Below are 56,503 nucleotides of genomic sequence, written 5' to 3'. Positions count from 1 at the left end.
GGATCGCCGGACCCGACAGGCGCACGGCCACCCGGTTGGTCGCCGGTGCCACGTGGTACTCCTCCCGCACCAGCCGCGAAACGGCGTCGTCGAACCAGTCCGCGTGCGGTCCGGGCACCACGGGCAGCTCGAACCGGTCCGGCCAGGCATGGACGGGCGCGACGTCGACCAGCGGCCAGCGGTCGGGCGCCGGACCGATCGGCAGGACGTCACCCGCCGCGAGCGGGTCGGGCCCCAGGCCGGCCAGCTGGTCCGTGCTCCGCGAGCCGAGCACGGCCGGCACGTCGACTCCACCGCGCACCGCCACGTACGTCCGCACGCCGACCGCAACGGTCCCGAGCCTCAGCTCCGCGCCCGCCGGCACCTCGAGCACGGCCTCGTGTCCCACTGGTCTGTCGTCGAGCCACGCCGAACCGCGCGCGCCCGTGAGCGCCACCGTCAGGTCGCCGCGAGCGCGCAGGCGCAGACCGCCGAGCAGGACCTCGAGGCCGGCGGCGCCCTCGTCGTTGGCGACGAGCCGGTTGGCCAGGCGAAGCGCACCGGCGTCGGCCGCCCCCGAACGCCCCACGCCGATGTGCGCCCACCCCGGTCGCCCGAGGTCCTGGACGAGCGTGAGGAGGCCGGGTTCGACGACCTCGAACGCGCCCGTCATCGGGCCACGAACCGCACGCGCGTGCCGGGCTGCAGCAGCGCCGGCGGCTCGCGGTCGACGTCGAACAGCGCGGCGTCACATCGGCCCAGCAGCCGCCAGCCGCCCGGGGTCGCCGCGGGGTAGACGGCGCTGAACTCATCGGCGATCGCCACCGAGCCCGCCGGCACGCGCTCGCGGGGTCGGTCGAGCCGCGGCACACGCAGCGCCGGGTCCAATCCGGTGAGGTACGCGAAGCCGGGCATGAATCCGCCGAACGCGACGGTGTAGTGCGCCGCAGTGTGCCGATCGATGACGTCGCCCTCGCTGAGCCCGGTCAGCCGAGCGACGTCGGCGAGGTCCGGGCCGTCGTAGTCGACGTCCAGGACGATCTCCGGTCCGCCGTCGGCCCGCGCGCCCTCGGTCCGCGCCGCCCACCAGCGCGCCACGGGGAGGTCGCCGGCCTCGGCTCCGTCGCGCACCCGCAGCAGAAGCGTGCGCGCGGCGGGCACCTGGTCGACGATCGTCGCCGCGTCCGGGTCCGATCCGCGCGCCGCCCGGACCGCATCGTCGAGCGCGCGGACCGCGGCCAGGCTGGGCAGCTCGACCAGCACGGCGTCGTCCCCATACGGCAGCACCCGCGGCTCGCGCGCGTCGGTCATGCGTCGATCCTCCCCGACCTCGGGGACCGCGACCCCTGCCTCACACCGCCGCCACGAACGGAGCGACGTCTACTCCGGCCCCGGCGAGCGCGGCACGCACGGAGACCGCGAGCGCCGCGGCACCCGGGGTGTCGGAGTGCACGCACACCGACTCGGCGGGCACCCGCACGTCGGTGCCATCCACCGCGCGCACCATGCCCTCGACCGCGATCCGCACGACCCTCGACGCCACCTCGTCGGCGCCCGTCACGAGCGCCCCCGGCTCGGAGCGCGGCACGAGCGTGCCGTCGGGCCGATACCCGCGGTCGGCGAACGCCTCCCTGATCGCCCGCAGCCCCTTCGCCGCCGCTGCGTCGAGCACGGCAGAGCCGGGCAGCCCGACCACCGGCAGGTGCTCGATCGCGTCGATCACCGCCTGCGCCTGCCCATCGTCGTGGACGACCGCGTTGTAGAGCGCGCCGTGCGGCTTCACGTAGGCCACCCGCGTCCCCTCGCGGCGCGCGATCTCCTGCAGCGTCGCGATCTGGTGCGCCACCTGGTCCCGGAGCACGTCCGCGGGCACGTCGAGGAACCGTCTGCCGAAGTGCTCCCGGTCGAGGTAGGACACGTGGGCGCCGATCGCCACACCGCGCTCCGCGGCGGCCCGGCAGACCGCCGCCATGATCCGCGCGTCGCCCGCGTGGAACCCGCAGGCGACGTTGGCGCTGCTCACCACGTCGAGCAGCTGCGCGTCGAGGCCGTCGACGCCCGGCACCCACGCGTCGAGCTCCTCGCCGAGGTCGCAGTTGAGATCGATGCGCTGGCCCATCCCCCGATCCTGCCGCTCCGGGCCGCCCGTGGCTGCAGGGATCGAGATGGCGAGCTCGGCGTGCCGCACCACGACTGACACCTCCGTGTCTCACGCGGCCGCTCGCCCGGGGCGGTCCTCTCCCTATGCGCCCTCTCTCGCTACCGCTGTGCATCCACTTCTCGCCTCGCGTCCCGCTCTCGCTGTGCGTCCAGCTCTCGCTGTGCGTCCAGCTCTCGCCTTGCGTACCGCTCTCGCTGTGCGTCCAGCTCTCGCTGTGCGTACCGCTCTCGCTGTGCATACCGCTCTTGCGTGCGTACCGCCCGCGCCGCCATCCCCGCTCGCGCCGGACAGCCGCGTCCGTGCCCGGTGCGAGGATGGCGGCGTGGTGGGAACCGGTGAGCTGCTCGACGTGCTGCTCGCCGCCGGACGACGGACCGACAGGGCGACCCACATCCGGCACATCCCGGCCCGTCCGGGCACGCAGGCGGACTGGCCGGCCTGGGCGGACCCCGACCTGGTGCACGGGTACCGCGCACTCGGCGTCGACCGGCCGTGGTTTCACCAGGTCGAGGCCGCCGACGCCGCCTGGTCCGGCCGGCACACCGTCCTGGCCACCGCGACCGGCTCCGGCAAGTCGCTCGCGTTCTGGCTGCCCGCACTGTCGACCACCCGCGCCGCGGCGGCGGGCGCGCTCCTCGATCCAGGCCGCATCGAGAACGTCAGCCGCCGGGCCACCACGCTCTACCTCTGCCCGACGAAGGCGCTCGCCGCGGACCAGCTCGCCGCCCTGGACCGGCTCCTCGTCGCCGGCCACACGCGCGACGTGCGGGTGGCGACCTGTGACGGCGACACGTCGCTCGAGGAGCGCCGCTGGGTGCAGGAGTACGCCGACGTCGTGCTCACCAACCCCGACTTCCTGCACTTCGCCCTGCTCCCGCAGCACCGGCGCTGGGCCCGGCTCCTCGGCTCGCTCCGGTACGTCGTGGTCGACGAGTGCCACGCGTTCCGGGGCGTCTTCGGCGCGCACGTCGGGCTCGTCCTGCGGCGCCTGCGGCGACTCGCCGCGTCCTACGGCGCGACACCCACCTTCGTCATGGCCTCCGCGACGACCTCCGACCCCGCCGCGAGCGCCGCGCGACTGATCGGCGTCGACCCGTCGGACGTCACGGCGGTCACCGCCGACGCCTCCCCCGCCGGCCGCAAGACGTTCGTCCTCTGGCAGCCGCCCGAGCTGCCCGGCACGGACGCGCCATGGTCGTCCCTCCTCCCTGCCGACGACCCCTGGGCCACGCCGCTCGCCCTGCCGGCGCACGTGACCCGTGGGCTGGACGACCTGAGCCTGCCTGGTCCCGACGATGTCTGGGGGGCTCCCCTCGCCGGCACCGACCCGTCCGGCGCCGACGGTTCCGCCGCGGTTCGGGCGTCGGCGGGCACGGACGCGGACCACCCGCGGCCGGACGCGGCGCCAGCAGGGGGCGCCTCGGCGGCCGACGACCCCGTCGTGCTGGCCGATCTGCTCGCCGAGGTCTTTCCCACGACCGAGGGTTCCGGCCCTCTCGGCACCGGCGAGCGCGTCGTCGCCGAACCCGCCGACCGTCCCCGCCGGACCGCGACCGCCGAGATCGCCGACCTCCTGGCCGACCTCACCGCCGCCGGCGCCCGCAGCCTCGCGTTCACGCGGTCGCGCCGCGGTGCCGAGTCGGTCGCGGCCACCACGCGCGCGCACCTGGAGGAGATCGACCCGACCCTGGCGCGGTCCGTGTCGGCGTACCGCGGCGGGTACCTCCCCGAGGAGCGCCGCGCGCTCGAGGCCGCAATCAGGTCCGGCTCCTTGCGTGCGCTCGCGACGACGAACGCCCTCGAGCTCGGCGTCGACATCTCGGGCCTCGACGCCGTGCTCATCGCGGGATGGCCGGGCACCCGGGTGTCGCTCTGGCAGCAGGCCGGTCGGGCCGGGCGCGCCGGTACCGACGGGCTCGTGGTCCTCGTCGCCCGCGAGGACCCGCTCGACACCTTCCTGATCCACCACGCCGAGGCGATCTTCGACACCCCGGTCGAGGCGACGGTCTTCGACACCACCAACCCGTACGTGCTGGCGCCGCACCTGTGCGCGGCTGCGGCCGAGCAGCCGTTGCGTGCCGACGAGCTCGACCTGTTCGGTCCCCGCACCGGCGAGCTGCTGGGCGAGCTGGTCGAGCGGGGCACCCTGCGGCGGCGACCCTCCGGCTGGTACTGGACGCACAACGAGCCGGCCAGCCGACTCACGAACCTGCGCGGATCCGGAGGCGATCCCGTGCGCGTGGTCGAGTCCGTCACCGGTCGGCTGCTCGGCACGGTCGACGCCGGGTCGGCGGACTCGACCGTCCACGACGGTGCCGTCTACGTGCACCAGGGCGCCACCTTCGTCGTCGACGAGCTGCGCCTCGAGGACGGCGTCGCCCTGGTCACGCGCCGCGACGTCGACTACGGCACGTGGGCGCGCTGGGTCACGACGACCGAGATCCAGTCCGTCGATGCCGAGGTCCCGTGGGGTCCGGTGACCTGGGGGTTCGGCTCGGTCGACGTGACGACGAAGGTCCTCGGCTACCAACGCAAACGCATCCTCGACCTGCAGGTGCTGGGCAGCGAGGAGCTCGACCTGCCCGCTCGCACCCTGCGCACGACGGCCGTCTGGTGGACCGCCCCGGCCGAGGTGCTGCTGGCGGCCGGCGTCACCGTCGAGACCGCACCGGGCGCCCTGCACGCCGCGGAGCACGCGTCCATCGGCCTTCTCCCCCTGCTGGCGACGTGCGACCGCTGGGACCTCGGCGGCCTGTCCACCGCGCTGCACGTCGACACCGAGCAGGCCACCGTGTTCGTGCACGACGCCTACCCGGGCGGCGCCGGCTTCGCGGAGCGCGGGTTCACGCTCGGGGCCACGTGGCTGCGGGCCACCCGCGACGCGATCGCCGCCTGCCGCTGCTTTTCCGGCTGCCCCGCGTGCGTCCAGTCGCCCAAGTGCGGCAACGCCAACAACCCGCTGGAGAAGGCCGCGGCGATCCGCCTCCTGGACGCCGTCCTGGCTCACGCGCCTCGTCCGTGACCCCGGCAGCCTGCTATCGCCGCCTAGACCGTGATCGCTGACCCGGTTCGAGCCTGTCCGGGCCGCCGGGTGTCCTCGGCTCGAAGCGTCCCGAGCCGACGAAGGCCCCGCGCGCGCGGCGGCCGTGGCCTCTCCGGCCGCGGCGTGCACGACGACCCGCACGCGCAGCACTCCGGCTCCCTCGTCCACGCACTCGGTGACCCGCCCGCCGTTGCGACGGACGACCTCGCCGGCCGCGGCACATGGGTCCGCGCCGGTCCCGGCGAGAATCTCGGCGGCTCCGGCGAGCGCGCCGAGGTCGGCTGCCGTCTGCGCCCGTCCGCGCGCGAGCTGAGCCGACGCGAGCAGCCCGAGCAGCGCCGCGACGACCCCGGACACCGCCACCAGCGCGAGCAGGAGCACCGTGCCCGAGCCGCGGTCGGACGTCCCGCCACCGGTCACGGTTCGACCCGAGCGACGGCCGACGCGTGGGCTCGCAGGGGCGACCCCTGCCACGAGCCGACGGCATCCGAGACGTCCACCGTGACCCATCCACCCGCGCGGCTCACGGCGACCGTGGCCCCTTCTCCGCCGACCCGGCGGGCCGTCGCGGTCACGGTCCCGTCCGGCTCCCCCAGTGCCGCGGCCCGCGCGCCGGCGCGCGCGGCATCGGTGCACCTGGTCTGCGCCACCGCCGCCGAGGCGATCGTGAGCAGCGCGACGAGGAACAGCGCGACTGCCGGCAGCCCGACCGCCAGCTCGGCGGTGACGCTCCCGCGGTCCCTCCGCCGCGCGGCACTCACAGCGACAGCGCCTGCCGGATGATCCCCGACAGCAGCCCCTTCACCTCGTTCCCCTTGAGGATCACCACGAGCAGCCCCGCGAAGCCCACCGCGGCCAGGGTCGCGATCGCGTACTCGGCGGTCGCCATCCCGGCCTCGGCCAGCTCCCCGCGGAGGTGCCGACCGCGGGCGTGCCAGGCGGCCACGAACTGCGGCAGGACCGCCCGACCTCGCGATCGGCAGCGCGCAGTGCCGCGATCCGCCGCCACCACACCGCCCTCGTGTGCGGGCTCGTTCAAGTCCTGCAGGTCGCACACACGCGCACCGGTCGTCTCGATCGTCATGACCTCTCCTCTCGCCCTGCGCCGTGAAGGTCCGGCGTCACACCAGCGTCGGCCGCCCGACGTGCGCACAAGGGCCCCAGCCAGGAAACGGTGGACCGCACCTCCGACGGGCGGGCTGTGGACGGCTCGGGCGGCCGAGGAACGGCGTCCGCGCGAAGACGCCGCTCGCACACGGCGCTCGCGGGCACGGAACGCTTCGCCGTGGTCACGGACGTACAGCTGGCCGCGATCGAGTCTCTGCTCACCGCATTGGCGGCGAGCGCAATCGCCGATCACCCGAGCAGGTCGCCCGCCAGGCTGAGCACCATCGGCACCAGGCCGAGAAGCACGAATGCGGGCAGGAAGCAGAGGCCGAGCGGCAGGACGAGATGCACCCCGAGCGCGCCGGCGGCGGTCCGGGCTCGAGTACGCCGGTCCCGCCGAAGCTGCTCCGCTCGTGCGCGCAAGGCCGGTCCGGGCGCCGAGCCGGTGGTCCAGCTGGCCTCCAGCACGTCCACGACCTCGGCCAGCGGGGCCGCGGCGCCCGCCCACGCCGACTGCCAGGGCGCACCCAGGAGGAGCGCAGTGCCGCCCCGGGCCAAGGTCGCTCCCTGAGCTCCCCCGACGGCCGCGCCCACGGCCGACAACGCCCGAGGCACGGACGCACCCGCTGCGACCGCGACGTCCAGCAGGTCGAGGAGCAGGACGGCGTCCACCGCCGCGACTCCGGGTGAACGACGTGGAAGCGGTGCGTTCGACGCTTGGCGCTGCACCGAGAAGTTGCTCACCCACCACCACGGCCCGGTCGCCGCGCCGATGGCCAGCGTGATCACGACCGCAAGCGCGACGGGCGTCACGGGCGGGCAKCCCTGCGCAGCAGAGCGGCGGTCCACCACCGGCCGAGCAGGAGCAGCATGCCGCCGAGGACCGCCGCCGCCGTCCCCGGACCGCCGGACAGCACGACGCCCACGGGATCCGCGCCCAGCAGCCCGCCGAGCAGCAGCCCGAGCAGCGGCAGCCACGCGAGCACCCGGGCGGTCGCCCGCGGACCGGCCAGCGCGGCGCGGCGTTCGCCCTCGGCCTCCTCGTCTGCCGCCACCGCCGCGGCGATCCGGTCGAGAACGCCGGACAGCGGCGCCCCGAGGTCGTCGGACAGCCGGGCCGCCGCCACGACGGCTCGCGCTCGCTGACGGTCGCCGTCCGCGGGGCGGTTGCGTCGCCGCCTCCCCGAACGCGCAACCCGCCTCGACCGCGAGCGGGCGCCAACCGTGGCCGCGAGGAGCGTCTCCTCGGTCGGCACCGATCCTGCCGACGGGCGGCCAAGTGCCCTGCCCCACGCATCGGCCGGACTCGCCCCGGCCCGCAGCTGCGCGGAGGTCGCGAGCAGGACGGCCGAGAGGTCGGCGCTCGTCGGACCGGCAGGCCCGGGACCGGCGCGCGGTGCGGTCCGAGCCAAGCCGCCGYGCATCGGCCGCCCGCGCGGGCCACCGGCGACGCCGATCGCCAGCGCAACGAGCAGCCCGACAAGCAGGCTCACCGCGGTTCACCGATCTCGGCAGATCCGAGGCTGGTGACCCCGACCCGCACGGTCACCGCGTTTCACCGGTCTCGGCAGATCCGAGGCTGGTGACCCCGACCCGCACGCTCACCGCGCCACACCCATCGCCGCAACCCGGAGCCGGGCGCCACCGCCTGCACGCACAGCGCACCACACGGATCTCCCGAGACCTCACCGCGCGCCGCCCGCCGCGAGCCCGAGCCGCGCGGCGAGCTCGGGCCACCCCGGCCCGGACTCGGTCACGCCGGCCGGGTCGCAGCGCAGCGCGCACGCGACCTCGAGCGCCCCGGACGCGTCGCGCCGGACGACGCCGACCTCCGCCAGGTACCGCCGACCCCGGTCCGCAGCGGCCCGGCGCAGATGGAGCACGGCGTCGAACGCGCTGGACGCCTGCGCCGCGACGGCGTCGCGCGACATCCCTGCCAACGCCGCGAGCGCCTCGAGCCGCGCCGGCACGTCTGCGGCGGCGTTGGCGTGCACCGTCGCGCACCCGCCGTCGTGCCCGGTGTTCATGGCGGCCAGAACCTCGCGGACCTCAGCGCCGCGACACTCGCCGAGCACGATCCGGTCGGGCCGCATGCGCAGGGCGTGCCGGACGAGGTCTGTGAGGTCCACGCGGCCGGCGCCGTCGACGTTGGCCTGGCGGGCGACCAGCCGGACCACGTGCGGGTGCGCCGGAGAGAGCTCGCCGGCCTCCTCGACCACCACGATGCGTTCGTCCGGCGGCACCAGCGAGAGCAGCGCCGCGAGCAAGGTTGTCTTGCCAGAGCCGGTCGCGCCCGAGATCAGCACGTTGGCGCGGGTGGCCACGAGCGCCCGGACCACCGGGACGAGGGCGGTCGCCAGCGTTCCGGACGCGACGAGCTGATCCAGCGTGAACGCTCGCGCCCGCACGACGCGCAGGCTGATCAGGGCACCGGCGTCGGCGACAGGCGGCAGCACGGCATGCAACCGGGTCCCGTCCGGCAGCCTTCCGTCGACGGCCGGCGAGGCGTCGTCCAGACGTTGGCCGGCGGCTGCCGCGAGCCGCACCGCCAGGGCGCGCACCTCGTCGGCACCCCCGAGGTCCACTCCGGTCAGGGCCAGCCGGCCCGCTCTCTCGACCCACACCTCGTGCGGCCCGTTGACCAGCACGTCCGTGACCTCGGGATCGTCGAGGAACGCCTGCAGCCGGCCCGCACCGAAGAGCTCGTCGCGGACCGCCCGGGTCACCGACCCCAGGGCGGCGGACCCGAGCACCGCGCCGACGTCGCGCGCGGTGGCCTCGACGGCCGCCCCGACGGCCTCCACGTCGAGCCCGACGCGCGCCCGGACGGCGTCGAGGAACGCGGGTCCGACGGACCTCATCTCCCGAGCTCCCGCTCGAGGGCGCCGACGAGCCGGGCCGCGGCGCGCGCGAGGCGACCTCGGCTCGGCACCCCGCCGMGCTCGAGCGCCGCGGCGACACCCCGTTCCGTCGGCAGCGTCCCCAGCACCGGGAGCCGCACCGCGGCGGACAGGTCCGCGGTGCCGAGCCCACCCGGTGCGGGACCGCGCACGACCAGCCACGCCGGCACCGCGTCGAGCCGTGGCCGCGCCGCGAGGATCCCGGCGACTGCGCGCAAGTCCCGCGGCGCCACGACGAGGACGGCGTCGCACACGGCCGCGACCGACTCCCCCGCCACCGTCGCCGCTCGGTCCAGGTCGAGCACGAGCACTCCCGCCTCGAGCGTCAGCGCGTGCAGGACGTCGGCGACGACCGCCGGCTCGGGCGCCCCGGGCCGCTCGCGGTCGGCGCTGAGGACCGCGCACGGACCCCACCGCGGCAGCAGCGCCAGCACGTCGGCGCCGGGGACGTCACCGCGCGCGTCCGCGAGGTCGGGCCATCGGACGCCGTCCGCAGCCTCGAGCCCGAGCAGGACGTCGATCCCACCGGACGCGCGGTCGAGGTCGACCAGGACGGTTGCGGTCTCCCGCGCGAAGCGACGGGCGACGGCCGCGGCCAGCGTCGAGGCACCGGCACCACCGCGGCCGCCGACGACACCCACGACGAGCGCTCGCCGTGCTGACGTCGCGGCCGACGGCGGGGAGGGGAGGCCGGCGCGGGCCACCGCGAGGGGGGTCATCGGTGCACCTCTCCGTCCTGCCCGACCCGACCGCCGGCGCACGAGGAACACTGCCCCGGCCGGGCCGGTCGCGGTCCGGGCGCGGGCGAACCCGTGGACGCGGTCGCGCACGCGTGGGCTGTGGACGGCCCGGGCACCGACGGCGACGTGTCGGCACCGGCCACTAGGCTCGCGGCGAACCGCACGCCACCTCCCGGTGTCGCGCGCGCCCGACGACCGAGGCCCGGAGCAGCATGGACGAGCACCCCACGCAGGGCGACGCCGAACCGTCGCCGCGCGAGGCCGCGTTCTTCGACCTCGACAAGACGATCATCGCGACGTCGTCGGCGACCGCCTTCTCCCGCCCGTTCCTGGCGCGGGGCCTGCTGACGCGCCGGTCCGTGGTGCGCACGGCGTACGCGCAGGTGCTCTACCTGCTCGGCGGGGCCGACGAGGGCCAGACGGAGCGCCTGCGCGCCGAGCTGTCGCGCATGGTCGCCGGGTGGGACGTCGCGCAGGTGTCGGCCATCGTGGCCGAGACGCTGCACGAGTCGATCGACCCGACCGTGTACGCCGAGGCCGTCGCGCTGATCGAGGCCCATCACGCCGCGGGCCGGGATGTGGTCGTGGTGTCGGCGTCGGGGGGCGAGGTGGTCGAGCCGATCGCGGCGGTCCTCGGCGCGGACCACGTGATCGCGACCCGGATGAACGTGGTCGACGGCCGTTACAGCGGCGAGATCGACTTCTACGCGTACGGCGAGAACAAGGCGTCGGCCATCCGCGAGCTCGCGCAGGTCGAGGGCTACGACCTCGACGCCAGCTACGCCTATTCCGACTCGATCACGGACGCACCGATGCTCGGCACGGTCGGGCACGCGTTCGCGGTGAACCCCGACAAGGCGCTGCGCCGGCTCGCCCTCGAGCGCGGCTGGGGCACGTTGTCCTTCGTCCGACCGGTGGCGTTGTTCTCCTTCAAGAAGACCGCGCGCATCGCGTCCGCGAGCGGGATCGCGCTCGTGGTGGCCGCCCTCGTGCTCACGTGGATCCTCGTCCGTCGGCAGCGGCGTCGCGCCTGACGGCGTCCCGCATCACGGACGGACGTCCCAGCATCCGGCGGGCGCAGACGCCTGGCCTGCGCCGTCACCGTCTGGGGTTTCGCTCGTCGCGGACCTGGGGTACCAAGGGATCACAACTGCATGACCGCGAGGGTACCCACGCGCAGGAGAGCCCACCTATGGGCAGGTCGACCGGGCTGGTCCCGTCGCGACCGACACCGGTGCACGCCTGATCACCTTCCGGTCGGCTGTTGGCGACGGCGCCCCTGGGGCGCCGTCGTTCGTTCTGCCTAGGACGCCAACGACCCCGCCAGCACCGCGTCCGCGACCGCGCGGGCCTCGAGCGCCCCCTCGACCACCGCGGTGCCGTACGACCGCAGCCACCCGGCGACCCCGTCGGGAGTCCCGGAAGCAAACCCCGCCGCCGCACCGAGGTACGGGTTCAGCGCCGCCGCCCACGCCGCCTCCGCGACCACCGAACCGGTCGGGTCGAGACCGCGGGCCGTGAGGACGAGGCGCGCCACGGCGCGGGCGACCAGCCCGTTCCCGGCGCGGAACGGCCGCAGCGCGAGCAGCTCCCCCTGCACGACGGCGCCGACGACGAGGGCCGGCACGCTCGTCGCGCGCAGCGTCTGGTCGAGCAGATCGACACGCGCGGCCAGCTCGTCGCCGACGGGCGCCCACCCGAGACCGGTGAGGTCCTGCGGCTGCTCGACGGCCCGCAGGAGTCCGATGTCTGCCTCGGACAGCCACCCGCCGGCAGCCGCGACGTGCACGCGCACCAGCAGCTGGCGTAGCGGCGGCAGCGGAGCCGCACCCCGCGAACCCAGCGACGGCATGAGGCTCTCCACCAGCGCGGTCGCCCGCAGCCCCCCGACGACGACCGGCGCGTGACCGCCCTCGGTGGCCAGCGACCGGACCAAGGACAGCGGGACCCGCACGCCCTCGATCGCGCACGACGACCGGGTCACCCGCAGGCCGGCCTCGGCCCGCACCTCCTGCGAGCGCCGCCGATAGGCCTCGTGCCAGCGCAGCTCCTCGCACGCGACGCGGGCCCGCTCGACCGCGTCGGCGACGCCCGGAAGGTCCAGCAGCGGCGCGAGGGGGTCATGCACGCGCCCACCCTACGAGAGAGGCCACAATGGCGAGATGGTGTCACCGAGCGTCTCCTCGTCCATCACGGCACGGCTGGAGGTGCAGGCCCGACCGACCGCCGTCAGCGAGCTCACCACCGCGATCGAGAAGGCCGGCGGCATCGTCACCGCCCTCGACGTCACGGCGTCGGGACACGAGCAGATGACCGTCGACGTCACGTGCGCGACGCGCGGCGAGCAGCACGCGGCCGACATCGTGGAGGCCCTCAAAGGCCTCGAGGGCGTGGTCGTCGACCGCGTCAGCGACCGCACGTTCCTCATGCACATCGGCGGCAAGCTGTCGATCGAGTCCAAGGTCCCGCTGCGCAACCGCGACGACCTGTCGATGGTCTACACGCCGGGCGTGGCGCGCGTGTGCGAGGCCATCGCGGCCCACCCGGAGGACGCGCGCCGGCTCACCATCAAGCGCAACACCATCGCCGTCGTCACGGACGGCACCGCGGTGCTGGGGCTCGGCAACATCGGTCCGTTGGCCAGCCTGCCGGTCATGGAGGGCAAGGCGGTCCTGTTCAAGCGGTTCGCGGGCATCGACGCCTTCCCCATCGCGCTCGACACCCAGGACGTCGACCAGATCGTGGAGACCATCTGCGCGATCGCGCCCGTGTTCGCGGGCATCAACCTCGAGGACTTCTCGGCGCCGCGGTGCTTCGAGATCGAACGCCGGCTGCGGGAGCGCCTGGACATCCCGGTGTTCCACGACGACCAGCACGGCACCGCGATCGTCGTCGTCGCGGCGCTGACCAACGCGCTCAAGGTGGTCAAGAAGGACCTGGGCACGGTGCGGATCGTGCTCTCCGGCGCCGGCGCCGCGGGCACGGCCGTGCTCAAGCTGCTGCTCGCCGCGGGCGCGAAGGACGTCGTCGTCGCGGACATCGAGGGCGTCATCCGCGCGGACCGACCGGGGCTGGACGAGTCCCTGTTCTGGACGGCGAGCATGACCAACCCGCGCGGCATCACGGGGTCGATCCCGGACGCGCTCAAGGACGCCGACGTCTTCATCGGCGTCTCCGCCCCGGACGTCATCACCGGTCACGACGTGTCGACGATGGCCAAGGACTCGATCGTGTTCGCCCTGGCCAACCCCCGGCCCGAGGTCGACCCGGACGAGGCGGCGCAGTACGCAGCCGTCGTCGGCACCGGCCGCTCCGACTTCGCCAACCAGATCAACAACGTGCTGGCCTTCCCGGGCGTCTTCCGCGGACTGCTCGACGCCCAGTCGCACCGGATCACCAGCCGGATGCTGCTGGCGGCGGCGTACGCGCTGGCCTCGGTGGTCACGGACGACGAGCTCAACCCGACGTACATCGTGCCCAGCGTGTTCAACCCCGAGGTCACGACGGTCGTCGCGGCGGCCGTCACGAAGGCGGCGCAGACCCCGATCGAGGTCTAGACGCGACGAGACAGCTCGGCCGCCGCACGCTGCGTTGCGCGGGCGAGCGGTTCGGGCACCTCGCCGTCCGCGAACGTGACCGCGAGCCCCGCGATCGGAAACCCGGTGTGGTCGCGGACGGCCACCGCGACCGACGCGAAGCCCGCGGTCACGTCCCCGCGCTCCTGCGCCCAGCCGACCCGTCGGACCTCGGTGAGGACCGTCCGGAGCTCCGAGAGGCGACGAGGCCCGACGCCCGTCCGGTCGACGAACGCCTCCCGGCTCGGGAACAGCGCCCTGACCTGGGATGACGGCAGGTCGGCGAGGATCGCGCGCCCGCTGGCCGTGAGGTGCGCCGGCAGCCGCACGCCGACGTCCGTCACCAGCACGGGCCGACCTGCGGCGCGCTCCTCGACGACGTAGAGCACGTCCCGCCCGTGCAGGACGGCGAGGTGCGCACTCTCCCCGACCTGGTCGACGAGCCGCGCGAGGACCGGCCGCGCGGCGCGGGCCAGCGGCGCCTGGCGGGAGTACGCGGACCCGAGCTCGAAGGCGGCGAGCCCCAGACCGTACCGACGCTCCTCGGGGAGGTGGACGACGAACCCGTGCTGGGCCAGGACCGCGAGCAGGTGATAGGTCGTCGACCGCGGGAGGTCGAGGGCCGCCGCCAGGGCGGCGGCGGGCAGCGGGCCGGTGCGCGAGAGGTGGCGCAGCAGCCGGAGGGTGGCGTCGGCGGCCGGCACATCGCTCACGTCAGCTCCACGTATCTGGGATACCAGACGGTATCGCCCGCGACAGCCTAGGAGCGCGCGCCCTCGAGCGGTGTCATGAACCATGAGCACCACTGCTGCCACCGACACCGTCGTCGTCGGCACGGGCCCCGTCTCGATCGCCGACATCGTCGCGGTCGCCAGATACGGCGCGGGCGTGACGATTGCCGACGACGCCCTCGCGGCCATCGCCCGCGGCCGCGCGGTCGTCGACGACCTGGCCAGGGACACCCAGCCGCACTACGGCATCTCCACCGGCTTCGGCGCCCTGGCCACGCTCTCGATCCCTGCCGAGAAGCGCCGCGACCTCCAGCGCAGCCTCGTCCGCTCGCACGCCGCGAGCACCGGCCCCGAGGTCGAGCGCGAGGTCGTCCGCGCGCTCATGCTCCTGCGCCTCTCGACCCTGGCCACCGGCCACACCGGGGTCCGACCCGAGACCGCGCAGGCATACGCCGTGATGCTCGACGCCGGCGTCACGCCCGTGGTCCGTGAGTACGGCTCGCTCGGCTGCTCCGGCGACCTCGCCCCGCTGGCGCACTGCGCACTGGCGCTCATGGGCGAGGGCGAGGTCCGCGACGCCACCGGCACGCTCATGCCGGCCGCGGCGACGGGACTGAAAGCCGTCACGCTCACCGAGAAGGAGGGCCTCGCCCTCATCAACGGCACGGACGGCATGCTCGGCATGCTCGCGCTCGCGCTGCACGACCTCGACACCCTCCTGACCACGGCGGACGTCGCGGCGGCGATGAGCGTCGAGTCGCTGCTCGGCACGGACGCCGTCTTCGCTGCAGACCTCCAGGGCCTGCGCCCGCACCCCGGCCAGGCGACCTCGGCCGCGAACATCCGCGCGGTCCTGCACGGCTCCGGGATCATGGCAAGCCACAAGACCCCGGACTGCACCCGCGTGCAGGACGCCTACTCGCTGCGCTGCGCGCCGCAGGTGCACGGCGCGGCCCGGGACACGGCGCAGCACGCGCGGGACGTCGCCGAGCGCGAACTCGCCGCCGCCGTCGACAACCCCGTGATCACCGACGACGGCCGCGTGGAGTCGAACGGCAACTTCCACGGCGCCCCCGTCGGCTACGTGCTCGACTTCCTGGCCATCGCGGTCGCGGACGTCGCGAGCATGTCCGAGCGCCGCACCGACCGGTTCCTCGACGTCGCCCGCAACCACGGCCTGCCCGCGTTCCTCGCGCACGACCCCGGCGTCGACTCCGGCCTGATGATCGCGCAGTACACGGCCGCCGGGCTGGTCACGGAGCTCAAGCGTCTGGCGATGCCGGCGAGCGTCGACTCGATCCCGTCGTCGGCGATGCAGGAGGACCACGTCTCGATGGGCTGGCACGCGGCCCGCAAGCTGCGCCGATCCCTCGACGCGCTGACCCGCGTGCTCGGCATCGAGGTGCTCACCGCCGCCCGCGCGCAGGACCTGCGCGCGCCCCTGCCCCCCTCGCCCGTGACGAGAGCCGTCCGAGACCTGCTGCGGGAGGCCGGCATCCCCGGCCCCGGCCCCGACACGTACCTCTCCCCCGACCTCGAGACGGCAGCAGACGCCGTCCGCGACGAGAAGATCGCCGCCGCACTGACAGGAGCTCGCTCATGACCGCCGGCCCCCGCCCCGTCCGCGCCCCGCGCGGCACCACGCTCACCGCCCGCAGCTGGCAGACCGAGGCCCCGCTGCGGATGCTCATGAACAACCTCGACCCGGAGGTGGCCGAGCGCCCCGACGACCTGGTCGTGTACGGCGGGACGGGCAAGGCGGCCCGGTCGTGGGACGCGTACGACGGCATCGTGCGGACCCTGACGACGCTCGGCGACGACGAGACGCTGCTGGTCCAGTCGGGCAAGCCGGTCGGCGTGCTGCAGACCCACGAGTGGGCGCCGCGCGTGCTCATCGCCAACTCGAACCTCGTGGGCGACTGGGCCACCTGGCCCGAGTTCCGCCGGCTCGAGCAGCTCGGCCTGACCATGTACGGGCAGATGACTGCCGGCTCGTGGATCTACATCGGCACGCAGGGGATCCTGCAGGGCACGTACGAGACGCTCGCCGCGGTGGCGGCCAAGCGGTTCGGCGGGACGCTCGCCGGCACGCTGACCGTGACCGGTGGCTGCGGCGGGATGGGCGGCGCGCAGCCGCTCGCGGTGACCCTCAACGGCGGCGCGTGCCTGATCGTCGACGTCGACGGCGAGCGGCTGCACCGGCGGGTCCGCGAGCGCTACCTCGACCGGGTCGCGACGAGTCTCGACGAGGCGATAGCGCTGGTCACCGCAGCGCGCAGGGAGAAGCGAGCACTGTCGGTCGGCGTCGTCGGCAACTGCGCAGCCGTCCTGCCCGAGCTGCTGCAGCGCGGCGTCGAGGTCGACGTCGTCACCGACCAGACATCCGCACACGACCCGTTGTCCTACCTCCCGGTCGGCGTCGACGTCGCGGACTGGGCGTCCTACGCGGCAGCAAAGCCCGAGGAGTTCACGGAACGGGCGCGCGCGTCGATGGCCCGGCACGTCGGCGCGATGGTCGGGTTCATGGATGCCGGCGCCGAGGTGTTCGACTACGGCAACTCGATCCGCGACGAGGCCCGCCAGGGCGGCTACGACCGAGCGTTCGACTTCCCCGGCTTCGTGCCGGCCTACATCCGTCCGCTGTTCGCCGAGGGCAAGGGACCGTTCCGGTGGGCCGCGCTGTCCGGCGACCCCCGCGACATCGCCGTCACCGACCAGGCCGTGCTCGACCTGTTCCCCGACAACGACCACCTGCACCGCTGGATCCGCGCCGCCCAGGACCGGGTCGCGTTCCAGGGCCTCCCGGCGCGCATCTGCTGGCTCGGGCACGGCGAGCGAGACGTCGCCGGGCTGCGGTTCAACGAGCTCGTCGCGGACGGTTCCGTCGCAGCCCCGCTCGTCATCGGCCGCGACCACCTCGACGCCGGTTCCGTCGCGTCGCCGTACCGCGAGACCGAGGGCATGGCCGACGGCTCGGACGCCATCGCCGACTGGCCCCTGCTCAACGCCCTGGTCGCCGCCTCGTCGGGCGCCACGTGGGTATCGATCCACCACGGCGGCGGCGTCGGCATGGGCCGCTCGATCCACGCCGGGCAAGTCTCCGTCGCCGACGGGACCGAGCTCGCCGCCCGCAAGCTCGCGCGGGTGCTGTCCAACGACCCGGCCATGGGCGTCCTGCGGCACGTCGACGCCGGCTACCCGCGGGCCGACGAGGTCGCGGCCGCCCACGGGCTGCGCGTGCCGATGCGGGAGGGTGGGGCGTGACGTTCGCGAGCACGTGGGCCGACCTCGAGCCCGTCGGCCGCGCGTCCGACGGCGGCTACCGCCGGTTCGCCTGGACGCACGAGGACCACGTACTGCGCGAATGGTTCGCCGGCGAGGCGGAGGCCCGCGGACTCTCCGTCACGACCGACCGCGCCGGGAATCAGTGGGCCTGGTGGGGCGACCCGGACACGACTCCGGGGATCGTCACCGGCAGCCACCTCGACTCAGTGCCCGGCGGCGGCGCGTTCGACGGCCCGCTCGGCGTCGTCAGTGGCTTCGCGGCCCTGGACGCGCTCCGTTCACGCGGCTTCGAGCCGAGCAGGCCGCTCGGCCTCGCCAACTTCGTCGACGAGGAGGGCGCCCGCTTCGGCGTCGCCTGTGCCGGGTCGCGGCTGATCACCGGGGTGCTCGACCCGGATCGAGCGAGGGGCCTGAAGGACGGAGACGGGGTCACGATGGCCGAGGCGCTCACGCGAGCCGGTCGCGACCCGTCGACCGTCGGCCGCGACGACGAGACCCTCCGCCGCATCGCCTCCTTCGTCGAGCTGCACGTCGAGCAGGGCCGCGGCCTCGTGCACACGGGTGACCCCGTCGGCGTCGGCCGGATGATCTGGCCGCACGGCCGCTGGCGGGTCGACCTGCGCGGCGAAGCCAACCACGCCGGCACCACGCCTTTGGCCGACCGTCGCGACCCGATGCTCGACCTCGCGGCGTTCATCGCGCACGTGCGGTCGGCGGCGCAGGACGCCGGCGCGCTCGCGACCGTCGGCAAGCTGCAGGTGGAACCGAACGGCGTCAACGCGATCCCGTCGCAGGTCACGGCCTGGCTGGACGTCCGCGCGGAGGACGAGTCGGCGGTCCGCGAGGTGCTCTCGTCGCTGAACGACTACGCACCCGCCGAGGAGTCCTGGACCCCGGTCACGCTGCTCGACGCCGACCTCGCCGACGTCATCGCGGACGCCCTGGACGACCCGCCACGCCTCGGCACGGGCGCCGGCCACGACGCCGGCATCCTCGCCGCCGCGGGCGTCCCGACGGCGATGCTCTTCGTCCGCAATCCGTCGGGCATCTCGCACGCGCCCGCGGAGGACGCCGACGAGGCCGACTGTCTGGCCGGCATCGACGCGCTCACGGCCACCCTCGAACGGCTGCTCTCGTGACCACCTATTGGGCGGCGCACGCACACCTTCCCGGCGGGCTCGCCGAGGACGTCCGCATCTCGGTCGCCGACGGTCGCATCACCAAGGTGTCCGCGGGGGTCCGTGCCGACGAGGCCGACCATCGCCTCCCCGGCGTCGTCCTGCCCGGCTTCGCCAACACCCACTCCCACGCGTTCCACCGCGCGCTCCGCGGCCGGACGCACGACGACGGCGGCACGTTCTGGACCTGGCGCGACCGGATGTACGCCCTGGCCGCGACGCTGACGCCGGACACCTACCTCGCGCTCGCCCGCGCGGCCTACGCCGAGATGGTCCTCGCGGGCGTCACCGCGGTCGGCGAGTTCCACTACCTGCACCACGCCCCCGGCGGCACCCCGTACGACGACCCGAACGTCATGGCCGAGGCCCTGCGCACCGCGGCCCGCGATGCCGGCCTGCGCATCACTCTCCTGGACACGGCGTACCTCACGGGCGGCATCGACGCCCCGCTCGAGGGCACCCAGCGCCGGTTCGGTGACCACGACGCCGACGCCTGGGCCACCCGCGTCGCCGCCATCCGCCCCGACGACACCCTCACGGTCGGCGCCGCGATCCACTCGGTCCGCGCGGTCCCGCTCGACGCGATCCCCGCGATCGCCGCCCACGCCACGGGCCGACCGCTGCACGTCCACCTCTCCGAGCAGCGCCTGGAGAACGAGCAGTCGCTGGCCACGTTCGGCGCGACGCCGGCGCGGGTGCTGGAGGACGCAGGGGCGCTCGGCCCTGACACGACCGCGGTCCACGCGGTGCACGTCACCCCGGAGGACGTCGCGATCCTCGGGTCCACCCGCACCGGCGTCTGCCTGTGCCCGTCGACCGAGCAGGACCTCGGCGACGGGATCGCCCCCGGCGACCTGCTGCGGAGCGCGGGTGCTCGGCTGTCCGTCGGCAGCGACCAGCACGTGCGCACCGACCTGCTCGCGGAGGCCCGGTCCGTCGAGATGCACGAGCGCCTCGCCGGCGAGTCCCGCGGCGTCTTCACGCCCGCTCAGCTCCTCGACCTCCTCACGTCCGGCGGCCACGCGAGCCTCGGCGACCCCACGGGCGGCCGGCTGCAAGAGGGCGCCCCCGCGGACCTCGTCGCCGTCCGCACCGACACCCCGCGGACGGCGGGTGCCGACCCGGCGCAGCTCGTCCTCGTCGCGGGCAGCGCAGACATCGACACCGTCGTGGTCGGCGGCGTCGTGCGTGTCGCGGACGGCCAGCACGTACTCGGCGACGTCGGCGCGATGCTGGGCTCGGCGATCGCCGCCGCGTGGGAGGGGACCCGATGACGTCGCACCTGGTCACGGGCATCGGCGAGCTCACCACGCACGACGGGCGGTTCGACGGCGCGCTGCTCGACGCCGCGCTCGTCGCCGAGGACGGCGTGATCGCCTKGGTCGGGCCCGCGCGCGAGGCTCCGGAGGCCGACGACAGGACCGACGTCGGCGGCGCCGCGGTGATCCCCGGCTTCGTCGACAGCCACACCCACCTGGTCTTCGCAGGTGACCGCTCCGCCGAGTTCGAGGCCCGCATGGCCGGCACCCCGTACACGGGCGGCGGCATCGCGACGACGGTCACGGCGACGCGCGCGGCGTCCGACGACGACCTCCGCGCACGCCTGAGCACGCTGGTCGCCGAGGCCCGCGCCCAGGGCACGACGACCCTCGAGATCAAGAGCGGCTACGGCCTCGACGTCGCCAGCGAGCAGCGCCTGCTCCGCCTGGCCCGCGAGGTCACGCCCGAGACGACGTTCCTCGGCGCGCACGTCGTCCCGTCCGGCATCGACCGCGCCGACTACCTCGCCCTGGTGACCGGCCCGATGCTCGCGGCCTGCGCGCCGCACGCCCGCTGGGCCGACGTCTTCTGCGAGCCGGCGAGCCCGCACGCGTTCGACGGAGACGAGGCCCGCGCGGTGCTGAAGGCCGCGGCCGGGGCCGGCCTCGGCCTGCGTGTTCACGGCAACCAGCTCGGCCACGGCCCGGGCGTGCAGCTCGCCGTCGAGCTCGGCGCCGCCAGCGTCGACCACTGCACGTTCCTGTCCGACGCCGACGTCGCGGCACTGGCCGGCAGCGACACGGTCGCCACCCTGTTGCCCGGTGTCGAGTTCTCCACCCGCTCGCCGTACCCGGACGCCCGCCGCCTGCTCGACGCGGGCGTCGAGGTCGCCCTGGCCACCGACTGCAACCCGGGCACGTGCTTCTCGACGTCGATCCCCCTGATGATCGCGCTGGCGGTCCGCGAGATGGGCCTCACGGTCGCCGAAGCCGTCCGCGCAGCCACGCTCGGCGGCGCGCACGCCCTGCGTCGCGACGACATCGGCCACCTGCGCCTGGGCGCCCGCGCCCACCTGGCCGTCCTCGACGCCCCGACCCACCGCCACCTGGCCTACCGCCCGGGCGTCCCGATCGCGCGGGCGCTGACGCTCTAGGTGAAGACTTTGTTGCGCCCACCGCAACGAAGTCTTCTCCTCGCGCGCTCTCGACCGCGGCGCCGCCCGCGGGTCGTCAGACCAGGCGGCGCGCCCGCAGCACCTCGTCGACGTGGTGGTGCGCCTGACCGCTGGTCGGCACGGCCCGAGCGCGCCGCTCGTCGACCTCGATCGACCAGCCGTCACCCAGGGCGTCGACGACGTCCTGGTGGTCGACGTAGTCGTCGGGGTCGTAGCCGCGGGACAGCGCCTCCTCGCGGTCGACGTCGGCGTGGTGCACCACCACGAGGAGGCCGCCCGGCGCGACGGCATCCACCAGCGCGCGCTCGGCGTCGTGCGTCGGGCTGCGCAGCAGCGCGGGGTACTGCGCGGACACGAGGTCGTACGAAGCCGCGGTCAGCCCCGCCTCCACAAGCCCCGCGTGCACCCACGTGACCTCGGCCCCGGCGTCGCTCGCGTGCAGCGCGGCACGGTCGAGGGCCACCTGCGACACGTCGAGCGCGGTGACCGTCCAGCCCCGGCTCGCCAGCCAGACGGCGTCCGCGCCCTCGCCGCACCCGACGTCGAGCGCGCGGCCCGGGGTCAGGCCGGCCACCTCCGCGACGAGGGTGCCGTTCGGCTCCCCGCTCCAGACCTGCTCCGACGCGGAGTAGCGCTCGTCCCAGTCGACACTCATGAGGCCCACGTCGCGCGCGTGTACTGCGGCTGCCAGGCCGCGTCGTCGGGAACGCCGAGCTCGTGCGCCGCGCGCAGCGGCCAGAACGGGTCGCGCAGACCCTCGCGGCCCAGCAGGATCGCGTCCGCCGATCCGTCGGCCAGCACCGCCTCGGCCTGTGCGGGGTCGGTGAGCAGCCCGACGGCGGCGACGGGGACACCGGACGTCGCGCGGACCTCCCGGGCGGCGGGCACCTGGTAGCCGGGGCCGACGGGGATCGTCGCGGGCGCGTTGCCGCCGGTCGAGACGTCGACCAGGTCGACGCCGTGCCCGCCCAGCTCCTTGGCCACCTGGGCGACCTCCTCGACCGTGAGCCCGCCGTCGACCCAGTCGGTCGCGGACAGCCGCACGAACAGCGGCTTCTCGTCGGGCCAGGCGGCGCGGACGGCGTCGGCTGTCTCGATCAGCAGCCGCGCGCGGTTCTCCAGCGGGCCGCCGTACTGGTCGTCGCGGTCGTTGGACAGGGGCGACAGGAACTGGTGCAACAGGTAGCCGTGGGCGGCGTGCAGCTCGACAACGTCGAACCCGGCGTGGTCGGCCCGGCGCGCGGCGGCGGCGAACGCGGCGGGGATGCCGGCGATCTCGTCGAGCGTCAACGCGCGCGGGTGGGCGTAGCCGGGGAACGCCGTCGCGGACGGGCCGACGGTGGCCCACCCGCCCTGGTCGAGCGGCACCGAGCCGCGCCCGCCCGAGAACGGGGAGTACGTCGAGGCCTTGCGGCCCGCGTGCGCCAGCTGGACCCCGATCTTGGTCCCGCGCTCGTGCACGAAGTCGGTGATGCGGCGCCACTCGGCCACGTGCAGGTCGTGCCAGAGCCCGGTGTCCTCCGGGGAGATGCGCCCCTCGGGGACGACGGCGGTCGCCTCGGCGAGGAGCAGGCCGAACCCGCCGGACGCCCGCGAGCCCAGGTGCACCAGGTGCCAGTCGTTGGGGCTGCCGTCGACGGCGGAGTACTGGCACATCGGGGCCAGCCAGGCGCGGTTGGCGAAGGTGGTACCCCGAAGGGTGAGCGGCGAGAAGAGAAGAGTCACGTCGGCTCGCAACCGCTGCGACGGCCTCCCGATTCCCGGGCCCTTAGGCCCCCGTCCCGCCGCGGGGGCCCATGGACGATGGGGCGTGCTGACTATCCAAGAGACCGTCGATGCCCAGGCGGATGCCGCCCGCCACAAGGTGGAGCTGACCTCCACGCCCGGCCTCTTCCTCGTGCGCACGATGCTGGCCGGCGCGTACATCGGGATCGGCGTCCTCATCATGGCCACGGCCGGCGGCCCGCTGGCGGTGGCCGGCTCGCCGTTCACGCCGCTGGTGCAGGGCCTCGTGTTCGGCGTCGCGCTGACCATCGTGCTCGTCGCCGGCGCGGAGCTGGCGACCTCCGCGATGATGATCCTCACCCAGGGCGCCCTGCGCGGCGCCGTCGGCTGGGCCCGGGCGGGCGTGACGCTCCTCGCCTGCCTCGTCGGCAACCTGCTCGGCGCGATGCTCTTCGCGCTGCTGGTCCACGCCTCGGGCGTGCTGGCGCCCGGCACTCCCGGCGGCACGGTGCTGGCGGGCATGGTCGAGCACAAGGCCCACGAGACGTCCGGGCAGCTGCTCGTCCGGGGCATCCTCTGCAACCTGCTGGTGTGCCTGGCGATCTGGTGCGCGGCCCGGCTGCGCAGCGAGGGAGCCCGGATCGCCGTGGTCTTCGCGTGCGTGATGGTGTTCATCACCTCGGGCTTCGAGCACGTCGTCGCCAACATGACGACGTTCTCGCTCGGGCTGTACGGCGGGCTGCCGGGCGCGACGATCGCCGAGATGGCCAGGAACATCGCCTTCGTCGGCCTCGGCAACGTGATCGGTGGCGCGATCCTGGTGGGCGCCGCGTACGCGTACGGGAGCCACCCGCGGCAGGCGGCCGACGAGTCCGATGTGCCCGTCTCGGGCGCGCTGCCCAGCGACGAGGAGCGCGTGGCAATACGGTGACCGGACAGCGACGCCGACCGGCGCCGCACCCGCGCCCGAGGAGCACGCATGAGCACCTCCGACCCGAACCGCCCCGGCGGTCCCGACGAGGCACCGGCTGCCGACGAGTCCGCCGACACGATCGAGCCGACCACCCCGGCCTCCGACGACTCCCCCGCCCACCAGGTCGCCCCGGGCGTCGAGACGCTCGACCCCCCGGCCGCGACCGAGGCCGACGCGGACGGCGAGCCCTCCACCAAGGCCGACGCTCCTGTGGAGCCGGTCGAGCCCTCGCCCGCCACGGGCGCCCTGCCGCTCGCGACGACGGCCGAGCCGGCCCTCGACACCGGCCGCCACGCGGTCGTCCGCCCCGCGCCGACGCCGCCCGACGAGCCCGTGGCCGAACCGGTGGCCGTGGAGACACCCGCGCCGACCCCGGAGCCGACTGCRCCGGTCGAGCCCGAGCCAGTCGTCCCCGTCGCCGCGTACGCCGCGGCCCCCGCGACCGAGCCCCCGGTCGCCCCGCCGACCACCGCCGAGGACGACCGGCTGTTCCCCGACCCGAACGCCCCGCGCTCCACGTCGGTCGGCTCGCACATCCTCGGCGTCCTGGTCGGCCTCATCCTGGGGCCGGTCGGCGTCGGCGTGCTCCTGCTCGGGCAGTCGCGGATCCTCGCGGCCCAGGTGGACGGCTGGGACGCGTCGACCGAGGTCCTCGGGATCGTCCTTGTCTCGGTCGGCCTGCTGCTGCTCGCGTTCGTGCTGCTCCTMGCGCTGTGGACGCCCGCGGTGCCGATCACGGCCRGGACGATCCTCACGCTCGCCGGGATCGTCTACCTGTTCGCCCCGTCTGTCGCCCGCGAGCAGACGCTCAACGTCCTGACCTCCTCGGGCTGGCGCCTCACCGTCACGCAGGTGACTGTCGCCGGCACCTCCGGCACCGTGCTGGCCGTCGGCTTCCTGCTGCTGCTCGCCGGCCTGGTGGCGGCGTCGGCGCGGCGTCGCGGCGTCCGCTTCGGGGAGTTCCGCGAGCGCCACCGCGTCTGACGGGCAGGAACGGTGAGGTCGCCGCGGTCCGGCTAGAGTGCGGAACCGGGCCTGCGGGCTTCACCTGCACCGACGTCGCTGCACAGGAGGTGGTCCTTGTGACCGAACAAGGGACCGACACCACGCCCGCCGAGGGCGCCCAGACCCACGAGCCCGGCCTCGAGAACCTGCTCACCGAGGACCGCCGGTTCCCGCCGAGCCCCGAGTTCGCCGCCCAGGCCAACGCCCAGCACGACCTGTACGCGTGGGCCAACGCCGACCGGCCCAGCTTCTGGGCGGACCAGGCGCGCGAGCTGCTCAGCTGGGAGAAGCCGTTCGAGGAGGTCCTCGATTGGTCGAAGGCGCCGTTCGTGCGGTGGTTCGCCGACGGGACCCTGAACGCGGCGTACAACGCGGTCGACCGGCACGTCGAGGCGGGCAACGGCGACCGGGTCGCCCTCCACTTCGAGGGCGAGGGCGGCGACACCCGGACGCTCACGTACGCGGACCTGCAGCGCGAGGTCTCGAAGGCCGCCAACGCGTTCACCGCGCTCGGCATCGGCACCGGTGACCGCGTCGCCATCTACCTGCCGCTGATTCCCGAGGCGGTCGTCACCATGCTGGCGTGCGCCCGCATCGGCGCCCCGCACTCCGTGGTCTTCGGCGGGTTCTCGGCCGAGGCGCTGAGCACCCGGATCAACGACGCCGAGGCCAAGCTCGTCGTCACCGCGGACGGCGGCTACCGCCGTGGCGCGCCCAGCGCGCTCAAGCCCGCGGTCGACGAGGCGCTGACCAAGGGCACGCCGTCGGTCGAGCACGTGCTGGTCGTGAAGCGCACGGGCCAGGACGTGGCCTGGAACACCGACGTCGACGTGTGGTGGTCGGACGTCGTCGACACCGCGAGCGACCAGCACACCCCGGTCGCGGTCGAGGCCGAGCACCCGCTGTTCATCCTCTACACGTCGGGCACCACGGGGAAGCCGAAGGGCATCTTCCACACCACCGGCGGTTACCTCACGCAGGCGGCGTACACGCACCGCAACGTCTTCGACCTCAAGCCCGAGACCGACGTGTACTGGTGCACGGCCGACATCGGCTGGATCACCGGCCACACCTACGTCGTCTACGGGCCGCTCATCAACGGCGCCACGCAGGTGATCTACGAGGGCACGCCGGACACGCCGCACCGCGGCCGGTGGTGGGAGATCATCGAGAAGTACAAGGTGTCCATCCTGTACACCGCGCCTACCGCGATCCGTACATGCATGAAGTGGGGCGAGGAGATCCCCGGCAAGTTCGACCTCTCGAGCCTCCGCGTGCTCGGGTCGGTGGGCGAGCCCATCAACCCCGAGGCGTGGATCTGGTACCGCCGCGTCATCGGCGGGGACACGGCGCCGATCGTCGACACGTGGTGGCAGACCGAGACCGGCGCCATCATGATCAGCCCGCTGCCGGGCGTGACGGAGACCAAGCCGGGGTCGGCCCAGGTGCCGGTGCCGGGCATCGCGGCGGACGTCGTCGACGACGAGGCGCAGTCCGTGCCGAACGGTGCCGGCGGCTACCTGGTGCTCACCGAACCGTGGCCGTCGATGCTGCGCGGCATCTGGGGCGACCCGGACCGCTACGTCGACACCTACTGGTCGCGCTTCAAGGGCCTCTACTTCGCGGGCGACGGCGCCAAGAAGGACGCCGACGGCGACATCTGGCTGCTCGGCCGCGTCGACGACGTCATGAACGTCTCGGGCCACCGGCTGTCGACCACCGAGATCGAGTCCGCGCTGGTCAGCCACCCCTGGGTCGCCGAGGCCGCGGTCGTCGGTGCCGCCGACGAGACCACGGGCCAGGCGGTCGTCGCGTTCGTCATCCTGCGCGGCGACGCGGGCGGCGGCGACCAGGACGCGGACGCCGTGCAGACCGAGCTGCGCAACCACGTGGCCAAGGAGATCGGGCCCATCGCGAAACCGCGGCAGATCCTCGTGGTCGCCGAGCTGCCCAAGACGCGCTCCGGCAAGATCATGCGCCGCCTGCTGCGGGACGTGGCGGAGAACCGTCAGGTCGGGGACGCCACCACGCTGGCGGACTCGTCGGTCATGGCCCTGATCGCACAGGGCCTGTCCGCCCCGGGAGCCAAGCAGGAGGACTGAGCCGGAGCGCAGCGCAGGGTGGGGGTCGCGCAGCGGCACCCGCCCGGAGCGCAGCGCAGGGTGGGGGTCACGCAGCGGCACGCGCCCGGAGCGGAGCGCAGGCTCAGGCCGACCTCAAGCTGGAGGACTGAGCTCCCGCGCGTCGGCCGACGCCTCCGCGGCGGCGTTCGCCGGGCTGAGCGCGAGAGCGATGCAGCCGGCGAGCGCCAACGCGGTGCCGACGACGGCCGCTGGGACCCAGCCGTCGCGAACCTTGTCCCCCAGCACGGCGATGCCGACGACGCCGGGGATGACGACCTCGAGCACGGACACGATCGAGGCGGCCGTGCCGACGGAGCCTCGCTCGAGCGCCCGCAGGTAGGACAGGGCGCCGGCGATCGCGCATAGCACGATCGCGATGGCCACCGGCTGCAGCACGGTCGCGAGGAAGCCGTCGCTCTCGGTGGCCGCGCGCGCGGCRATCGCGGCGCCGGAGTACCCCAGCCCGCCCAGGATCCCCAGCAGGATGGGTGGGCCGGCCTTGTAGAACACCGCGGTGAGCACGACGAGGGCGGCCGACGCGGCAATCATGATCGCGACGAACCCGTCGGGCGGGGCGACCGCGGGCTGCTCGCCGCCGGACAACGACACGAGCACGAGCGCACCGACGACCACGAGCACGGCGACGCGGTCGATCGGTCGCATCCGGGTGCCCAGCACGAAACGCGCGAGGATCACGACGACCACCAGCGACGACGCGATGATCGCCTGCACGACGAACAGCGGCAGGCTGTTGAGCGCCGCGAGCGACAGGACCCAGGCGAGCACGTCGACGCCGAACGCGGCGATGACCAGCGGTTGCTTGACCACCGCCAGCCCCGCCGCCCTCCGGGTGGCGACGGCCTGCATGATCGTGCTGATGCCGTAGGCGATCGAGGAGATCACCGCGGCGAGGATGGCGACGATCATGTGGCCGCCCCGATGCTCCCGAGGAAGCGACCGATCACGGGGATCTCCGTGACTCCCTCGGCGCCGGCAAGCACGAGGGCCTGCGTCGCGACGAACTCGACGGAGTCCAGCACCACGTACCGCGGCACCCAGCCGGGGTCGAACTTCTCGTTGAACGTGCTGAGCGTGCCCATCTGGGTGCCCTGCGAGAGGCGCTGCAGGATGGGCTTGGCCAGGGCGTCCATCCGCGAGGCCGCCTCCGGGTCGCCTTCGAGCACCTCCCGCATCATCGCGAAGTTCAGGCCGAGGCCGCGCTCGCCGCGGGCCGCCAGGTGGGCGATGGTCGCGACGATGGTCGAGTCGATGAGGCCGTTGGGCAACCCCTCGACGTCGGTCCGACGCCGCATCACGTCGAGCGACCAGCCGCCGATGTCGGTGGCCGGGACCCACTGGACGAACGCGTCGACCCGTCCGGTGGGGTCGCGCGTCACCGAGAGCAGGAGGCCGGTGTCGTCGGGCTGGAACAGCCGCGAGAGCGTCATCGAGAACCCGCGCTCGGTGTCGCCCTGCCGGGAGTCGTCGCTCATCGCCGCGATCTGCTCCCGGAGCGCCGAGTCGATGGTGGCCGGGTCGTGGAAGCTGGTGACGTAGCCGGCCCGGTCGATGCGGTTCACGGCCTGCCGCAGCGACTTGTGCGAGCGGCCCGCCAGGCTGAACGTCGGGCAGTCGACGATGGCCTCGTCGCCCAGGTAGACCGTGCGCAGCCCGCTCGACTCGTACTCGGGCAGCCAGTCCGCGGCCGCGCCGACGACCGCGACGGACCAGCCGAAGTCGTCGGCGTAGTCGAGGAACTCCGCCCAGGCGAGCACCTTCTCCCCGGGCGGCCCGATCGGGTCGGGCGAGACCAGACAGACTCCCGCGCGCACCGAGTGCGCCACCACGGACGACCCGCTGAAGAACCAGTCCTTGTCGTCGCGCAGCGCGAAGTAGTCGAGCGTCCCGCCGCCGTGCTGCTGCACCAGCAGCCGCGCCCGTTCCCTCTCGTCGCGGTGGTCCGCCGGGCTCAGGCGGTGCGGGCGGCGCGGGGAGAGCAGGGACCACAGCAGGACGACGACGAACACGACGGTCAACAGGTACGTGATCGGGGCCAGGACGTGGCCGAGGCGGTCGATCTGAGAGTCCGTCGGGTCGGCCACGAGCGCCCAGACGACCAGGCCGACGAACAGGACGACGACGAAGACGACGCCCGCGACCACCCAGAGGATCGCCCGGCGGACCTGGCGCCGCGTCGGCAGCACCGGGAACGCCTTGCCCTGCGCCGCGAGCCACACCGCCCCCGCGGCGACCGCGACGGCCGAGAGCACGTCGGGTCCCTTCGCCAGGTGGAGGAACGTCGAGACGGCGAGCGTCGCGATGGTCGCGATCCAGGCGAGCCGGTGGCCTCTGCGCAAGCCGCGCGCCGTGAGCAGGAGGATCACCGACACCAGGACCAGGGTCGGACGGGCGGTGTGCATCACGAGGCCCGGCACGAGGTCACGCACGAAGCCCAGCCGCTGCCAGAGCGGGTGCGCCGCGGCCGAGACGAGCCCGAGCACGGCGAGCGCGAGGACCACGCGCGACGCGAGCACCCGGACGTGGTTGCGGCGCCGCTGCTCCTCGATGGCGGACCGGGCGGTGCGCGGGATGGGCACGCTGCTGGCCGTCATGCGCCCAGTGTGCCCGGTTCCGTCCACCGAGCCGTGACGCCGTCCGAGCGATGAGCGCCAGACCGACGAGTCCGGAGGTCAGCGCCGGTGTGAAGCGTTTCGGGCCGTGGAGAGCGCCTGCCGGACCTGGTTGTGTGACGACGCACCCGCCCGTCGACCGGCCGGCGGAACGGCGGGTGGGTGCATCCACGCGTCGACCGCCCGCTGCGCTGTCGCCACCCAGATGCCCACGGAACGAGGAAGTCCCATGAGGTCTCGCAGGTCCTTGCTGTCCGGCGCCGCCCTGGCCGCCGCCGTCGTCGCGCTCGGCGCGACGTCGCTGTTCTCCACGGCCGCCCAGGCCGCCACACCGCCCGGCCTGCACGTGTCGGGCACCCAGCTGGTCGAGAAGGACGGGACCCCGTTCGTTGCCCGCGGCGTCAGCCACGCGCACACCTGGTACACCTCGCAGACCGCCACCGCGATCCCCGCCATCCGGGCCGCCGGCGCCAACGCCCTCCGGGTCGTCCTGTCCGACGGCACGCGCTGGACCAAGAACGACGCCACCGACGTCGCCAACATCATCAGCCTGTGCAAGGCCAACAAGCTGATCTGCATGCTCGAGGACCACGACACCACCGGCTACGGCGAAGAGGGCGCCGCCGCAAGCCTCGACACGGCCGCCAACTACTGGATCTCGCTGGCCTCCGTGCTCAAGGGCCAGGAGGACTACATCCAGATCAACATCGGCAACGAGCCCTTCGGCAACAACGACACCGCCAACACGAAGTGGGCGGGCGACACCGCCGCGGCGATCAAGAAGCTGCGCGCCGCCGGCCTGCACCACAACATCGTGGTCGACGCCCCCGCCTGGGGTCAGGACTGGAAGAACATCATGCGGGACAGCGCCGCGACCGTCGCCGCAGCCGACCCCGACGCCAACACCCTCTTCTCCATCCACATGTACGGCGTCTACACCACCGCGTCCTCGATCACGACGTACCTCGACGCGTTCAAGACCGCCGGCCTGCCGCTGATCATCGGCGAGTTCGGCTACCGGTCCAGCTCCGCCGACGTCGACGACGCCACCGTGATGGCCGAGGCCGTGAAGCGGAACATCGGCTACTACGGCTGGTCGTGGTCGGGCAACACCGACCCCGTGCTCGACATGGTGCTGGGCTTCAACCCCGCCAACCTGTCGCCGTGGGGCCAGAAGGTGCTCAACGGGGTCAACGGCATCAGGTCCACGGCCGTGACCGCCAAGATCTACGGCGGTGTCCAGCCGACGACGCCGGCGCCGACCACCCCGGCACCGACGACCCCGGCACCGACGACCCCGGCACCCACCACCCCCGCGCCGACGACTCCCGCACCCACGACCCCGGCGCCGACGACTCCCGCGCCGACCACCCCCGCGCCGGGCAAGGCTTGCACGGCGTCGCTCGTCGTGAGCAACGTGTGGCCCGGCGGCTACCAGGCGGCCGTGACGGTCAAGGCCGGCAGCGCCATGATCAGCGGCTGGACGACCTCGTTCGCGCTGCCCGCCGGCGGTTCCGTCCAGTCCGGCTGGTCCGGCACGTACGCCCAGTCCGGCACCACCGTGACCGTGTCCAACGCCGCCTGGAACGGGCTGCTCGGCTCCGGGGGCAGCACCACGTACGGGTTCGTCGGCAGCGGTACCGCACCCGGCTCCTCGACCGCGGTGAGCTGCACCGCCGGCTGAGCCGTTCTGGGCACGGGGCCGGGTCGCCACGGCGACCCGGCCCTCAGCCTTCCCAGAGGCCTCGGAGGTTGCTCACCGCCGTCCGGCCGGCGCGGTTCGCGCCGACCGTGGAGGCGCTCGGGCCATAACCGACCAGCTGCACCCGCGGGTCGGCCACCACCTGGGTGCCGTCCATGACGATCCCGCCGCCGGCGGCGCGCAGGCCCAGCGGGGCCAGGTGGTCCAGGGAGGCGCGGAAGCCGGTGCACCACAGGAGCGTCCGGGCCTCGACGTGGCCGGGTCCGCCGACCCACCCGTCACCCGGGTGGTCGGGGTCGTCCCACACCACACCATCGGGCGTGATCCGGTCGAACATCGGGCGGGCGCGCAGCACACCGGCGGCGATCCCGATGCGGTAGGCGGCGGTCAGCGGCAGACCGGTGACGCTCACGATGCTCTGCGGCGGCAGGCCGGCCCGGGTGCGCTCGTCGACCTGCGCCACCGCGTCGCGGCCCACCTCCGGGGTGAACGCCTCGTCCCGCCACGCGGGCGGTCGGCGGGTGACCCACGTCGTCGTCGTCACCCGAGCCAGCATGAGGGTCAGCTGGACGGCCGAGGTGCCGCCCCCGATCACGACGACGTGCCCGTCGGCCAGGTCCTCCGGCAGCCGGAAGTCGTGCGAGTGCAGCTGTCGCCCGCGGAAGCCTCCGCGCCCGGGGTACGCAGGCCAGAACGGCTTCTGCCAGGTGCCGGACGCGTTGATCAGGCCGCCCGCGCGCCAGACGACGACCTCCTCGGGCCGCCCGACGCTGCGGGACCGCACCAGGAGCTTGTCGGCCTCCGACGTCACGGACTCCACGCGGACGGGCCGCTGGACGTGGAGGTCGAAGGCCTCCTCGTACTGCGCGAAGTAGTACGGGACGGCGAACGCGGCGGGCTCGTCCAGGTCCGGCACGAGCAGCGGCATGCCGGGCAGGTCGTGGACGCCGTGGGCGTCGGCCATGGTCAGCCCGGGCCACCGGTGCTGCCAGGCGCCGCCGGCCTGCGGTGCGTCGTCGAGCACGACGAAGGTCGCGCCCGCGCGCTCCCAGCCGGCCTCGCCCACCGCGACCAGACCCGCGCGACGCAGGTGGTAGGCGGCGGACAGGCCCGCCTGCCCCGCACCGATGACGACGACCGTGACGTCGACCGGTTGCCGGTCGGCAGCTCGGCGCGCGCGTCGGGAGCGTCGGGTGTCGCCGCCTGCCTCGGGACGCGGAGGGTCCTCGCTCACGACAGGACCGCGGCGGCGGGGTTCCCGCGGGTGTCCGGGGTCCCGCCGATCGCTGTCGGGGAGCTCGGGGTGGCGTCCATGGCCCGACCAACGTACCCGTTCAGCCGGTGACGTCCCCCGGTCGTGGTGGGATGTCCTCATGGTCGACGACGCGTCCACGCAGGTCATCGTGAGTGCGACGGCCGGTCCGCTCACCGCGGCCGCCGCCGACGAGGTGCGGGCCCTGGCCGAGCGGGCCGCCGCCACCGACGGGGTCGCACCGCTGTCCGAGCAGCCGCTGCTGTGGCTGACCGAGCCGGAGGCCCCGGTGATCCACCTGCGGGCACAGGGGCCGGACGGCCTGGTCGGGTACGCCCAGCTCGACGTCGGCTCGCAGTCCTCGGTCCGGGCCGAGCTCGTCGTCGATCCCGGGCACCGCCGGGCGGGCGTCGGCCGCGCGCTCCTCGCCCGGGCGCAGGCCGAGACGTCCTCGGTCCGGGACCGCGAGCTGCGGGTCTGGGCGCACGGCGACCTGCCGCCCGCCCATGCGTTCGCCGCCGACGCCGCCATGGTGGTCGTCCGCGTGCTGCTGCAGATGCGCCTGGACCTCACGGCACGGTTCGGCCCGGAGCCGACCCTGCCACCCGAGGTCACGGTGCGGGCGTTCGTCCCCGGCCGCGACGAGGACGCGTGGCGGCGCGTGAACTCCCGCGCGTTCGCGCACCACCCGGAGCAGGGCCGGATGACGTCCGCCGACCTGCAGGCCCGCGAGGCCGAGCCGTGGTTCGACCCGGAAGGCTTCCTGCTCGCCGAGCGCGACGGGATCCTGCTGGGCTCGGTGTGGACCAAGGTGCACGCGGCCGGCGAGCACGGCGACGAGCCCGTCGGAGAGATCTACGTCGTCGGCGTCGACCCCGACGCGCAGGGGCTCGGGCTGGGCCGCGCCCTGACCGCGCTCGGCCTGGACCACCTGGCGGCCCGGGGCCTCGCGACGGCGATCCTGTACACCGGCGCCGAGAACACGGTCGCGGTGCACACCTACGAGCGCGCGGGCTTCGTCCGGTCGGCCGTCGACGTGATGTTCGGTTCAGATACCAAGAGTTCACCTGTGGGTGTCACGATGGGCGCATGACGGACGCCACTGCCCTCGAGCCGTCCTTGGCGGCTCACATCGCCGAGCACGTGCAACCCGCCCCGCTCCTCGAGGTCGAGGAGAACGAGATCGACGCGGAGCCGCTGCCCGACGACCGGTTCCTGGACCGGGAGCTGTCGTGGCTCGCGTTCAACCAGCGGGTGCTCGAGCTGGCCGAGGACCGGGACATCCCCCTGCTCGAGCGGGTGCGGTTCCTCGCGATCTTCGCCTCCAACCTCGACGAGTTCTTCATGGTCCGGGTGGCCGGCCTCAAGCGCCGCATCGCCACCGGCATCGCCGTGACCGCCGCGTCGGGCCTGTCCCCGCGGCAGGTCCTCGAGGCGATCAGCGACGAGGCGCACCGGCTCATGGCCCGCCACGCGGCGGTGTTCGCCGAGCAGGTGCAGCCCGAGCTGGCGCACGAGGGGATCACGCTGGTCCGCTGGGACGAGCTGGGCGAGAGCGAGCAGGACCGCCTGCGCAAGTTCTTCCGTCGCCAGATCTTCCCGGTGCTGACCCCGCTGGCGGTGGACCCGGCGCACCCGTTCCCCTACATCTCCGGGCTCTCGCTGAACCTCGCGGTCGTGGTCACCAACCCGGCCACGGGCAAGGAGCACTTCGCGCGCGTGAAGGTGCCGCCGCTGCTACCGCGGTTCATCGCGGTCGACGCGTCCGGCCGGCCCAGCGCGCCAGACATCCAGGCCGCCTCGCCCGAGAAGGGCCCGATGTCGTTCGTGCCCGTCGAGGACGTCATCTCCGAGCACCTCGAGCACCTGTTCCCGGGCATGATCGTCCAGGAGCACCACACGTTCCGCGTGACGCGCAACGAGGACGTGGAGGTCGAGGAGGACGACGCCGAGAACCTCCTCAAGGCCATGGAGAAGGAGCTGCTCCGGCGCCGCTTCGGCCCGCCGGTGCGCCTCGAGATCGCCGACAGCATCAGCCCGCGCATCCGGAGCCTGCTCATCCGCGAGCTCGACGTCGCCGACGACGAGGTCTACCAGCTTCCCGCACCGCTGGACGCCACCGGCCTCAACCTCATCGCCGACCTCGACCGCGCTTCGCTGCAGTTCCCGCGGTTCGTCGCCTCCACCGCCCGGCAGCTGGCCGAGGTGGAGAGCGCGACGCCGGCGGACATGTTCGCCAAGATCCGCGAGCGCGACATCCTGCTGCACCACCCGTACGACTCGTTCTCGACCTCGGTTCAGACGTTCCTGCAGCAGGCCGCGGCCGACCCGCAGGTGCTCGCCATCAAGCAGACCCTGTACCGCACCTCGGGCGACTCCCCCATCGTCGACGCCCTGATCGACGCCGCGGAGGCCGGCAAGCAGGTGCTGGCCCTCGTCGAGATCAAGGCGCGTTTCGACGAGCAGAACAACATCTCGTGGGCCCGCAAGCTCGAGCAGGCGGGGGTGCACGTCGTCTACGGGATCGTCGGGCTGAAGACGCACTGCAAGCTGTCGCTCGTGGTCCGCCAGGAGTCCGACGGGCTGCGTCGGTACTGCCACATCGGCACGGGCAACTACAACCCGAAGACCGCCCGGCTGTACACCGACCTCGGGCTGCTCACCAGCGACCTGGAGGTCGGGCAGGACCTCACGCGCCTGTTCAACCAGCTGTCCGGGTACGCGCCGAAGTCGCGGTTCCACCGCCTGCTCGTCGCGCCCCGCTCCGTGCGCGCGGGCCTCATCGAGCGCATCGACCGCGAGGCCGCGGCCGCCCGTGAGGGCAAGCCGGCGTGGATCAAGATCAAGGTCAACTCGATGGTCGACGAGGCGACGATCGACGCGCTGTACCGGGCGTCGCAGGCGGGCGTGTCCGTCGACCTCGTGGTCCGCGGCATCTGCGCGCTGCGTCCGGGCGTCCCCGGCCTGTCGGAGACCATCCGCGTGCGCTCGATCCTGGGCCGCTTCCTCGAGCACTCGCGCATCTTCGCGTTCGCCGCGTCCACGCTTCCGGACGAGGCGACCTTCGAGGGACCCGAGGTGTACATCGGCTCGGCCGACCTCATGCACCGCAATCTCGACCGCCGGGTCGAGGCCCTGGTGCGGATCGCCGACGCCGAGCAGGTCAGCGAGCTCGTCGAGCTGATGGACGAGTCGATGGACGACAGCACGGCGTCGTGGCACCTCGAGCAGGACGGCACCTGGGTCCGGCACCACCTCGGGCCCGATGGACCGCTGCCCGACCTGCAGGCCGTGCTGATCAACCGGCAGCGGCGCCGGCCGGGCAACTCCCGGTGAGCCCCACCCAGGCACCGGTCGTCGTCGAGGCGGCCGGGGCCCTCGTATGGCGCGTCCGTCTGGGGCGCCTGCAGGTCGCGCTCGTCCACCGCCCCCGGTACGACGACTGGTCGTGGCCGAAGGGCAAGGTGGACCCGGGCGAGACGATCCTCGCGGCGGCCACGCGGGAGGTGGCCGAGGAGACGGGCCACGACGTGGTGCTCGGCGTCCCGCTGCCCGGCCTGGAGTACCCGCTGTCGGACGGCCGCCGCAAGCGGGTGCACTACTGGGCCGCCCAGGTGGCGGGCCGGCCCGACGCGGCCGCGCTGCGGGCCCGGCCGCCGGTGCCCCCCGCCTCGACCAAGGAGATCGACCAGCTGCGCTGGTTCGACGTCTCCGCCGCGTCCAAACGGCTGACCCGCGACGACGACCGGGAACCGCTGGCCACGCTGGTCGAGGCCTACGACAAGGGGCGACTGGACACCCGCGCGCTCGTGGTCGCCCGGCACGGCACCGCCCGCCGGCGGGCGGACTGGAAGGGCACGGAGCTCGACCGGCCGCTCACCCCGGTGGGCCAGCGGCAGTCGCACCAGCTGGTGTCGATCCTGTCCACGTTCGGCGTCGGGCGCGTAGTGACCAGCGCGTGGGCGCGGTGCGTCAGCACGGTCGCGCCGTACGCCGCGGCCGCCCAGGTCACCCCGGAGGTCTCGACCATCCTGACCGAGGCCCAGCACTCCACGTCGCCCGCGCGGGTGGCCGCCGAGGTGCTCGCGCTGCTGGAGTCGCGGGGCGACGCGGTGCTGTGCACCCACCGCCCGGTGCTGCCGACCGTCGTGGACGTGCTGGCCCAGCACGCCACGCGTCAGGTCGCCGACGTGCTCCCGGCCGCCGACCCGTTCCTGCACCCGGCCCAGGTGCTGGTCGCGCACGTGGCGCAGACCCCGAAGGGGCCGCGCGTCGTGGCGACGGAGACCCACCGCCCGTACGAGGACTGAGCGAGAACGACGCTCAGGTGAGGATCGGGTTGAGCACCCAGTAGACGCAGGCCGCCACCGTCGCGGAGGCGGGAATGGTCAGTACCCAGGCGTAGGCGATGTTCTTGGCGACGCCCCAGCGCACGGCGGACAACCGCTTGGTGGCGCCGACGCCCATGATCGCGGACGTGATGGTGTGCGTGGTCGAGATCGGCGCGTGCAGCCAGTACGCGCTCGCGTACAGCACGGACGCGGCGACCGACTCGGCGACGAAGCCGCGGGCGGGGTCGAGCTCGATGATCTTGCGGCCGAGCGTGCGCATGATGCGCCACCCGCCGGAGTAGGTGCCGAGCGAGATCGCGAGCGCCGACGAGAGCTTGACCCACAGCGGGATGCCGTCGCCGCTGTAGTACCCGCCGGCGACGAGCGCGAGCACGATGACACCCATCGTCTTCTGCGCGTCCTGGAGGCCGTGCCCGAGGGCCATCGCGGCCGCCGACGCGGTCTGCGCCACCCGGAACCGCCGCATCGTGCGGGCCGGCGCGGAGTTCCGCACGAGCCACAGCACACCGACCATCAGCGCGAACGCGAGGAAGAACCCGACGAACGGTGAGAGCACCATCGGGAGGACGACCTTGTCCAGGATCGCGTCCCAGTGCACGGTGACGCCCGCCGCGACGCCGACGCCGGTGAGCGCGCCGATCAGCGCGTGGGTCGACGACGAGGGCAGGCCGAGCCGCCAGGTGATGAGGTTCCAGACGATCGCGCCGATGAGCGCCGACAGCACGATGATCAGCGCCTCCTGCGAGGAGACGCCGCCGATGCTGATGATGTCCTCGGCGATGGTCTGCGCCACCTCTGTGCCGAGCAGGGCGCCGACGAGGTTGAACACGGCCGCCATGATGAGCGCCGCGCGGGGCGTGAGGGCCCTGGTGGACACCGACGTCGCGATCGCGTTCGCGGCGTCGTGGAAGCCGTTGGTGTAGTCGAACCCGAGCGCGAACGCGACGACGACGATGACGAGCGCGAGTTCCACCGCGCTCAGGACTCCTTGAGCGCGATGGTCTCGACGGTGTTCGCCACCTTCTCGAACGCGTCGGCGGCGTCCTCGAGCTTCTCGACGATCTCCTTGACCTTCATCAGCTGGATGGCGTCCGTGACCTCGTCGAACAGCTGGGCCAGGAGCTTGCGGTGGATCTTGTCCGCCTGGTTCTCCAGGCGGTTGACCTCGACCCAGTACTCGGAGAGCGAGTCCATCGAACGCAGGCGGGGCATGGCCTCTGCCGTGAGCTCGGCGGCGCGCTGGAGCACCTGGACCTGGTCGGACACCCGGGCGGGCAGCTCGTCGACCTTGTACAGGACGATGAGGTCCGCGGCCTCCTCCATGTAGTCCATGCAGTCGTCGAGGCTCGAGGCGAGGTTGTAGATGTCGTCGCGGTCGAACGGGGTGACGAACGTCTGGTTGAGCCGCCGCATGATCGAGTGCGTCGCGTCGTCCGCCTCGTGCTCGGCGTCGGCGATCCGCTTGCCGATCTCCTTCCGGGTGGCCCGATCGGCCCCGAGCATCTCGCCCAGCAGGTTCGCGCCGGTGACGAGATGGACCGCCTGTGCGGCGAAGAGGTCGAAGAACGTGGTGTCGCGCGGGGTGAGGCGCAGGCGCACGGCAGGCTCCGGAAAAGGGGGTGGGAGGACGGGGATCAGGCTAGGTCACGGTCAAGGGAATGCCTAACGCACGGCATCGTGCGCATGGACACATGGTGACAGCCGGATGACGTCTTGGGGGCCGTTGCGATGAGCGACGCCGGACCGCGGAGCGCCTCTCGGCGCGTGGCCGCTCGAAGCGGCTTGAGATGGAGCCCGGGGCTACCGCGGCCCGACGTCGAGAGTGATCGTACGCCTGGAGGGCGCCCGGCGAGCGGCGGTCGGGGGACGACGCGCCTGCCCCAGCGGGCCCCACCTGCGGATTCACCCCTGCGCGATCGCGCTCACTCGAGCCGGTCCGCGCGCCACAACGACGCCGCGCGCTCGAGCTCCTCGGCCGTCCGGACCAGCGAGGCGGCCCCGCGCGTGAGGCGCACCGCGCCGCTCGGGTCGACGTCGTCCAGGTGGTCGGCGTCGAACGCGGCACCCGTGGCGAGCACGCGACAGAACGCGGCGGCACGCTCGAGCGCGACGTCGAGCTCACCGGTGTAGACGCCGGAGAGCACCGCGTCGGCGACCGCTCGCACGTCCGCGGGACCCGGGGTGTCCGCGACGCCGGCGACGACGTCGTGCACCGGCGCCGCCGCCACGCCGAGGCGGTAGCGGTCGGCGATGGTCACGGGGTCGCGGCGCACCCACTCGCGCAGCACGTAGAGCCGCCACAGCGCACCGGGGAGCGTGTCTGCCGGGCTCTCGGACCAGAGGGCGGCGACGACGTCGAGGCCCTCGGTCTCCACCAGGGACACCAGCCGCGCGACGACCTCGGGGTCGGTGTTCGCGCGGCCGCGGTGCACCAGCGCCGCCGCGGTCGTGTGCGCGGCCTCGTTGCGCAGTGCGGGGTCGTACCCGCCGGGGAGCTCGTCGGCCGCCGCGGGGTCGAGCATCGCGGGGCGTCGCGGTCGTCTGGCCCCGCCGTCACCACCGCCTGTGCCGTTCATCGGACGATGATCCCTCGGACACCGACGTCGGGCCACATCGCAGCGCCGTCGGAGGCGTCGACGAGTCCTTCGACGTGCGCACTCACCGCGCCAGGGCCAAGGTGGGGATGGATCTCCCGGGAGCGGCCCGGGGGCGAGGGAGGTCGGGTCATGTCCCACGCGTCAGGGTCGCCGGAGGATGCGACGGGGGGCTCGGCCGTCCCGCCGAGCCCGTACAAGAACAAAGCGATCGCGCTGGCCATCGCCGCCGCGGTCGGCGGCTTCCTCTTCGGCTTCGACAGCTCGGTCATCAACGGCGCCGTCGACGCGATCGAGGGCGAGTTCGACATCGATCCGGCCGTCACCGGGCTCGTCGTCGCCATCGCCCTGCTGGGCTGCGCCTTCGGTGCGTGGCTGGGTGGCAAGCTCGCGGACCGCTGGGGCCGCACCCGGGTGATGTTCCTCGGGGCGGTCCTGTTCTTCGTCTCCTCGATCCTCTCCGGTCTCGCGACCGGTGTCTGGGACCTGGTGCTGTGGCGCATCATGGCCGGCATCGGCATCGGCATCGCGTCGGTCATCGCGCCGGCGTACATCGCCGAGATCGCCCCGGCCGCCATGCGCGGGCGGCTCGGGTCGCTCCAACAGCTCGCCATCACCCTCGGTATCTTCGCGGCCCTGCTCTCCGACCAGCTCCTGCAGACGGCCGCGGGGGGCGCGTCCGAGGAGCTGTGGTTCGGCCTCGAGGCGTGGCGCTGGATGTTCATCGTCGCGGTGATCCCGGCGGCGGTGTACGGCATCCTCGCCCTGCGGATCCCCGAGTCCCCGCGCTACCTGATCGCCACCGGCAAGCGCGAGGAGGCCAAGAAGGTCCTGGCCACCACGCTCGCGGAGGGCGACGACGTCGAGGCGCACGTCGTGCAGATCGAGCACACCATCGCGACCGACAAGAAGCTCGAGTCGCAGGCCAGCCTCAAGGGCCCCCGGTTCGGTCTGCTGCCCGTCGTCTGGATCGGCATCCTGCTGTCGGTGTTCCAGCAGTTCGTCGGGATCAACGTGATCTTCTACTACTCGACGACGCTGTGGCAGGCCGTCGGGTTCGAGGAGAGCCAGTCGTTCATGATCTCCACGATCACGTCGATCACCAACGTGCTCGTGACGTTCATCGCCATCGCGCTCATCGACAAGGTCGGCCGCCGACCGCTCCTGCTCACCGGATCGTTCGGCATGGCGGTGACCCTCGGGGTCATGGCGCTCGCTTTCACGCAGTCGACGGGCACGGGCGACGAGCTGACCCTCGACGGCTCGTGGGGGGTCATCGCCCTGATCGCGGCCAACCTGTTCGTGGTGTTCTTCGGAGCCACCTGGGGTCCGCTCGTCTGGGTCCTCCTCGGCGAGATGTTCCCCAACCGCATCCGCGCGGCGGCCCTTGGCGTCGCGGCCGCGGCGCAGTGGATCGCGAACTTCGTCATCACCGTGTCGTTCCCCCCGCTGCTCGACACGTTCGGCGCGTCCATCCCGTACCTGCTGTACGCGATCTTCGCGACGCTGTCCTTCTTCTTCACGCTCTGGAAGGTGCCCGAGACCAAGGGCATCGAGCTCGAGGACATGGAGGGCGTCAAGGTCGACCGCACGCGTCGAGGCTCCGCGACGAAGGCCTGACACCTCCCACCCACGGCCGGGCCCCTCCACGGGCCCGGCCGTCGTGGCGTCCGGAGGAGTGCGCCTCTCGGTTGCTTGCAGCAAACATTCGTCGTATGGTTGCGCCGAGCAACAAAGGGAGTGCCATGTCGTCCGTCCGGCCCGAGACACCGCCGCAGACGCTGCTGCGATCGGTCGAGGCCTTCAGCCGCGCCCTGCGCGAGTCGTCGCTGGGGGTGGCCCGAGAGATCGGCTGCTCGAAGGGCACGCTCGCTGTCGTCCGGATCCTCCAGCGCGAGGGCACCCTCCAGGTCGGCGACATCGCGCACGCCCTGCGCGTCGACATCTCGGTGGCCAGCCGTCAGGTGAGCCAGCTGGTCGACGACGGGCTGGTCGAGCGCGCCGTCGACGACGGCGACCGGCGCGTGCGCACCGTGCGCCTCTCCCCCGCGGGCCGCTCGCTGGCCGTCGAGGCCGGCGCCATCCTCGACCGCCGCGTCGACGAGATCTTCGCCGACTGGTCCAGCGTCGACGTCGAGGCCGCCACGGCATCGCTCGACCGGCTGACCACGACGATCTCGAGGCTCGCCACCGAGGACGTGCTCACCCCCGCCTGAACCCCACCCGACCTATCGATCGAGCACCACGAGAGCGAGACATGTCCAGCACCACCACCGCGCCCGAGCCCACCAGCACCGCGGAGCCGACCACACCGAAGATGACCCACCGCGAGGTCCTCGAGTCCCTCTCGGGCATCCTGCTCGGGATGTTCGTCTCGATCCTCGCGACCAGCGTCGTCTCCTCGTCGCTGCCCAAGATCATCTCCGACCTGGGCGGCACGCAGTCGGCCTTCACCTGGGTGGTCACGGCCACCCTGCTGACCACCACCGTCTCCACCCCGATCTGGGGCAAGCTGGCCGACCTCGTCGACCGCAAGCTGCTCATCCAGCTCGCGCTGGCCATCTCCGTGCTGTCGTCGGCGCTCGCCGGGCTGTCGCACACCACCGGCATGCTCATCAGCATGCGCGCGCTGCAGGGCATCGGCGCCGGCGGTCTGACCGCGCTGGGCACCATCCTGATCTCCGACATCATCAGCCCCCGCGAGCGCGGCAAGTACATGGGCCTCATGGGCGCCGTGATGGGCATCGGCATGGTCGGCGGACCGCTGCTCGGCGGCGTCATCACCGACGGCCCGGGCTGGCGCTGGAACTTCTTCATCGGCCTGCCGTTCGCGGTCGCGGCGATCATCGTTCTGCAGCGCACCCTGCACCTGCCCGCGCGCAAGTCCCGCAAGGTGAAGATCGACTACCTCGGCGCGACGCTGATCTCGCTCGGCATCGCGACCCTGCTGCTCTGGATCACGTTCGCCGGCTCCTCGTTCGAGTGGGCCTCGTGGCAGACCGCCGCGATGGTCGGCGGCGCGATCGTCGCCCTCGCCCTGGCCGTGTGGGTGGAGTCCCGGGCCGCGGAGCCGATCATCCCGCTGCACCTGTTCAAGAACCGCACGCTGGTCCTCGCGGTCGTCGCGAGCATCGCGGTCGGCGTCGCCCTGTTCGGCACGTCCGTGTTCCTCAGCCAGTACATGCAGCTGGCGCGCGGCAAGACCCCGACGCAGTCCGGCCTGCTGACCATCCCGATGATCTTCGGCCTGCTGGTCTCGTCGACGATCTCCGGGCAGATCATCAGCCGCACCGGCAAGTACAAGAAGTTCATGATCGCCGGCGCCGTCCTGCTGACCTCGGGCCTCGGCCTCATGGGCACCATCCACTCCGACACGAGCTTCACGCTGGTCGGCCTCTACCTGGTGATCATCGGCGCGGGCGTCGGCATGCTCATGCAGAACCTCGTGCTCGCGGTGCAGAACACCCTGGACGTCAAGGAGATCGGCTCCGGCACCTCGACGGTGGCGTTCTTCCGGACCCTCGGTGGCGCGCTCGGCGTGTCCGCGCTGGGCGTCGTGCTCTCGCACCGGGTGACCACGCTGATCGCCCGCGGCCTCACCGGTCTCGGGATCGACCCGGCCGCCATGGGCTCCAGCGGCGCGATCCCCGACCTGTCGACCCTCCCCGAGAACATCCGGGCGGTCGTCGAGCAGTCCTTCGGCAACGCGATCGCGGACCTGTTCCTCGTCGCCGCGCCGGTCGCGCTGGTCTCGCTGATCGCCGTGCTGTTCCTCAAGGAGGTGCCGCTCGGCAACCGCTCCGGCATCGAGCAGATGCTCGAGCAGGAGGGTGCGATGCTCGCGCCGGCCACCTCGCCGGACGCGGCCGTCGAGCCGGCCCAGACCGCCGACGCCGAGCTCGAGGCCCTCGAGGCCGAGCAGAAGGTCTCCGCGAGAGACTGACCCGGGCACGACAGAGCCCCGCCACCGTCACCGGTCGCGGGGCTCTGTCTATGTCTCAGTGCGTACGGCGCGCGGCTGCGAGGTCCGCGTTGAGCCGAGCCAGCTGATCGGCCAGCGCCTCGATGTCGGAGTCGCTCCACCCGGTCAGCGCGCGGTGCAGGAATGCGCGGCGCGCCTGCTGCGCGGTCTCGTAGCGCTGCCGGCCCTCGTCCGTCAGCTCGAGGAGCTGACCGCGGTAGTCGTCCGGATCCGGACGGCGGGACACCAGACCGAGCGACCCCAGCCGGGCGAGCTGCCGCGACATGGTGCCGCGGCCCACGCCGATGTTGGTCGCGAGGTCGCTGGCGCGGATGCCCGGCGTCGCCGCGATGAGCGCGAGGAGCGAGTAGGCGGCGGGCTCGAGATCGGGGTGCACGTCGCGCGAGATCGACGCCGAGGAGGCTTGCGCGCGGCGCAGCAGAAGACCGAGCTCGCGCTCGAGCTGCCGGAACTGTTCGTCGACCACGGTCACATCCTGACGGGACCGGCGCGAAATTCGCTGCACCGCCACCCCGACGGGTGGGAGCGTTTCAGCAGATCACCGCGTGGGAGGGGTGTCAACACCCAACCGCCTCAGTGCGACCAGGTCGCTCGCTGCCGGGCGACGTGGGCGATCGCCGCGATGCGCGCCGGGTCGAGCCGCACGGGCATCGCCCGGAACACCGCCTGCACGTCCTGGCGGGTGATCACGAACGCGTCGTGCTGCGGCTGCACCGTGCGCACGTCGAGCTGGCCCTGCACCACGACGACACCGCGGACCGTGATGGCCGCGCACGCCGCCGCGAGCAGCGCGCCCTGCACGCGCGTGGCCTCGAGCCGCGCGTCGCGCAGGTAGGACATGGACCGCCCGTCGACCTCGAGGGTCCGGCCCTCGACGACGACCCGCTGTCCGGGGTGCCGGCGCTCGGCGATGGTGAAGATGCCCGCCGGACCGATGAGCAGGTGCTCGACCAGGCTGCCCTGCCGGCCGAGCGGCACGTCGTGCACCACCTGCCAGCCCTCGTCGCCGAGTCGCTCGAGCCGGGTGCGCACGGAGCTGCCGCGCTCGGAGCKGATGGTCGCGAGGTCGATGGCGTCCCAGTCGGTCCCGCCGAGCCACGCCTGGAGCGCAGCCTCGTCCTTCGGGGCCAGGGAACCGGAGGCCTGCGTCGGCAGCGTCATGGCCAGCTCGGCCACGTCGGCCCGCAGGTACGCCTGCGCCGCGCGGCGCAGCCCGCTCTCGAAGTGGGGGTCGTCGACGACGACCTCGCCCGACTGCAGGTCGACCGAGCCGACGCGGGCGCCGGTCTCCTGCGTGACATAGAGACGGTCGGCGCCGTAGCGCCTCCACCGTCGCACCGTCAGGACATCTTCCACGTCTGCATTATCGGCACCGGGGCGACGCGACTTCAGCCCCGTCGACCATCCGGACGTCACCCCGCCCGGGGTGTCGAGCCCGGCGCGCCGGACGACACCCCGAACGAGCGGGCGCTCAGGCGGACGGCTCGAACGTCAGGCTCACCGAGTTCATGCAGAACCGGTCACCGGTCGGCGTCTGCGGGGCGTCGTCGAACACGTGACCCAGGTGCGAACCGCACCTGGCGCAGCGCACCTCGGTGCGAACCATCCCCAGGGTGCGGTCGCTGATGAGCTCGACCCGGTCGCCGGCCAGCGGGGAGAAGAAGCTGGGCCAGCCGCAGTGCGAGTCGAACTTCGTGTCGGAGCGGAACAGCTCGTTGCCGCACGCCCGACAGCGGTAGACCCCCTCGCGCTTCTCGTCCAGCAGCTCCCCGGTCCACGCGCGCTCGGTCCCGGCGCGGCGCAGCACGGCGAACTCTCGGGGCTCCAGCTCCAGGGCCCACTGCTCGTCGGTCTTGGTCACCTCGTACGTCATCGGATCCTCCAGAAGAAGTTGGCGTCCCCTGCAACCGCGCGGCGCGTCGGGACGTTCCCGACGCGCCGGGACAATCCTCTGACCTGGGGTGTCGCTGTTGAACGCCTGTACCGCATACTCTCGCCCTCAGCGCGGAGCCCTCCTGACCCGCGCTCACCCAGCTCGTGAGGTCCCCCGTGCCAAGAGCAACCCGCCGCCGCTGGCCGCTGACCCGCTCGTTCGCGGTCATCAGCAGCACGGCCATGGTCGTGCTCGGGTGCGCCCTCGTCTGGGTCACGTGGAGCGTCATGGGGCAGCAGTCGATCAACGACGGGACGGCGACGGCCGAGACCGTCGTGACGTACGCGGCCGCGGCGGTGCCGACCGAGTCGTTCGTCGGGGTGGACGTGCTGTCTGAGTCGCAGTCCCTCGCCGTGGCGACGGCGACGGCAGGCTTCGAGGAGCGGCTCGTCGAGCTGCGGCTCTGGGCGCCCGACGGCTCCCTGATCTACAGCTCCGAGCCGAATACAACGACCGGCTTCCCCGACGGTGCCCGGCTGGACCTGGTGACCAAGACCTCGCACGGGTCCGACGCGCAGGTGATCACCGATGTGCGCGGAACGGACCTCGGCGGTGAAGGCGGGACGGAGCGTCGCGTGCTGGACGTCTATGTGCCGGTGCTGGCCGGCCAGACGGCCGATCCCGACCCCACGCGCGACGCCGACACCGTCATCGGCGCCGCCGAGGTCATGCTCGACCACACCGCCGCCAGCGCCGCCCTCTCCGACGCGGTGCGCACGGTGTCGCTGGTGGTGGCCCTCGGGCTGCTCGCGCTCTGGCTCGTGCTCTTCCGGACCGTCTTCACGGCGTCCCGACGGCTGCACGCCACGGCGCTGGAGAACGCGCGGCTCGCGCTCCTCGACTCGCTCACGGGCCTGCCCAACCGCCGCATGCTGGCCGAGCGGATGCGCCGGACGATCCTCGAGGCGAACGAGACCGGCTCGCGCGTCGGCCTCATGCTGCTCGACATCGACCGGTTCAAGGACATCAACGACTCGCTCGGCCACGACCGCGGCGACGAGCTGCTGGAGCAGGTCGCGGAACGGCTGCGAGGCGCGCTGCGGGACGACGACATCGTCGCGCGGCTCGGCGGTGACGAGTTCGCCATCCTGCTGCCCGACGTGCGCTCCGTGGCCAACGCCGAGCACCTGGCCCGGCGGGTGCGGGGACTGTTCGTGCCGCCGTTCATGCTGGGCGAGCTGCCGCTGCACGTCGACACGTCGGTCGGCGTGGCGTGCCTGCCCGACCATGCGACCGACCCGTCGTCCCTCATGCGGACCGCGGACGTCGCGATGTACGCCGCCAAGCACCACCGCACCGGCGTGTCCGTGTACTCGGCCGACGAGGACGACTCGTCGCCCGCCCGCCTGGTGCTGCTGGGCGACCTGCACCGCGCGCTGACCCCGGGTCCGGACGGCGAGCGCGAGCTCCGGATGCACTACCAGCCGAAGATCGAGCTGGCGACGGGACGGACCGTCGGGCTCGAGGCCCTGATGCGGTGGGTGCACCCGACGCGTGGGGTCCTGCCGCCCACCACCTTCATCCCGTTGGCCGAGCAGTCCGGCCTCATCCACGACGTCACGCGGTACGCCCTCACGGAGTGCGTGACGCAGCTGGCCGCCTGGCGCGCCGATGGCCGCGCGACCCCGGTGGCGGTCAACCTCTCGGCTCACGACGTGACGACGCCCGCCGTGGTCGAGCTCATCGAGGCGCTCCTCGAGGAGCATGCCGTGCCGCCCGACCTGCTCGAGGTCGAGATCACGGAGACGGCCCTGGTGGCCGACCCTTCCCGGGTGGTGCCTGTGCTCGAGCGGCTCGGCGCGCTGGGCGTCCGGGTGGCCATCGACGACTTCGGGATCGGCAACACGTCCATCTCCCAGCTGCGGGACCTGCCCGTGGACGAGCTGAAGATCGACCGGCTGTTCGTGTCCGACCTCGGTGCGGATGGTCGGGAGGGCTCCGAGGTCGTCGTGCAGGCGATGGTCGACCTGGCCCACTCGTTCGACCTGCGGGTCGTCGCCGAGGGCGTCGAGGACGAGGCCACGGCCGTGATCCTGCGCCGGCTCGGCGTCGACCAGGCGCAGGGGTTCCTGTACTCGCAGGCTGTGCCGGCCGGCGACCTCCCGCTGACGCGGTCGGTCCCGCGACCGCGCCGCGAACGCGCCAGCAGTGGCGGTGTGGCAGTCGCCGCGCCGCGGCCGACGACGCGACGTGCTCGGACCCCGCGGGCACCCGGCGCAGACTCCACGAACGGGTGAGTATCGTGCCTACACCTCAAGTCGGGCCTCCGGGGTGCCGATGAATGCTTTTTCGGCTCCCGCCGCCCCTAGGAGGGTTCTCAGATGATGGACGACCTGCTGCAGGAGATGATCGACCCCGCTCCGGTGCACCGTGACGCCCCACGTCGTCGTCGCCTCTGGACCACGGTGGCGATCGTCGGGCTCGCCGCGGTCGGCGCCACCACGCTGACGACGTCGGCCCTCTTCACCGACAACGACAGCGCGAACGCGTCGATCGAGACCGGCACCGTGGACCTCGCCATCGGCAAGGACGTGAACTTCGCCTTCACGCCGCAGAACCTCGCGCCCGGCTCCTCCACGTACGTCCCTGTGAACGTGAAGAGCAACGGATCCCTCGCACTCCGGTACGCGGTCTACTACCAGGCGTCCGTTGTCCCGAACGGAACGCCGGACCCGACACTCGACCCGGCGCCGATCAAGGGTGACCTGCGCAAGACGCTCCAGCTGAGCGTCTTCGACAACATCCCCAGCGCGCAGTGCACCGAGGACGCGTTCCCCGCCGGCGCCACCCCGCTCCCCAGTGCCAACGGGGTGTCGAACTGGCCCGACACGTTCACCAAGCTGGTGGGAGACAAAGCGACGGGCAAGGACGATGGCGACCGGCGCCTGCTGTCCGGCGGTCAGGAGTGGCTCTGCTTCAAGGTCTATTTCCCGATCGGCGCCACCAACGAGTTCCAGGACACCGCCGTGAAGCTGGACCTTGCCTTCAATGCCGAGCAGACGGTCAATAACGGAGACTGATGGTCTTCTGGTCGGACGGGCAACGAGATGCCCCCGCCGTCGACCGTCGCGCGCCGCGCGTGCTCGGTCGGCGGCGTTCTCGCGCCCCGAAGCCCACCTGGCGCCGACTCCTCGGGGTGGCGCTCTGGACGATCATCATCGTGTGCGGCGGCGCGTATGCGACCTCGCTCGCCGTGCCGCTCTGGTTCCAGGTGCACCACCAGCGCTTGCTCATCGTGACGTCGGGGTCCATGGCACCAAAGTTCGACGCTGGTGACGTCGTCGTGCTGCGCGCGATCTCCGACGAGTCGGACCTGAAGGTCGGGCAGATCATCTCGTTCTGGCCGACGGGGTCCACGGAACTGGTCACGCACCGCATCGTCGAGCTCCGCAAGCTGCCCGACCTCGAGCAGGACAAGACGACGGGCAACATGGTGCCCAAGCTCGACGCGGCTGGAAACCCGAAAACGAAGTACTACGTCGTCACCAAGGGCGACGCCAACAAGGACCCCGACGCCAACGCGACACCGGTGGGCCAGATCCGAGGCGTCCAGCTCGCCGTTCACCGCGGATGGGGCTGGGTGCTGCAGTGGGCGGGTTCACCGCAGGGTCGGGCCGTCATGCTCGTCCCGCCGCTGGTCGCACTCGCTACGCTCGAGCTGCTCGCAATCGGTGACAGCCGGCGCGGCAGCCGGAGCCGCCCCGCCGACAGCAGCGCGGACAGGAGGGTCGATGAGCTCCTCCTCGACTGACCTCCCCGACCCCGTCCCTGGACCGACCGGTCGGACGTTCCTCACCGTCGACCGCGCGGGGCTCGTACGCCTGGCCGTCGCCGCGGCCCTCGCCGTGTGCGCGCTCCTGAGCCCGCTGGTCGGCACGACCTCGGCCCAGTTCACGGACTCCGCAGAGATGTCGATCACCTTCTCCGTGGAACCGAGCCCGAGCCAGGCCCCGACCCCGTAAGGACCGGAGCCTGGCTCGACGTCGAGCGCTCAGGACCGCACGCCTCGCGCCGCGAGCAGCACGGCGTCGGGGTCGTAGACCATCGACACGGTCTCCAGGCGGCGCGCTACCTCGGGCGTGAACACCCGCTCGGCCCACTGCGGCCCGGCGGAGTCCGTGAAGTTGGGCAGGCCACCGTCGCGCGYCCACGGCGCCATGCCGTCGTGCACCCGCGCGGTGTCCCGGGTGACCACCTGCGCGATCTCCGGGATGAGCACGCCGATGGTGAACAGCGAGAACGCCGCGTCTCGGTGGGCGAAGGCGCTGGGCACCCCACGGTCGTCGCGGACCTTCCCGCCCAGCTGCCGCACCTCGACCATGGCCTGCGCGGACTGCGCGTCCGGGCCCACCAGCTCCAGCAGCCGGTCGGCGGCGTGGAGGTCGAAGTCGTCCAGCAGGCTGTGCTGCTCGTGCAGGGGCATGGGGTCGACCGGGTCCGAGTGCACGGCTCCGAGCGCCGCGTACGGCATGACCTGCACGGTGTCGATGAGGGGTGTCCCCAGGCAGCGGATCGCCCGGATCATCTCCTCGCCGACGGCCGGGTCCCCGGTCCAGGCGAACCGCACGGAGACGGAGGTCCTGCCGCGCAGCGGCTCGGGGAACATCGGCATGTCGGGCAGCCGCATGATCGCGATCGACGTGGTGCCCTCGTCGGGCAGCAGCTCGCACCACTGGCTCCACGTGCGGACGACGGCGGCGGTGTCGGTGTCGGCGAACCACAGCGCGCCGGCATACAGGGTGGCCTGCTCGACGAGATCGATCTCGACCGCGGTGACGATGCCGAGCGTGCCCTTACCGCCGCGCAGGCCCCAGAACAGGTCGGGGTGGCTGGTCGCCGTGACCCGGCGGATCGCGCCGTCCCCGGTGACCACCTCGAACGCGCGGACCGTGTCCGACGCGAGCCCGTGCGTGCGGGCTACCGGGCCGAGCCCGCCGCCCGTGAGGTAGCCGACGACGCCGACGTCCGGCGACGAGCCCGCCAGGCCCGCGAGCCCGTACGGCGCGCACGCCTCGAGGACGGCGCCCCACCTCACGCCCGCACCGATGCGCGCCCAGCGCTCGTCGGCGTGGACCGTGAGCTCGTCGAGGGCGGCGGTGCTCACCAGGATCGCGTCCTGCATGGTCTCGGTGGCGCCGTGGCCGGTGCCCTGCACCGCGACGCGCAGCCCGGCGGTGGCGGCGAGGCGGAGCGTGCGGCTGATGTCCTCGGCGCCACGCGCGGCGACGACGGCCGCCGGGCGGATCGCCTTGATGAGATTGCTGGTGCCCGTGCGGGCCGCGTACGCCTCGGTCCCGGGCAGGTGCACCGGGATGCCGGAGTCGGCGAGCGCCTGGACGGCTGCTGCGGCGGCGGGACGGTAGTCCGCACCGATCTGCGAGCTGAGGATGGTCATGGTCGTGCCCTTTCCTGTCCGCGCCGTCGTTCGGCGCACGGGCAGAAAGGGACGCGTACGGGCCGCCTGATACATCCGAGTTGTCCGAAGTTGTGGAAGCGCGGCGTCGCAGGGGAATAGGTCCGGGGGGTGCCCTGTTGAGCGGCAAGTACATGCAAACGCATGAACCTCTAGCGAGTGAGGCGTGAGATGCAGTTCGGGATCTTCACCGTCGGCGACGTCACCACCGATCCGACCACCGGCCGGACGCCGGACGACACGGAGCGGGTGCGCAACATGCTCACCATCGCCCAGCACGCGGACGCCGCGGGTCTGGACGTCTTCGCGACGGGCGAGCACCACAACCCGCCGTTCGTGCCCTCGTCACCCACCACGATGCTCGGCTACCTCGCGGGCACGACGAAGAACATCATCCTGTCGACCGCGACCACGCTGATCACGACCAACGACCCGGTGCGCCTGGCCGAGGAGTACGCGATGCTCCAGGTCATCTCGGACGGACGCATGGACCTCATGATGGGCCGCGGCAACACCGGTCCCGTGTACCCGTGGTTCGGCCAGGACATCCGCCAGGGCATCCCGCTGGCCATCGAGAACTACGCGCTGCTGCGCCGCCTCTGGGAGGAGGAGGTCGTGGACTGGGAGGGCAAGTTCCGCACGCCGCTGCAGGGCTTCACCTCGACCCCGCGCCCGCTGGACGGCGTCCCGCCGTTCGTATGGCACGGCTCGATCCGGAGCCCCGAGATCGCCGAGCAGGCCGCCTACTACGGTGACGGCTTCCTGCACAACGCGATCTTCTGGCCGCTCGAGCACGCCGCGCAGATGGTCAACTTCTACCGTCAGCGCTACGAGCACTACGGGCACGGCCAGGYCGACCAGGCGATCGTCGGGCTCGGCGGGCAGGTGTTCATGAACAAGAACTCGCAGGACGCCGTCAAGGAGTTCCGGCCCTACTTCGACAACGCGCCCGTCTACGGGCACGGTCCGTCGATGGAGGACTTCATGCGCGACACCCCGCTGACCGTGGGCAGCCCGCAGCAGGTCATCGACCGCTACGGCAAGTTCCGCGACCAGGTCGGGCACTACCAGCGCCAGATGTTCCTGATGGACCACGCCGGCCTGCCGCTCAAGACGGTGCTCGAGCAGATCGACATCCTCGCGACCGAGGTCGTCCCGGTGCTGCGTGCCGAGGCCGAGGCCGCGCGTCCCGCGCACGTGCCGGCGAACCCGCCGACCCACGCCGAGCGGGTGGCGAAGGCCGTGGCCGCGGGTACCGTGCGTGAGCAGACCGTCGGCGCGACCGACGACTACACCGGCCTCCGGGCCGAGGACTCGCTGTCCTCATGACCTCGTCTTCGTCTTCACTGTTCGGGAAAGGGACCACGATGAGCGACCGCTCGATCGTCGTCATCTCGGCCGGGCTGTCCCAGCCCTCGTCCACGCGTCTGCTGGCCGACCGCCTCGCCGACGCGACCGTCACTGAGCTCGCCGCGCGCGGCATCACGGCGCACGTCGAGACGGTGGAGCTGCGCGACGTCGCCCACGAGGTGGTCAACATGACCCTCACGGGCTTCGCCTCCGGCCCCCTCACGGAGGTCATCGAGAAGGTCACGGCCGCGGACGGCGTCATCGCCGTCACGCCCATCTTCTCGGCGTCCTACTCCGGGCTGTTCAAGTCGTTCGTCGACATCCTCGACAAGGACGCCCTCGTCGGGCGGCCCGTGCTCGTCGGGGCGACGGGCGGCACCGGGCGGCACTCGCTGGCGCTCGAGTACGCGCTGCGGCCGCTGTTCGCCTACCTGCGGGCCGACGTCGCCGGTACGGCCGTGTTCGCCGCCACCGACGACTGGGCCGACGGCGGCGGCGACGACGTCAACCCGCTGCCGAACCGGATCCGCCGCGCGGGCCGCGAGCTGGCCGAGATGGTGGCCGACCGGGAGCCCTCCGCGCCCGTCGGGCTCTACGACGCCGTGCCGTCGTTCGACCAGCTGCTGGGCGGCGCCTGAGCTCTCACGACGAAGGGGCCCGACTCGCGTCGGGCCCCTTCGTCGTGCATGGCGACGGCGGTGAGCGGAGGGGGAGAGGCTCACCGCCTGCCGGGCTGCGTTACTGCGGGCTGAGCGTGAACGCCGAGCCGGTGGCGGCCGGCTCCACGTCGAGACGCTGGTCGGCCAGCGTGCGCGACGCCTCGGGGTCGACGTAGACGCGGGTCGACCCGTCGGTCACCACGTCGTCGCCCGGGAGGGGCTCAGGGACGAGCGCGAGCTCGAAGCCGCCGGCCTCCTGCTGGGCGATCCGGAGGCCGCCCGTGTCGTCGGGCAGTCCGGCCTTCGTCGTGAGCGTGTGGACGGCGGTGCGGGCGCTGTCAGTCAGGGTGAGCACAGTGGCTCTCCTTCCGTTGCCGGGGGCGCCACCCGTTGCGGGGCGGCTCGTCGGACACCTCTACGGTCACCACGGCCGCCCGAGCCGCGCAACTCGGCGTCCGCTGGGCGAGACTCTCGGCGTCCAGAGTGTCTAGAGGTCGCCACGGGCGTCCCGACGCCCCTAGGCTCCGCGCTCGCCGCGGCGCTAGCGTCGACTTCCATGCCGATCCCTCTGTGGGTCACGCGCGTCAACCGCCGCGTGACCAACCCGATCCTCGGCGTGCTCTCCGACTGGCTCCCGCCCCTCGCGACGCTGCACCACACCGGCCGGCGCAGCGGTCGGCGGTTCCGCACGCCGGTGTTCGCGTTCCCGACACCGCGCGGGGTCGTCATCGCGCTGACGTACGGCCCGCACGTGCAGTGGCTGCCGAACGTGTCGGTGGTGGGCGCCGATGCGCGGATGGTCCGGCGCGGGAACGTCCTTGCCCTGAGCCACCCCGTCCGGCTGCACGGCGAGGCCGGCGCGCGCCTGGTGCCTGGCGTGATCCGCGTGGCGCTCGCCGGCCTGCGCGTGAACGAGTTCGTCGAGCTCGCCGCCCATCCCGTCCGCCCGGTGTCACCGGTCCGTCGGTCGTCAGAACCCCAGGAGGCGTAGCTGTGACGCGAGACGGATATCCCGCGACGACCGTTGAGGAGTACCTCGACGCGGTCCCGACGGCACAGGGCGCCGCGCTCCGCGCCGTGCGCGACCACTTCCTCGCCGTCGTCCCCGACGCGGAGCAGGTGATCTCCTACCAGGTGCCGACGATCAAGTACCGCGGCGCTGGTCTGGTGGCGCTCTCCGTCGCGAAGGCGCACTGCAGCGTGCACCTGATGAGCCCGCCCCTGGCGCGCGCCCTGGCCGGGACCCTCACCGAGGGGCGCCTGTCGGGTGCGACGCTGCAGTTCGACGCCGCCACGCCGCTCTCCGCGGAGACGGTCCGGCTCGTCGCGACCCGACGCATGGCGGAGGTCGACGCCCGGTTGGACGGCTGACCCTCAGCGGCCCGACGGCGAGAAGTGCTGGTAGTCGATCGGCGAGTCCCACGCGCCGCCCCACTGCCAGCCGACCCGCGCGAAAGCACGCACCACCTCGTCGCCGGCATGGATAACGCCCGGGGCGTCCGGGCGGTCGGCGAACTCCCGACCCGCGTCCGGCGCGACCGATCTGCCGTTGACGTAGGGGGTCTCCACCGGGTTGAGGTCGATCGCCCGGCCGTATGCGTGCTCCGACMATCTCGTGCCACCCGTGATCGCCCGGCAGTTGAACGCCGACGTGTTGTCCGCGGCCATCGAGTCGTCGTCGCTCGCCGCGAAGTCGTCGACCAGCCGCAGCGAGCGGACCGGGTAGCCCGCGTCGAACAGCGCGTGAAACACCGTCACGACGTCCTGCGCCGCGTCCGCGTGGACCACCAGCTCGCCCTGAGCGTCGGCGCCGTCGAAGGTGCGGTGCGTGACCGTGACGTAGCGGAGGTCCTCCAGCGGCACCGGGCAGCCGGGGCGCCACGACGCGCTCATCCGGTCAGCCAGCTCGGGACTGATCGTGCTGATCGCCGAGGTGAACGCCGGCGCCACCGCGACCACGGGCGGCTCGTCGACGTCGGGCACGAGGGGTGCGGTGACTGCGGTGGGCTCACTTGTCGGCGAGACGCTCATCTTCGGGGCGCGGCTCGGCGTCGACGACGCGCAGCCCGCCAGGGTCGCGACGACGAGAACGATCCCCATCACCGCTGCCCGCCCCATGCCGCCACTATCCCGCGTTCACACCACCCCGCGTCGGTTGCCGGAGATTCCCGACGACACCGTCGTGCCGGCCCACAGCTCCGGGTTGATGCACCCCTCCGCGCAGTGCATGCCGCACGCGGGGCACACCCAGAGCGTGTGGTGCCGGTCGACCGTGCACCCGCACGTGACGAACCGCTCCGACGGTCGGCCCGGCCCGCTCGTGGTCCACCGGTGGCCCGCCGGGCAGCCCTGCGGCGGCACCCGCACCCAGCCGCGTGGCGTGCGCTGCCACTTCGACCAGTCGATGTCGCGGATCATCGAACAAGTGTACGAGCGATGTTCGGGCGTGCGCGCTCTGACGCGTCGCGTTTGTGCTGGTCAGGGATGAATGTCAGTGGTCGGTCGTACAGTTGTTCTATGTCCGGATCGGATCGTTCGTGCGACAGGAGGTGGTCACGGTGACGGCGGTGCTCGAACGTCTCGAGGTCGACGCCACGGCCGCGCACGCCGTCGCGGGAGCCGTCCGCAACCCGGCCTCGCCCGCTGCCCCGGGGAACCCGTCCGAGGCGTCGCCCGACTCCTCCGCCCTGGGCGAGCGTGCCGGGTCGCCCGCGCCGACACCCGACCCCCCATCCCCGCCGGCGCCTGCTGACGCTCGCGCGACGAGCACTTCCGCGACGGCGGACTCCTGCGATCCTTCCGCGACTGCCGGCTCGTCAGCTGCTTCCACCTCGCCGGGCACGCACGGGACACCGGCGTTGGTGTGGGCGGACTCGGGGCATGGCGGGCGCCCAGGTGTCACGCCCGTGCCAGGTCCGGACGCGAAGGTGATCGATCTAGCGGCGGTGGAGCACTTCCCGCTGCCCGGCGTCGACGTCGCGGAGCTGGTGGCGATGCTGACCGCGGTGCCGGTCGCTGACATGTCCGGCGCGGCCCTGGTCAACGCGGTAGCCGCCACCCAGCAGGCGATCACCATGCTGCAAGCCCTGCAGGGGTCGTTCGCCTGCGAGCTGGGGGCGCGCACGCCCGATGCGTTGCGGCATGTGCCCGATGAGCTGGCCTGCGCCTTGGTATGCACGAAACGGGCCGCGGAGCTCGTGTTCCTGCGCGCCTGGGGCGCCGCCCAGCACCCGGCCCTCGGTGACGCGTGGGCAGCCGGCGCCCTGGAGGCACGCAAGGTCGACGTGATCCTGGACGAGGTCTCCAAGGCAGGCGCGGACGTACCCACCAGCGACGTCACCGCGGTGGTCGACGACGCGATCCAGTCCGCGGGCGAGATGACGGTCCCGCAGCTGACCCGGCACGTGCGCGCCGCGCTGATCGCGCTGAACCCGGGAGTCGCGGAGAAACGACGAGTCGCCGAACGCGACCGGCGCGGGGTCGAGCTGGTGCTCGCCCCGGACGCGATGGCCAGGCTGATCGCCTACCTACCCGCCACCGAGGCGACCGCGGCATTCACCGCGATCGACGCCCTGGCCGGGCACGCCGCCCTCGACGGAGACACCCGGACGGTCGATCAACGCCGCGCGGACGCGTTCAGCGACGTGTTCACCTCGATCTTGGACCGGCAGAGCACC

General features: G+C 73.1%; 53 protein-coding genes and 1 pseudogene (1 of these 54 cut by a window edge). 27 read left to right on the top strand and 27 right to left on the bottom strand.

Translation table 11 applies throughout. From position 1 onward, the window contains the following. The 3 genes in view from AC1DYZ_RS13385 to AC1DYZ_RS13375 are tightly spaced (at most 40 nt apart) and all read right to left on the bottom strand, a layout consistent with a single transcriptional unit that may run on beyond the window. Positions 1–652 carry the 5' portion of a 5-oxoprolinase subunit C family protein gene (locus AC1DYZ_RS13385; protein ID WP_477065680.1) on the bottom strand. The gene continues 212 nt to the left of window position 1, outside the view, so only the first 652 of its 864 coding nucleotides appear in the window; it begins with the start codon at positions 650–652; its stop codon lies off the left edge, out of view. Next, positions 649–1,290 (bottom strand): 5-oxoprolinase subunit B family protein, encoded by a 642-nt coding sequence (locus tag AC1DYZ_RS13380; protein WP_477065679.1) that lies wholly within the window; start codon positions 1,288–1,290, stop codon positions 649–651. The genes AC1DYZ_RS13385 and AC1DYZ_RS13380 overlap by 4 nt, the downstream gene beginning before the upstream one ends. A gap of 40 nt (positions 1,291–1,330) precedes the next feature. Then, on the bottom strand, positions 1,331–2,098 hold the full coding sequence (locus tag AC1DYZ_RS13375) for a LamB/YcsF family protein (protein ID WP_477065747.1): 768 nt from the start codon (positions 2,096–2,098) through the stop codon (positions 1,331–1,333). 364 nt (positions 2,099–2,462) lie between these two features. Here AC1DYZ_RS13375 and AC1DYZ_RS13370 point away from each other — a divergent pair, with 364 nt between their 5' ends. Continuing rightward, positions 2,463–5,162: a DEAD/DEAH box helicase gene (locus tag AC1DYZ_RS13370; RefSeq protein ID WP_477065678.1), complete on the top strand. Its 2,700-nt coding sequence runs from the start codon at positions 2,463–2,465 to the stop codon at positions 5,160–5,162. A 114-nt stretch (positions 5,163–5,276) separates the two neighbouring features. Here AC1DYZ_RS13370 and AC1DYZ_RS13365 read toward each other — a convergent pair. From AC1DYZ_RS13365 to ssd, 7 genes and pseudogenes are all read right to left on the bottom strand, one after another. Next, positions 5,277–5,693: pseudogene (locus AC1DYZ_RS13365) on the bottom strand (Rv3654c family TadE-like protein); the annotation flags it as partial. Continuing rightward, positions 5,600–5,944 carry a TadE family type IV pilus minor pilin gene (locus tag AC1DYZ_RS13360; RefSeq protein WP_477065677.1) on the bottom strand — a complete coding sequence of 115 codons (345 nt, stop codon included), beginning with the start codon at positions 5,942–5,944 and terminating at the stop codon, positions 5,600–5,602. The pseudogene AC1DYZ_RS13365 and the gene AC1DYZ_RS13360, both read right to left, overlap by 94 nt. After that, positions 5,941–6,267 carry a DUF4244 domain-containing protein gene (locus AC1DYZ_RS13355; RefSeq protein WP_477065676.1) on the bottom strand — a complete coding sequence of 109 codons (327 nt, stop codon included), beginning with the start codon at positions 6,265–6,267 and terminating at the stop codon, positions 5,941–5,943. Before AC1DYZ_RS13355 ends, AC1DYZ_RS13360 begins: the two co-directional genes overlap by 4 nt. Positions 6,268–6,539: 272 nt before the next feature. Continuing rightward, complete coding sequence (locus AC1DYZ_RS13350; protein ID WP_477065675.1) at positions 6,540–7,103, bottom strand: type II secretion system F family protein; 564 nt, start codon at positions 7,101–7,103, stop codon at positions 6,540–6,542. Next, entirely contained in the window at positions 7,100–7,417 is a 318-nt protein-coding gene (locus tag AC1DYZ_RS13345; RefSeq protein ID WP_477065674.1) for a hypothetical protein, read from the bottom strand. Before AC1DYZ_RS13345 ends, AC1DYZ_RS13350 begins: the two co-directional genes overlap by 4 nt. A gap of 558 nt (positions 7,418–7,975) precedes the next feature. Further along, on the bottom strand, positions 7,976–9,151 hold the full coding sequence (locus AC1DYZ_RS13340) for a TadA family conjugal transfer-associated ATPase (protein ID WP_477065673.1): 1,176 nt from the start codon (positions 9,149–9,151) through the stop codon (positions 7,976–7,978). After that, a complete protein-coding gene (gene ssd / locus AC1DYZ_RS13335) occupies positions 9,148–9,909 on the bottom strand; it encodes a septum site-determining protein Ssd (RefSeq protein WP_477065672.1) in 762 nt (253 codons plus the stop codon). Before ssd ends, AC1DYZ_RS13340 begins: the two co-directional genes overlap by 4 nt. 233 nt (positions 9,910–10,142) lie before the next feature. Here ssd and AC1DYZ_RS13330 point away from each other — a divergent pair, with 233 nt between their 5' ends. Beyond that, positions 10,143–10,964: an HAD family hydrolase gene (locus tag AC1DYZ_RS13330; protein ID WP_477065671.1), complete on the top strand. Its 822-nt coding sequence runs from the start codon at positions 10,143–10,145 to the stop codon at positions 10,962–10,964. Between the two features lie 269 nt (positions 10,965–11,233). Here AC1DYZ_RS13330 and AC1DYZ_RS13325 read toward each other — a convergent pair whose 3' ends face one another. Next, positions 11,234–12,058 (bottom strand): Fic family protein, encoded by an 825-nt coding sequence (locus AC1DYZ_RS13325; RefSeq protein ID WP_477065670.1) that lies wholly within the window; start codon positions 12,056–12,058, stop codon positions 11,234–11,236. Positions 12,059–12,092: 34 nt separating this feature from the next. Here AC1DYZ_RS13325 and AC1DYZ_RS13320 point away from each other — a divergent pair, with 34 nt between their 5' ends. Next, positions 12,093–13,487 (top strand): NAD-dependent malic enzyme, encoded by a 1,395-nt coding sequence (locus AC1DYZ_RS13320; RefSeq protein ID WP_477065669.1) that lies wholly within the window; start codon positions 12,093–12,095, stop codon positions 13,485–13,487. Here AC1DYZ_RS13320 and AC1DYZ_RS13315 read toward each other — a convergent pair. Further along, entirely contained in the window at positions 13,484–14,218 is a 735-nt protein-coding gene (locus AC1DYZ_RS13315) for an IclR family transcriptional regulator (RefSeq protein ID WP_477065668.1), read from the bottom strand. The two genes, AC1DYZ_RS13320 and AC1DYZ_RS13315, sit on opposite strands and share 4 nt — an antisense overlap. 82 nt (positions 14,219–14,300) lie before the next feature. Between AC1DYZ_RS13315 and hutH the strand changes: the two genes are divergently transcribed. Genes hutH through hutI form a run of 5 tightly spaced genes read left to right on the top strand, consistent with a single transcriptional unit; the run spans position 14,301 to position 21,112 of the window. After that, a complete protein-coding gene (hutH, locus tag AC1DYZ_RS13310; protein ID WP_477065667.1) occupies positions 14,301–15,839 on the top strand; it encodes a histidine ammonia-lyase in 1,539 nt (512 codons plus the stop codon). Then, entirely contained in the window at positions 15,836–17,500 is a 1,665-nt protein-coding gene (gene hutU / locus AC1DYZ_RS13305) for a urocanate hydratase (protein ID WP_477065666.1), read from the top strand. The genes hutH and hutU overlap by 4 nt, the downstream gene beginning before the upstream one ends. After that, positions 17,497–18,660 (top strand): allantoate amidohydrolase, encoded by a 1,164-nt coding sequence (locus AC1DYZ_RS13300; protein WP_477065665.1) that lies wholly within the window; start codon positions 17,497–17,499, stop codon positions 18,658–18,660. Before hutU ends, AC1DYZ_RS13300 begins: the two co-directional genes overlap by 4 nt. After that, a complete protein-coding gene (locus AC1DYZ_RS13295) occupies positions 18,657–19,973 on the top strand; it encodes a formimidoylglutamate deiminase (RefSeq protein WP_477065664.1) in 1,317 nt (438 codons plus the stop codon). Before AC1DYZ_RS13300 ends, AC1DYZ_RS13295 begins: the two co-directional genes overlap by 4 nt. Next, the gene (gene hutI / locus AC1DYZ_RS13290; protein ID WP_477065663.1) at positions 19,970–21,112 is read left to right on the top strand and encodes an imidazolonepropionase; all 1,143 of its coding nucleotides are present in this window, start codon (positions 19,970–19,972) and stop codon (positions 21,110–21,112) included. Before AC1DYZ_RS13295 ends, hutI begins: the two co-directional genes overlap by 4 nt. 76 nt (positions 21,113–21,188) lie before the next feature. Here the strand turns inward: hutI and AC1DYZ_RS13285 are convergent, their stop codons facing one another. Further along, entirely contained in the window at positions 21,189–21,788 is a 600-nt protein-coding gene (locus AC1DYZ_RS13285; RefSeq protein WP_477065662.1) for a class I SAM-dependent methyltransferase, read from the bottom strand. Then, on the bottom strand, positions 21,785–22,858 hold the full coding sequence (locus AC1DYZ_RS13280; protein ID WP_477065661.1) for an NADH:flavin oxidoreductase/NADH oxidase: 1,074 nt from the start codon (positions 22,856–22,858) through the stop codon (positions 21,785–21,787). The genes AC1DYZ_RS13285 and AC1DYZ_RS13280 overlap by 4 nt, the downstream gene beginning before the upstream one ends. 85 nt (positions 22,859–22,943) lie before the next feature. Between AC1DYZ_RS13280 and AC1DYZ_RS13275 the strand changes: the two genes are divergently transcribed. The 3 genes from AC1DYZ_RS13275 (at position 22,944) to acs (ending at position 26,938) form a co-directional block, all read left to right on the top strand. Continuing rightward, complete coding sequence (locus tag AC1DYZ_RS13275; RefSeq protein ID WP_477065660.1) at positions 22,944–23,789, top strand: formate/nitrite transporter family protein; 846 nt, start codon at positions 22,944–22,946, stop codon at positions 23,787–23,789. 48 nt (positions 23,790–23,837) lie between these two features. Beyond that, positions 23,838–24,815: a hypothetical protein gene (locus tag AC1DYZ_RS13270; RefSeq protein ID WP_477065659.1), complete on the top strand. Its 978-nt coding sequence runs from the start codon at positions 23,838–23,840 to the stop codon at positions 24,813–24,815. Between the two features lie 98 nt (positions 24,816–24,913). Beyond that, positions 24,914–26,938, top strand: a complete 2,025-nt coding sequence (gene acs, locus AC1DYZ_RS13265) for an acetate--CoA ligase (RefSeq protein WP_477065658.1) — start codon at positions 24,914–24,916, stop codon at positions 26,936–26,938. A gap of 114 nt (positions 26,939–27,052) precedes the next feature. Here acs and AC1DYZ_RS13260 read toward each other — a convergent pair whose 3' ends face one another. Further along, positions 27,053–27,886 carry a hypothetical protein gene (locus tag AC1DYZ_RS13260; RefSeq protein ID WP_477065657.1) on the bottom strand — a complete coding sequence of 278 codons (834 nt, stop codon included), beginning with the start codon at positions 27,884–27,886 and terminating at the stop codon, positions 27,053–27,055. After that, a complete protein-coding gene (locus AC1DYZ_RS13255; RefSeq protein WP_477065656.1) occupies positions 27,883–29,571 on the bottom strand; it encodes a bifunctional lysylphosphatidylglycerol flippase/synthetase MprF in 1,689 nt (562 codons plus the stop codon). The genes AC1DYZ_RS13260 and AC1DYZ_RS13255 overlap by 4 nt, the downstream gene beginning before the upstream one ends. A gap of 247 nt (positions 29,572–29,818) precedes the next feature. Between AC1DYZ_RS13255 and AC1DYZ_RS13250 the strand changes: the two genes are divergently transcribed. Continuing rightward, positions 29,819–31,273, top strand: coding sequence for a cellulase family glycosylhydrolase (locus tag AC1DYZ_RS13250; protein ID WP_477065655.1), 1,455 nt, complete (start codon positions 29,819–29,821; stop codon positions 31,271–31,273). A gap of 43 nt (positions 31,274–31,316) precedes the next feature. On the opposite strand, the gene AC1DYZ_RS13245 is transcribed toward AC1DYZ_RS13250, so the two are convergent. Then, a complete protein-coding gene (locus AC1DYZ_RS13245; RefSeq protein ID WP_477065654.1) occupies positions 31,317–32,525 on the bottom strand; it encodes an NAD(P)-binding domain-containing protein in 1,209 nt (402 codons plus the stop codon). 139 nt (positions 32,526–32,664) lie between these two features. Here AC1DYZ_RS13245 and mshD point away from each other — a divergent pair, with 139 nt between their 5' ends. Genes mshD through AC1DYZ_RS13230 form a run of 3 tightly spaced genes read left to right on the top strand, consistent with a single transcriptional unit; the run spans position 32,665 to position 36,853 of the window. Further along, positions 32,665–33,636: a mycothiol synthase gene (gene mshD, locus AC1DYZ_RS13240; RefSeq protein WP_477065653.1), complete on the top strand. Its 972-nt coding sequence runs from the start codon at positions 32,665–32,667 to the stop codon at positions 33,634–33,636. Then, positions 33,633–35,879 (top strand): RNA degradosome polyphosphate kinase, encoded by a 2,247-nt coding sequence (locus AC1DYZ_RS13235; RefSeq protein ID WP_477065652.1) that lies wholly within the window; start codon positions 33,633–33,635, stop codon positions 35,877–35,879. The genes mshD and AC1DYZ_RS13235 overlap by 4 nt, the downstream gene beginning before the upstream one ends. After that, positions 35,876–36,853, top strand: coding sequence for an NUDIX hydrolase (locus tag AC1DYZ_RS13230; RefSeq protein WP_477065651.1), 978 nt, complete (start codon positions 35,876–35,878; stop codon positions 36,851–36,853). Before AC1DYZ_RS13235 ends, AC1DYZ_RS13230 begins: the two co-directional genes overlap by 4 nt. Before the next feature lie 13 nt (positions 36,854–36,866). On the opposite strand, the gene AC1DYZ_RS13225 is transcribed toward AC1DYZ_RS13230, so the two are convergent. From AC1DYZ_RS13225 to AC1DYZ_RS13215, 3 genes are all read right to left on the bottom strand, one after another. Further along, the gene (locus AC1DYZ_RS13225) at positions 36,867–37,868 is read right to left on the bottom strand and encodes an inorganic phosphate transporter (protein ID WP_477065650.1); all 1,002 of its coding nucleotides are present in this window, start codon (positions 37,866–37,868) and stop codon (positions 36,867–36,869) included. Positions 37,869–37,873: 5 nt separating this feature from the next. Continuing rightward, positions 37,874–38,494 (bottom strand): DUF47 domain-containing protein, encoded by a 621-nt coding sequence (locus tag AC1DYZ_RS13220; RefSeq protein ID WP_477065649.1) that lies wholly within the window; start codon positions 38,492–38,494, stop codon positions 37,874–37,876. Between the two features lie 323 nt (positions 38,495–38,817). Further along, the gene (locus AC1DYZ_RS13215; protein WP_456826328.1) at positions 38,818–39,417 is read right to left on the bottom strand and encodes a hypothetical protein; all 600 of its coding nucleotides are present in this window, start codon (positions 39,415–39,417) and stop codon (positions 38,818–38,820) included. Between the two features lie 204 nt (positions 39,418–39,621). Here AC1DYZ_RS13215 and AC1DYZ_RS13210 point away from each other — a divergent pair, with 204 nt between their 5' ends. The 3 genes from AC1DYZ_RS13210 (at position 39,622) to AC1DYZ_RS13200 (ending at position 43,432) form a co-directional block, all read left to right on the top strand. After that, positions 39,622–41,109, top strand: coding sequence for a sugar porter family MFS transporter (locus AC1DYZ_RS13210; protein ID WP_477065648.1), 1,488 nt, complete (start codon positions 39,622–39,624; stop codon positions 41,107–41,109). A gap of 125 nt (positions 41,110–41,234) precedes the next feature. Next, positions 41,235–41,705, top strand: coding sequence for a MarR family winged helix-turn-helix transcriptional regulator (locus AC1DYZ_RS13205; RefSeq protein WP_477065647.1), 471 nt, complete (start codon positions 41,235–41,237; stop codon positions 41,703–41,705). A 41-nt stretch (positions 41,706–41,746) separates the two neighbouring features. Next, entirely contained in the window at positions 41,747–43,432 is a 1,686-nt protein-coding gene (locus AC1DYZ_RS13200; protein ID WP_477065646.1) for an MDR family MFS transporter, read from the top strand. Positions 43,433–43,487: 55 nt separating this feature from the next. On the opposite strand, the gene AC1DYZ_RS13195 is transcribed toward AC1DYZ_RS13200, so the two are convergent. The 3 genes from AC1DYZ_RS13195 to msrB form a co-directional block, all read right to left on the bottom strand. Continuing rightward, the gene (locus tag AC1DYZ_RS13195) at positions 43,488–43,937 is read right to left on the bottom strand and encodes a MarR family winged helix-turn-helix transcriptional regulator (protein WP_477065645.1); all 450 of its coding nucleotides are present in this window, start codon (positions 43,935–43,937) and stop codon (positions 43,488–43,490) included. A 107-nt stretch (positions 43,938–44,044) separates the two neighbouring features. Beyond that, positions 44,045–44,827 carry an NERD domain-containing protein gene (locus tag AC1DYZ_RS13190; protein ID WP_477065644.1) on the bottom strand — a complete coding sequence of 261 codons (783 nt, stop codon included), beginning with the start codon at positions 44,825–44,827 and terminating at the stop codon, positions 44,045–44,047. A gap of 115 nt (positions 44,828–44,942) precedes the next feature. Beyond that, a complete protein-coding gene (msrB, locus tag AC1DYZ_RS13185; protein ID WP_477065643.1) occupies positions 44,943–45,344 on the bottom strand; it encodes a peptide-methionine (R)-S-oxide reductase MsrB in 402 nt (133 codons plus the stop codon). Positions 45,345–45,520: 176 nt separating this feature from the next. Here msrB and AC1DYZ_RS13180 point away from each other — a divergent pair, with 176 nt between their 5' ends. From AC1DYZ_RS13180 to AC1DYZ_RS13165, 4 genes are all read left to right on the top strand, one after another. Then, positions 45,521–47,641, top strand: coding sequence for a putative bifunctional diguanylate cyclase/phosphodiesterase (locus AC1DYZ_RS13180; protein WP_477065642.1), 2,121 nt, complete (start codon positions 45,521–45,523; stop codon positions 47,639–47,641). A gap of 84 nt (positions 47,642–47,725) precedes the next feature. After that, positions 47,726–48,424: a hypothetical protein gene (locus tag AC1DYZ_RS13175; RefSeq protein WP_477065641.1), complete on the top strand. Its 699-nt coding sequence runs from the start codon at positions 47,726–47,728 to the stop codon at positions 48,422–48,424. Beyond that, on the top strand, positions 48,424–49,155 hold the full coding sequence (locus AC1DYZ_RS13170) for a signal peptidase I (protein ID WP_477065640.1): 732 nt from the start codon (positions 48,424–48,426) through the stop codon (positions 49,153–49,155). Before AC1DYZ_RS13175 ends, AC1DYZ_RS13170 begins: the two co-directional genes overlap by 1 nt. Next, on the top strand, positions 49,136–49,366 hold the full coding sequence (locus AC1DYZ_RS13165) for a hypothetical protein (protein ID WP_477065639.1): 231 nt from the start codon (positions 49,136–49,138) through the stop codon (positions 49,364–49,366). The genes AC1DYZ_RS13170 and AC1DYZ_RS13165 overlap by 20 nt, the downstream gene beginning before the upstream one ends. Before the next feature lie 29 nt (positions 49,367–49,395). Here the strand turns inward: AC1DYZ_RS13165 and AC1DYZ_RS13160 are convergent, their stop codons facing one another. Next, complete coding sequence (locus AC1DYZ_RS13160; RefSeq protein WP_477065638.1) at positions 49,396–50,799, bottom strand: FAD-binding oxidoreductase; 1,404 nt, start codon at positions 50,797–50,799, stop codon at positions 49,396–49,398. Between the two features lie 189 nt (positions 50,800–50,988). Here AC1DYZ_RS13160 and AC1DYZ_RS13155 point away from each other — a divergent pair, with 189 nt between their 5' ends. Together AC1DYZ_RS13155 and AC1DYZ_RS13150 are read left to right on the top strand one after the other, a co-directional pair. Continuing rightward, positions 50,989–52,146 carry an LLM class flavin-dependent oxidoreductase gene (locus AC1DYZ_RS13155; RefSeq protein ID WP_477065746.1) on the top strand — a complete coding sequence of 386 codons (1,158 nt, stop codon included), beginning with the start codon at positions 50,989–50,991 and terminating at the stop codon, positions 52,144–52,146. Positions 52,147–52,184: 38 nt separating this feature from the next. Continuing rightward, on the top strand, positions 52,185–52,805 hold the full coding sequence (locus AC1DYZ_RS13150) for an FMN reductase (protein WP_477065637.1): 621 nt from the start codon (positions 52,185–52,187) through the stop codon (positions 52,803–52,805). Positions 52,806–52,905: 100 nt separating this feature from the next. On the opposite strand, the gene AC1DYZ_RS13145 is transcribed toward AC1DYZ_RS13150, so the two are convergent. Then, positions 52,906–53,181 carry an iron-sulfur cluster assembly accessory protein gene (locus AC1DYZ_RS13145; protein WP_477065636.1) on the bottom strand — a complete coding sequence of 92 codons (276 nt, stop codon included), beginning with the start codon at positions 53,179–53,181 and terminating at the stop codon, positions 52,906–52,908. A gap of 201 nt (positions 53,182–53,382) precedes the next feature. Between AC1DYZ_RS13145 and AC1DYZ_RS13140 the strand changes: the two genes are divergently transcribed. Next, positions 53,383–53,817, top strand: a complete 435-nt coding sequence (locus AC1DYZ_RS13140; RefSeq protein WP_477065635.1) for a PNPOx family protein — start codon at positions 53,383–53,385, stop codon at positions 53,815–53,817. 2 nt (positions 53,818–53,819) lie between these two features. Beyond that, positions 53,820–54,197, top strand: coding sequence for an iron chaperone (locus AC1DYZ_RS13135; RefSeq protein WP_477065634.1), 378 nt, complete (start codon positions 53,820–53,822; stop codon positions 54,195–54,197). A 3-nt stretch (positions 54,198–54,200) separates the two neighbouring features. On the opposite strand, the gene AC1DYZ_RS13130 is transcribed toward AC1DYZ_RS13135, so the two are convergent. Both AC1DYZ_RS13130 and AC1DYZ_RS13125 read right to left on the bottom strand, forming a co-directional pair. Next, entirely contained in the window at positions 54,201–54,944 is a 744-nt protein-coding gene (locus AC1DYZ_RS13130; protein ID WP_477065633.1) for a M15 family metallopeptidase, read from the bottom strand. A gap of 18 nt (positions 54,945–54,962) precedes the next feature. Next, complete coding sequence (locus tag AC1DYZ_RS13125) at positions 54,963–55,244, bottom strand: hypothetical protein (protein WP_477065632.1); 282 nt, start codon at positions 55,242–55,244, stop codon at positions 54,963–54,965. A 488-nt stretch (positions 55,245–55,732) separates the two neighbouring features. Here AC1DYZ_RS13125 and AC1DYZ_RS13120 point away from each other — a divergent pair. Beyond that, positions 55,733–56,503 (top strand): DUF222 domain-containing protein (locus AC1DYZ_RS13120; protein ID WP_477065631.1); only part of this gene is annotated, 771 nt, incomplete at its 3' end.

It is taken from the genome of Cellulomonas sp. P1_C4, from assembly GCF_056406355.1.
Note: the sequence above shows the minus strand (reverse complement) of the source record. Positions and strands in the feature narration are given on the sequence as shown.

What these genes read in the sequence shown, in the direction of transcription:
- AC1DYZ_RS13380 (WP_477065679.1), bottom strand. Translation starts at nt 1,290, where the DNA reads ATGACCGACGCGCGCGAGCCGCGGGTGCTGCCGTATGGGGACGACGCC.
- AC1DYZ_RS13375 (WP_477065747.1), bottom strand. Translation starts at nt 2,098, where the DNA reads ATGGGCCAGCGCATCGATCTCAACTGCGACCTCGGCGAGGAGCTCGAC.
- AC1DYZ_RS13355 (WP_477065676.1), bottom strand. Translation starts at nt 6,267, where the DNA reads ATGACGATCGAGACGACCGGTGCGCGTGTGTGCGACCTGCAGGACTTG.
- AC1DYZ_RS13340 (WP_477065673.1), bottom strand. Translation starts at nt 9,151, where the DNA reads ATGAGGTCCGTCGGACCCGCGTTCCTCGACGCCGTCCGGGCGCGCGTC.
- AC1DYZ_RS13330 (WP_477065671.1), top strand. Translation starts at nt 10,143, where the DNA reads ATGGACGAGCACCCCACGCAGGGCGACGCCGAACCGTCGCCGCGCGAG.
- AC1DYZ_RS13320 (WP_477065669.1), top strand. Translation starts at nt 12,093, where the DNA reads ATGGTGTCACCGAGCGTCTCCTCGTCCATCACGGCACGGCTGGAGGTG.
- hutH (WP_477065667.1), top strand. Translation starts at nt 14,301, where the DNA reads ATGAGCACCACTGCTGCCACCGACACCGTCGTCGTCGGCACGGGCCCC.
- hutU (WP_477065666.1), top strand. Translation starts at nt 15,836, where the DNA reads ATGACCGCCGGCCCCCGCCCCGTCCGCGCCCCGCGCGGCACCACGCTC.
- AC1DYZ_RS13285 (WP_477065662.1), bottom strand. Translation starts at nt 21,788, where the DNA reads ATGAGTGTCGACTGGGACGAGCGCTACTCCGCGTCGGAGCAGGTCTGG.
- AC1DYZ_RS13255 (WP_477065656.1), bottom strand. Translation starts at nt 29,571, where the DNA reads ATGACGGCCAGCAGCGTGCCCATCCCGCGCACCGCCCGGTCCGCCATC.
- AC1DYZ_RS13250 (WP_477065655.1), top strand. Translation starts at nt 29,819, where the DNA reads ATGAGGTCTCGCAGGTCCTTGCTGTCCGGCGCCGCCCTGGCCGCCGCC.
- mshD (WP_477065653.1), top strand. Translation starts at nt 32,665, where the DNA reads ATGGTCGACGACGCGTCCACGCAGGTCATCGTGAGTGCGACGGCCGGT.
- AC1DYZ_RS13235 (WP_477065652.1), top strand. Translation starts at nt 33,633, where the DNA reads ATGACGGACGCCACTGCCCTCGAGCCGTCCTTGGCGGCTCACATCGCC.
- AC1DYZ_RS13215 (WP_456826328.1), bottom strand. Translation starts at nt 39,417, where the DNA reads ATGCTCGACCCCGCGGCGGCCGACGAGCTCCCCGGCGGGTACGACCCC.
- AC1DYZ_RS13210 (WP_477065648.1), top strand. Translation starts at nt 39,622, where the DNA reads ATGTCCCACGCGTCAGGGTCGCCGGAGGATGCGACGGGGGGCTCGGCC.
- AC1DYZ_RS13205 (WP_477065647.1), top strand. Translation starts at nt 41,235, where the DNA reads ATGTCGTCCGTCCGGCCCGAGACACCGCCGCAGACGCTGCTGCGATCG.
- AC1DYZ_RS13200 (WP_477065646.1), top strand. Translation starts at nt 41,747, where the DNA reads ATGTCCAGCACCACCACCGCGCCCGAGCCCACCAGCACCGCGGAGCCG.
- msrB (WP_477065643.1), bottom strand. Translation starts at nt 45,344, where the DNA reads ATGACGTACGAGGTGACCAAGACCGACGAGCAGTGGGCCCTGGAGCTG.
- AC1DYZ_RS13175 (WP_477065641.1), top strand. Translation starts at nt 47,726, where the DNA reads ATGATGGACGACCTGCTGCAGGAGATGATCGACCCCGCTCCGGTGCAC.
- AC1DYZ_RS13170 (WP_477065640.1), top strand. Translation starts at nt 48,424, where the DNA reads ATGGTCTTCTGGTCGGACGGGCAACGAGATGCCCCCGCCGTCGACCGT.
- AC1DYZ_RS13165 (WP_477065639.1), top strand. Translation starts at nt 49,136, where the DNA reads ATGAGCTCCTCCTCGACTGACCTCCCCGACCCCGTCCCTGGACCGACC.
- AC1DYZ_RS13150 (WP_477065637.1), top strand. Translation starts at nt 52,185, where the DNA reads ATGAGCGACCGCTCGATCGTCGTCATCTCGGCCGGGCTGTCCCAGCCC.
- AC1DYZ_RS13140 (WP_477065635.1), top strand. Translation starts at nt 53,383, where the DNA reads ATGCCGATCCCTCTGTGGGTCACGCGCGTCAACCGCCGCGTGACCAAC.
- AC1DYZ_RS13125 (WP_477065632.1), bottom strand. Translation starts at nt 55,244, where the DNA reads ATGATCCGCGACATCGACTGGTCGAAGTGGCAGCGCACGCCACGCGGC.